The organism is Cupriavidus sp. GW823-FHT07A04 (genome assembly GCF_058794615.1).
Map to the genome: position 1 here is coordinate 1 of NZ_JBXAHA010000009.1, position 57,285 is coordinate 57,285.

The window sequence follows — 57,285 nt, forward strand, 5'->3', positions numbered from 1 at the left end:
GCCTGCGTTTGCGGGCGATCTGCGATGGCATGGCCCGCCTTGGCACACTCCATGCGTTTGTACCTCCCGAGCGCAGCACAGATGCTCAACCCAAATGAACCAAAGTCCCAATCGCTCCCAAGGAGAACTGCCATGACTACCACCCTCGCCATCAAGGACCTGTCGGTCACCGAAGAACTCGACGCCCGCGCCATGCGCGCCGTGCGCGGCGGCTTCGTGCCCTTCATGCCCGTCTTCAGCCTGACCAAGATCGACTCGAACTTCAATGCTTCGCAGCTGATCGGCCAGACCCAGAACGTCGTGAACATGAACGGCAACAACACGGCCTTTGCCGACGACATCAAGTCCCACGTGACGTCGACCCAGAACGCCAGCAACAACATTTATTGAATGGTCCCGGCACCGGCAAGAGGCGGCACCGCCGCCTGCGCTGCCAGCCAGTACCCGCCATTTCCAGCGATCAAGTTCCAGCAATCAAGTCAAGTGAAGTCTAGGAGAACCATCATGTCATCCATCATCGTGCGCGACCTCGCCCTGAACCAAGACCTCGACAGCAAGTCCCTGGCCGCGGTGCGCGGCGGCAATTCCTGGTTGCAAGGACTGGGCCCGGTGGCCAACGTCAATGTCAACGTCAACCAGAACATCGCCCAGTTGCAGAGCATCAACGTAAACACGCTCAACAACGTCGGCGTGATCGGCTCCGGCTTCGGCCCGCTGAGCATCGACGTCAACCCGTCGCAGTGGGCCGCCACACACGCCGCGGTCTGAGCGAGATGCGCCCCGCTCCGTGGAAACCCAAGGGTTTCCACGGCTGTTGCGCACGAGCTGGCACTGCCCCGGAGGTAAAACCCGTGGCCTATACTGATCTGGCTGGGCTTGCCGCATCGCGCGCACCCACCCGGCGAACCCCGGCCGAGCCGGCCTTCGCCACCCTGCAGGAGGAAGTCATGGCCGTCATCGTCATCAAGGATTTGCCGGACAGCGTGGATCTCGACAGAGAAGCCATGGTGGCAATCACAGGCGGCGCGAGAACGCGCGCCGGTCATGCATGGACGTCGCGCAAGCTCGGGGGAGCCTTGCGCGTCATCAGCTATCCGGAGGGCTTTCCAGGCCAACCGCTGGCAGGCACGCAGTCGCGGCCGGCCGGGGACATCAAGCGCAAGTAAGTCGAATCAGAAGCGCAAGGCAGCGATATTCTGCCCTCCGCGCCCGTTGCCCTGTCGGCAACGGGCGTCAGTGTTTTTGGGGGATGGGTTTTGGGAGCGTTGGCGATTACTTTGCTGGTTACTTTGCCGCTTAACGAGCCGCGTTGCGCTCGATCCAGGCGGCGTAGGTAGCCAGGTATTTGCCCAGGAAGCCGCGGGTGGACTCGCTGGCGATGCCGCCCTGCTCGTCGAAGAGCTTGTCGACGCCGCTGATGTAGGCTTCCGGTTGCTGGAGGACCGGGATATTGAGGAAGACGAGCGACTGGCGCAGGTGGTGGTTGGCACCGAAGCCGCCGACAGCGCCAGGCGAGGCGCTGATGACGCCGCCGGGCTTGCCGTCCCAGGCGCTCTGGCCGTAGGGGCGCGAGCCGACGTCGATGGCGTTCTTGAGCGCGGCCGGCACCGAGCGGTTGTGCTCGGGTGTCACGAAGAGCACGGCGTCGGCGCGCCGGATGCGGTCACGAAAGGCGACCCATGGCGCGGGCGGGCTGGCGTCGTCGTCCTGGTTGTACAGCGGCAACTGGCCGATCTCGACGATTTCGAGCTTGAGCCCGGCCGGCGCCATCGCGGCCAGCGCGAGTGCCAGCTTGCGGTTGAAGGAGTCCTTGCGCAGGCTGCCTACCAATACGGCTACATCACGTGGAGTACTCATCGCGATTCCTTTCTCGTTCACAGCACTATGGGTGGGCGGAGCCGGCGCTCGCGCACCGCATTGCTGCGCCGCGGGGCCGCTCCAAGCGTCACTCTAATCCATTTGCGCGAAAGGAACCGCCAGTCGCCAGCCTACAGCGCCGCCAGCGGATGCTCACCATGTGCCCAGGGGCTGTCGAAAAACGCGTGCACGCGCTCGCGGGTGACCTCATCAAGGCGCGCTGGCTGCCACTTCGGCGCGTGGTCCTTGTCGACTGCCAGCGCGCGAATGCCCTCGACGCCGTCGCCATGGCGGAACACGTAGTACATCATGTCCAGCTCCATGCGCAGCTCGTCGTTCAGCGCCATGGTGCGGGCGCGGCGGATCTGCTCCAGCGTGACGTTGAGCATCAGCGGCGAACGCGCGCGCAGCATGGCGGCCGTCTGCGCGGCCCAGTCGGAGCCGGCATCGCTCACCGCTGCCACGATCCCGGTCACCGAGGCGCCGGCAAACAGGCCGTCGATCTCGTCCTGCAGCTTGGCCAGCTGGCTTTCGCCCGGCAGGCAGGCGGCGCGGTGCGCCGCAGTGGCCTCGTCGATGCAGGCGAGCACGGCGTCGCCATCGGCAAACTGACGCGCGCGCAGCACCTCCACCAGTTCCGCCATGGCATTGCCCGGCAGGTAGGCATCCGCCAGGCCTGCGTACAGCGCGTCGGCAGCATGAATCATGGCGCCGGTCAGGCCCAGGTATTCACCCAGGCGGCCGGGCGTGCGCGACAGGAACCAGCCGCCGCCCACGTCCGGGAACAAGCCGATATTGGTCTCCGGCATTGCCATCTTGGTCCGCTCGGTCACCAGACGGCGGCGTGCGCCTTGCGAGATGCCCATGCCCCCGCCCATCACCACGCCGTCCATCAGCGCGATGTAAGGCTTGGCGTAGGTATGGATCAAGTGATTGAGCGCGTATTCCTCGACGAAGAACTGATCGAGCGCCGGATCGCCGGCGAGCGCGGCCTTGTGGAAAAAGCGGATGTCGCCTCCGGCGCAAAAAGCCTTGCCGCCCGCGCCGGCGATGACTACGGCCGCCACTTCGGGCGCCACCGCCCATGCGTTGAGCGCCTGGGTGATGGCGCGAATCATCTCGAGCGACAGTGCGTTGAGCGCCTGGGGCCGGTTCAGCGTCAGGTAGCCGATGCCACCCCGGATCTCGCTTGTGACCAAGTCAGTCATGTCTCTTTTCTCCGCGAATGCAACCCGCAACTTTACACCAGCCAAGCTGCGCGCCGCACCCCCCTGAGCGGCGTCCGAGACACTGCGCTCAGGCCACCCGAAATGCCGACATCAGCCCGGTGAGCCGCTGCGCCTGGTCCTCCAGCGAAGCCGCTGCCGCAGCGGCCTGCTCGACCAGCGCGGCGTTCTGCTGGGTCATGCCGTCCATCTGCGCCACCGCCTGGTTGACCTGCTCGATGCCGCGCGATTGCTCATCGGATGCCGAACTAATGCCGCCCATGATGCCGCTCACGCGGCGCACCGCACCCACCATTTCCTGCATCACCTGCCCCGCTTGCTCGACCATCTCGCCGCCGGCGCGCACGCGCGACACAGAGTCGCCGATCAGCGTGCGAATCTCCTTGGACGCGCCCGCGCAGCGCTGCGAGAGATCGCGCACATCGCCCGCGACCACCGCAAAGCCTCGTCCGTGCTCGCCGGCCCGCGCGGCTTCCACCGCCGCGTTGAGAGCGAGGATATTGGTCTGGAATGCGATCTTCTCGATCACATCGATGATGTCGACGATCTTGTTGGCGCTGGCGTCGATCGCCTGCATGGTGCTGGCTACGCGCGCCACCGCGTCGCTGCCACGCTCCGCCAGGCCGGTGGCGCTGCTGGCCAGGTCATTGGCCTCGCGCGCGCTATCCGCGTTCTGGCGCACCGTGCCCGTGAGCTCCTCCATGCTGGACGCCGTTTCCTCGAGCGACGCGGCCTGCTGCTCCGTGCGTTGCGACAAGTCGCTGTTGCCGCTGGCAATCTGCTTGCTGGCGGCGGCAATGGAATCGGCCCCGCCACGCACGTCGCTCACCATCGCGGCCAGGCTCTCTTGCATGCGCCCGAGCATGGCGAGCATGCGGCCAGTCTCGCTGCGCTCCGCCTCGGCGCCGGAGCCAGCGCCATCCGCCTTCGCGCCAAGATCGCCGGCGGCGATGCGCTCGAAGCGGGCGATGGCCGTATCGAGCGGACCCACGATGGAACGCCGCAGGCGCCAGGCCACCACCGTGCTGAAACACAAGCCAAACCCCAGCACGCCGATCGACAGCGAGCGCAGCGTGGTGTAGCGCTCCTGCGACCCGTGATAGACCTCCAGCGCGCCGGCGAGCTGCAGCTTGCCCAACTCGGTATTGACGGCCGTGAAAGCGATATCGAGCTTGGGAATGGTTTCCAGCACGGCGCGCATCACCGCCTCGCGGTCGCCTTGCTTAAGCGCGGCGATCATCGGCGACACACCTTGCGTGAACAGCGCCTCGCGCTTGGCGGCGACGTCCGCGGCCGCGCGGGCTTCTTGCGCCGAACGCGGCAGCGCCAGATAGGCCTTCCAGGCCGCATCGGACTGGCGCGCAAAACCCTCGGCGGTATCAGCGCGCGCGCGAGCGTCGGCGGGATCGGCGGCGAAGGTGGCCTGGTCGAGCAAGACTCGCACGAGCAACTGGTTGGAACGCGCCTCGGCCAGGTTGACCGCGGCGGAGAGCTGATGCTGGTAGATCTGCCGCGTGGCGTCATTGCTGCGCGACATGCCAAGCCAGCCTACGGCACCGACAATCATCAACAGCGCATTGGTGACGATAGTCAGAATCCACAATCTTGTACCGATCGTAGTGTTGCGAAACATGAGGGCTCCCCGTTGGATTTAGTGCTGATGCGGCTCCGTTTTTGGCCGCCCCGCTATAACGGCGCCCCTCACCGCTCCTTGACCCCGCGCATGCGGATATTCAGTCATGCAAAATAATCAGGAATGCGAATGTGCGCAGGGAGCATTTTTGGGTGCGCTAGCGTACGCATTTGGCAACGCCGCACGACCGTATAGAGGATCGCCTCCAGACAAAACCGACAGAATCGGGCAACACTTTGCGCATGACACCGTCAACAATCGATCCCGGCCTGATCCTGCTAGCATTCGCGCCAGTCTTCCTGCTGACCATCGGCGCGGAGGCCTGGTACTGGGCCCGCCGCGACCCCGCCATCTACAGCCTGCGCGATACCGCGTCCAACGCTGCGCTGGCGCTGATGCACCAGGCGTCGGACGCGTTCTTCCTGTGGCTGATGGTGCGCACGGTCTACACGTGGAGCTACCAGCATGGCCTGAGGGCGATGCCGCAGACGGTCTGGTCGTTCCTGCTATTGCTGCTGCTGCAGGATTTCCTCTACTACTGGTTTCATCGCGCTAGCCATCGGGTGCGCTGGATGTGGGCTTCGCACGTCACCCATCATTCCTCGGAGGGCATGAATTTCTCGACGGCGTTCCGCCAGAGCCTGACGTATCCGCTCTCGGGCATGTGGCTGTTCTGGATTCCGCTGGCGCTGATTGGCTTCACGCCCGACTGGGTGATCCTGGCGGTGGGGTTGAACCTGGCCTTCCAGTTTTTCGTGCACACCCGGCTGGGCGGCCGCTGGCACCGGCTTGAATGGCTGTTCAATACGCCGTCAGTACACCGGGTACACCATGCGCGCAACCCGCAGTACATCGACCGCAACTATGCGGGCGTGCTGACCGTGTGGGACCGCATGTTCGGCTCCTTCGTGCCCGAAGAGGCGCCGCCCGAATACGGCATTACGCGTAGCATCGTCAGCCATAACCCGATCACTCTCACCTTCCATGAATGGCGCGGCATGTTCGCCGACGCGTGGCGTCATCGCGACCTGCGGCACCTCTGGAAACCGCCCGAGTGGCGTCATCCGCGCGACTTGGCGGCCAGGGACGTGCCGATGGCCGGCACCGCATATGGGACGGACCACAGCCAGGACGCATGATGGCTGAATAGGCCGAATAGGCTGGATAGCCGAAGGCGCCACGAAAAGCAGACAACAAAAAACCGCGCACAAGGCGCGGTTTTTTTGCTGGCAAAGTAGCCTGGGACGAAAACGCTTACACGGATTCGCGCGAAGCACGCTTACGCTCGTGCTCCTTCAGGTGACGCTTGCGCAGGCGGATGCTCTTCGGCGTGATCTCCACCAGTTCGTCGTCGGAGATGAACTCCACAGCGTATTCCAGCGACATCTGGATCGGCGTGACCAGGCGCACGGCTTCGTCGGTACCCGAGGCGCGCACGTTGGTCAGCTGCTTGCCCTTGATCGGGTTCACAACCAGGTCGTTGTCGCGGCTGTGGATGCCGATAATCATGCCTTCGTACAGTGCATCGCCCGGCTTGACGAACATGCGGCCGCGATCCTGCAGCTTCCACAGCGCGTAGGCCACGGCGTCGCCGTCGTCCTGCGAGATCAGCACGCCGTTGTGGCGCTCACCCAGGCCGCCTTCGCGCAGGGGCGCGTAGTCGTCGAAGATGTGGCTGATCAGGCCGGTGCCGCGGGTCAGCGTCAGGAACTCGCCCTGGAAGCCGATCAGGCCACGGGCCGGAACGCGGTACTCGAGGCGGGTGCGGCCCTTGCCGTCGGACGCCATGTCGAGCAATTCGCCCTTGCGGCGGCCCAGCTCTTCCATCACGCTGCCCTGGTGGCCGTCTTCGACGTCCACGGTCAGCAGTTCATACGGCTCGTGCTTGACGCCGTCAATTTCCTTGAACACCACGCGCGGGCGCGACACGGCCAGCTCGTAGCCTTCGCGGCGCATGTTTTCCAGCAGGATGGTCAGGTGCAGCTCGCCGCGGCCCGACACTTCGAAGATGGTGTCGTCGCCGGTCTCGGCCACGCGCAGCGCCACGTTCGACTTCAGTTCGCGGTCCAGGCGTTCGCGCAGCTGGCGGCTGGTCACGAACTTGCCTTCACGGCCGGCCAGCGGCGACGTGTTGACACAGAAGTTCATGGTCAGCGTGGGCTCGTCCACCTTCAGCATCGGCAGCGCGTCTTGCGCATCCGGTGCGCACACGGTGCAACCAATGCCCAGTTCTTCGATGCCGTTGATCAGCACGATGTCACCGGCTTCGGCTTCCGCCACGATTTCGCGCTCCAGGCCCTGGAACTTCAGCACCTGGTTGATACGACCCTTGATGGGGTTGCCTTCCGGGCCGAACTTGACCACCACGTCTTGCAGCGAACGGGCGCGGCCACGCGAAATGCGGCCTACGCCGATCTTGCCGACATAGCTGTTGTAATCGAGCGAGATGATCTGCAGCTGCAGCGGACCGTCCGGGTTGTCGTCACGGACCGGCACCTTGGCCAGCACGGTCTCGAACAGCGGCTTCATGTCGCCTTCGCGCACGTCGTCGGTCAGGCCGGCGTAGCCGTTCAGGCCGGATGCGTAGATCACCGGGAAATCGAGCTGCTCATCGGTGGCGCCCAGCTTGTCGAACAGGTCGAACGTCTGGTTGATCACCCATTCCGGACGCGCGCCCGGACGGTCGACCTTGTTGATCACCACGATCGGCTTCAGGCCCAGCGCCAGCGCCTTGCGCGTGACGAAACGGGTCTGCGGCATCGGGCCTTCGACAGCGTCAACCAGCAGCAGCACGCCGTCAACCATCGACAGCACGCGCTCCACTTCACCGCCGAAGTCGGCGTGGCCAGGGGTATCGACGATATTGATGTGGGTGCCGTTGTATTCGACAGCACAGTTCTTCGCGAGGATGGTGATCCCGCGTTCCTTTTCAATGTCGTTCGAGTCCATCACGCGCTCGACCATTTGCTGGTTGTCGCGGAAGGTGCCTGCCTGGCGCAGGAGTTGGTCGACCAGAGTGGTCTTGCCATGATCGACGTGAGCGATGATGGCGATATTGCGGATGGCGCGGGTCATTGCAGCGTCTCGCTTTGGGGCTGAGCATCAAAAGATAACCCGAAATTATAGCATGCTGCGGCGCAAAACCCGAGGACGACATTGGGAAGCTTCCCAAGCCGTCACCCCGTCACATACCCAATTATTGCGATATCCGCAATAGCAAATTGACGTCCTTGCGGATCGGCGAACGTGAACATATAGTTGCCACGGCAAACATTGCACCGACAAGCACCGAGCCGAGATGTCCGAGCAGAGCCAGCCCATTTCCGACGAAGCCTTCCCGTTCGACCCGGCCGAGTACCGCATGGGCGAAAGCATCGGCTATCTGATGGCACGCGCCAAGAACGTGCTGTCGCACGGCGTGGAGCAGGAGGTCGATGGCCTGGACATCACGCACGCCCAGGCCACCTGCCTGATGATGCTGGCCGCCGGCCGTGGCAGCACGGTGACTGACCTTGGCCGGGAGCTCAATTGCGATATGGGTTCGGTCACGCGCCTGCTCAGCCGCCTGGAAAAGCGCGGCCTGATCGAGCGTCAGCGCAGCGATGCCGACCGGCGTGTGGTCGACCTGTCGATCACGCCCGCCGGCCAGATCCTCGTGAACCAGCTGCCTCAGATCTATTGCCGCGTGCTGAACCGGCATTTCCGCGGCTTCTCCGAAGCCGAATTACAGACCTTCCGCTCGATGCTGCACCGGATCATCGGCAACAACAGCGGGTAGCGGCCAGGCTTGGCGGCCAGTGACGCCAGCGGCGCCACGATCTCTCAAATACAAGAACAAACACTAACGCTCTATCGCAGGGCACCCAGATGAACCAAGCTCTCTCTTCTTTTTCCGCTTTGTCGCCGCGCGCGCGCGCCGCGGGCCGCCGGACCGGCACGCTGGTGCTGACCGCACTGGCGGCCGCGGTGCTGACGGGCTGCGCCGCGTTCGGCAACTCGCACAGCACGCAGACCGTTACCGCGCCGGCCTCGCTCGCCAGCGCCCAGGCGCTGCCCTCGCAGCATGGCCAGTGGCCTTCGCTTGACTGGGTCGACCAGTTCAAGGACCCGCAACTGCGCGCCCTGGTCGACGAGGCGGTAAAGGACAGCCCCAGCCTGCAAGCCGCTTTCGCGCGTGTGGAAGCTTCCCGCGCGATGGCGGACGCCACGCGCAGCGCGCTGTACCCGCACGTCGACTTTGACGGCAGCCTGGTGCGCCAGCGCTTCTCGCAAACGGACCTGTTCGAAGGCACGCCGCTGGCCGGCTCGTGGCAGAACCAGTCACGCCTGCAAGCCGGGCTCTCCTATGATTTCGACTTCTGGGGCAAGAACCGCAAGGCGCTCGAAGCCGCGCTGTCCGACGACCGCGCCGCCGAGGCCGAAAGCCAGGCTTCGCGCCTGATCCTGACTACGTCGGTCGCCCGCACCTATGCCCGGCTGGCCGCCTTGTACGCGCAACGCGACGTGGCTGAGCGCGCCATCGCCCAGCGCCGCGGCCTGAGCGATCTGTCACGCGACCGGCTCAACGCCGGCCTGGACACGCAGGTCGAAACCACGCAGGCACGCGGCACGGTGGCATCGGCTCAAACCGACCTGTTGCGCGTGGATGAAGACATCCTGCTGGCGCGCAACCAGCTCGCCGCGCTGCTGGGCAAGGGCCCGGACCGCGGCCTGGCGATCCAGCGCCCGACCATCCTGGCGCAAAGCACGCCGCTGCTGCCGGACAACCTCACCATCGACCTGCTGGGCCGCCGCCCGGACCTGGTTGCCGCACGCTGGCGCGTGGAGGCCACCAGCAAGGATATCGAGGTGGCGCGCACGGAATTCCTGCCGGCCGTCACCTTGTCCGCTTTTGCCGGCGTTGCGTCGCTGGACCCGTCCAACCTGCTGATGGGCATCAGCCGGACCTTTGGCATCGGCCCGGCGATCCGCCTGCCGATCTTCGAGGGCGGCAAGCTGCGCGCCAACCTGAAGGGCAAGTACGCGCAATACGACCTCGCCGTGGCCAACTACAACCAGGCGCTGGTCGATGCGCTGCGCGAAGCCGCCGACACGGTGGCCAGCATCCGCAGCGTGGACACGCAGATCACGGCCCAGCGCGAGGCGCTGGCTCTCGCCGAGCGCGCCTACTCACTGTCCACCATCCGCTACAAGGCCGGGCTGGGCACCCAGCTCACGGTGCTCAATGCCGAAAGCAACGTGCTGCAGCAACGCCGCCTTGCCACCGACCTGCAGGCGCGCCGCCTGGACCTGCAGATGGGCCTGATGAAGGCGCTCGGCGGGGGTTACCAGGAACAAGCCGAAAGCGCCGGGACGGATGCGCAGAAGCCAGCCGAGGCACGCGGCTAAACGGTTAGGTGGCTACGGCCAAGCGGCCGGAAAAACAACGAGCAGTACCGACAGCATTCTTAAAAGACGATCATGAGCGATAACAAGCAAGCGGCCCAGACTCCCGCCTCCCCGGCGGCTCCCGTCAACAACAACGGCAAGCGCAAGCGCCTGCTGCTCTCGCTGACCGCCGCGGTCGTGGTGGCCGGCGTGGCCTACGGCATCTACTGGGGCATGTACGCGCGCCACTTCGAGAGCACCGACGACGCGTATGTCGCGGGCAACGTGGTGCAGGTCACCCCACTGGTCGGCGGCACCGTGATTTCGATCGCGGCCGACGACACGCAACTGGTCACCGCGGGCCAGCCCCTGATCCAGCTCGACCGCGCCGACTCGCAGGTCGCCATGGAGCAGGCCGAGGCGCAACTGGCGCAAGCCGTGCGTGAAGTGCGTACGCTCTACGTCAACAACGGCTCGCTGGCGGCCAACGTGACCATGCGCGAAGCCGACGTGGCCAAGGCGCGTGAAGATCTGAAGCGCCGCGAGGCCATCGCCGGCTCCGGCGCGGTTTCGGGCGAAGAAATCTCCCACGCACAGACCGCCCTCACGGCCGCGCAATCGGCGCTGCTGGCCACGCGCGAGCAACTGGCATCCAACAAGGTGCTGACCGACCAGACCACGGTGGAGAAGCACCCCAACGTGCAGCGCGCCGCCGCCAACCTGCGCGCCGCCTATCTCGCGTTCGCACGCTCGACACTGCCCGCGCCGGTGACCGGCTACGTGGCCAAGCGCTCGGTGCAGGTCGGCCAGCGCGTGGCCCCGGGCGCACCACTGATGGCCGTGGTGCCGCTGGACCAGGTGTGGATCGACGCCAACTTCAAGGAAGTGCAGATCACGCATATGCGCGTAGGCCAGCCGGTCACGCTGGAGGCCGACCTGTACGGCTCCAAGGTGACCTACAACGGTAAGGTGGAAGGCTTCTCGGCCGGCACCGGCTCGGCCTTCTCGCTGCTGCCGGCGCAGAACGCCACCGGCAACTGGATCAAGGTGGTGCAGCGCCTGCCGGTGCGCATCGCGCTGGACCCGCAGCAGCTCAAGGACCACCCGCTGCGAGTTGGCCTGTCGATGAACGTGACGGTGGATGTGCGCAAGGAAGAAGGCGCGGCCATGACCAACGCCACGGTTGCGCGCCCGATGCAGACCGACGTCTATGAGAAGGTCGCGCAGGACGCCGACGCGCTGATCGCCCGCATCATCTCGCTGAACAACGGCGGCCGCCAGGCGACCGAGCCCATGGCAGCGCCAGTCTCGTCGGCGCCGGCCGCCGCCAAGCCCGCCAACACCTGAACATGGCTACCTCCCTCCCCGCGCGCGACGGCGCCTCGCCCGGCCCGACGGCGCCAGCGGCGCGCCCCGCCGCGCCAGTGCCGTTGTCGGGCGCAAAGCTGATCGTCGGCACGATCGCGCTGTCGCTGGCCACGTTCATGAACGTGCTCGACTCCTCGATCGCCAACGTATCGATCCCGGCCATCTCGGGCGACCTTGGCGTGGCACCCAACCAGGGCACTTGGGTCATCACCTCGTTCGCGGTGGCGAACGCCATCTCGGTGCCGCTGACCGGATGGATGACCACGCGCTTCGGGGCGGTGCGGCTGTTCATCACTTCGATCCTGCTGTTCGTGATCTCGTCGTGGCTGTGCGGTGTCGCGCCCAACCTCGAAGTGCTGCTGGCCGCGCGCGTGCTGCAGGGCGCAGTGGCAGGGCCAATGATTCCGCTGTCGCAATCGCTGCTGCTGTCGAGCTATCCGCCGCAGAAAAGCACCATGGCGCTCGCCCTATGGGGCATGACCACGCTGGTGGCGCCGATCATGGGGCCGCTGCTGGGCGGCTGGATCTCGGACAACATGACCTGGCCGTGGATCTTCTACATCAACATCCCGGTGGGCCTGGGCGCCGCCTATGCGACCTGGGCGATCTACCGCGACCGCGAGACGCCGATCAAGATCCTGCCGATCGACCGGATCGGGCTGGCGCTGCTGGTGATCTGGGTAGGCTCGATGCAGCTCATGCTCGACAAGGGCAAGGAGCTCGACTGGTTTCACTCGACCTCGATCGTCGTGTTGACGGTGGTGGCCATTGTGGGCTTCCTGTTCTTCCTGATCTGGGAGAGCTACGAGAAGCATCCAATCGTCGATATCACCTTGTTCAAGGGACGTAACTTCAGCGCGGGGGTGGTGGCCATCTCGGTGGCCTACGGCCTGTTCTTCGGCAACCTGGTGATCCTGCCGCTATGGCTGCAAACCATCGTCGGCTATACCGCGACGGATGCCGGCATCGTGATGGCGCCGGTCGGGATCTTCGCCATCCTGCTGTCGCCGCTGATCGGCAAGAACCTGCCCAAGATGGATGCGCGCTGGGTCGCGACCATGGCCTTCGTCACCTTTGGCGTGGTCAGCCTGATGCGCTCGGGATTCACCTTGCAGGTCGATACCCGCACGCTGATGATCCCCACGCTGATCCAGGGCGCGGCGATGGCGATGTTCTTCATTCCGCTGACCTCGATCATCCTGTCGGGCCAGCCGCCGGAGAAGATCCCGTCGGCCTCCGGGGTGTCCAACTTCGTGCGGATCACGTTCGGTGCGATCGGTGCGTCGATCTCGACCACCATCTGGGAAAACCGCACGGCGCTGCATCACGCGCAACTGGTTGAACAGGTCAACCCGTACAACCCGACCTATCTCGACCAGCTCAACCACCTGATGCAGATGGGCATGAGCCAGGCCCAGGCCAACGGCCAGATCGAGCGCAGCATTTCGCAGCAGGCGGCCATGCTGGGCGCCAACGATATCTTCTGGATCTCGGGCGTGCTGTTCTTCGTGCTGATTGTCTTTGTCTGGCTGACCAAGCCCAAGAAGGGAGGCGATCTGGACGCCTCCGCGGCCGGGGCCCACTAACTGCATTAGTTGCACTCAGTACACGCGCCGCACAGCGAGGCCGATGCCGTCACAGGCATCGGCCTCGTGCTTTCTGGCCCTGCCCCCTCACCCCAGGCTCAAGCCGTCAGGATTTCGTGCCCGATGCAGCCGCATTGGCCGCGTTAGAGCTTGACCAGCCGCTCGGGCCGCAAGGCGCCTTCACGCATGCGCGCCACGCCAAGCAAGCGGCGCGGCTCGCCGCCATAGACACTGGCGAGTTCGTCTTCCGCCAGCGCCACGCCCGCCGGCAGGTCGCGCTGCGCGATGCGCTGGCCCTGCAGGAAGCGCGCCATCGCGGCCTCGTCGAGCGTCACTGCTACGCAGCGTTGCAACAGCGCATCGACCGGCGCAAGCATTCCGGGGCGCTCCTCGTCGGAGCGCTGCTCAATCTGCTCCAGCGTGACCGCGCCTTCCAGGCTCAGGTCGCCTACCGCCGTACGGCGCAAGCCGGTCAGGTGGGCGCCACACCCAAGCGCCTCGCCGATGTCCTCGGCCAGGGTGCGGATATAAGTGCCCTTGCTGCAGGTCACGCGCATGCTGAAGGTGGGCACCTGCGGCAGCCCGCAATCGAGCAGCATGATTTCGTGGATGGTGACGCGGCGCGCGGCGCGCTCCACCGTCTGGCCGGCACGTGCGTATTCGTACAGTGGACGCCCGTCCTTCTTCAGTGCGGAATGCATCGGCGGCACCTGCTCGATTTCGCCGGCGAAGCGCAGCATTGCGGCGCGTAGCGCCGCGATATCGCAGGTTACCGGACGCTCGGCGATTACCTCGCCCTCGGCGTCGCCGGTCGCGGTCTTGAGGCCCAGCCGCACAGTGGCTTCGTACGTCTTGTCGGCCTCGAGCAGGTCCTGCGAGAACTTGGTCGCCTCGCCAAAGCACAGCGGCAGCAAGCCGGTGGCCAGCGGGTCGAGCGTGCCGGTGTGTCCGGCCTTTAGCGCGCGCAGCATGCGCTTGGCACGCACCAGCGCATCGTTGGACGAAAGGCCGAGCGGCTTGTCGAGCAGCAGCACGCCATGCACCTCGCGGCGCGGTTGCCGGGGCGGGCGATTGGTGTTGGGATGGGTCATGACGGGGAGCTATGTGACGCCGGCAAAGCTTCGGGGCCGGGCGCGACAGACAGGGACAAAGGAGACGCGAAGCAACCAGCGCGAACAAGAAAACGGCCCGTGGTTACGGGCCGTCTATCAGTCTTCTTTTGCGCGTGTGGAGTTGGCTTCTTTGATCAGCTTGGACATCTCGATCGCTTGTTCCACCGAGGTATCGTGGAAGAAGCGCAGCGTCGGCACGGTATGGATATGCAACCGCTTGTAGAGCAGCGAATGCAGGTAACCGGACTTTTCGTTGAGGATGCCCTCCACTTCCGTAGCATCAGCCGCCAGGACGGTGAAGTACACCTTGGCGTGCGCGTAGTCGGGGGTCAGCGTGACCGACTGCAGTGTGACGAGCCCCAGGCGGGGATCGCGCAGCTCACGCTGGATCATCTCGGCCAGGTCGCGCTGGATCTGGTCGGAAATCCGGAGATTACGAGAGGAGATATTGCCTTTCTTGGCCATTCAATACGCTTGCTGTCGAGAAGGGCAGCGGCGGGCCAGTTGGCCCGCCGCCCGCAACACGCCTTACAGCGTGCGCGCCACCTCGGTGATTTCATACACTTCGAGCTGGTCGCCTTCCTGAACGTCGTTGAAGTTCTTGATCGACAAACCGCACTCGAAGCCTTGCTTGACTTCCTTGACGTCATCCTTGAAGCGCTTGAGCGAATCAAGCTCGCCGGTATGGATGACCACGTTGTTGCGCAGCACCCGTACCAGGGCGGTACGCTTGACCAGCCCGTCGGTGACCATACAACCAGCCACCGCGCCAATCTTCGGCACGCGGAAGACCTGGCGCACTTCGACCGTACCCAGCGTGACTTCGCGCTTTTCCGGTGCCAGCATGCCCGACATTGCCGCCTTGATCTCGTCTACCGCATCGTAAATGATGTTGTAGTAGCGAATATCGATGCCGTTGTTCTCGGCCAGCTTGCGCGCGCCAGCATCGGCACGCACGTTGAAACCGATGATGACCGCCTTCGAGGCCGTAGCCAGGTTGACGTCCGACTCCGAGATGCCGCCCACGCCGCCGTGCACGATCTGTACGCGCACTTCTTCGGTGGAGAGCTTCTGCAGCGATTGCACCAGTGCTTCCTGCGAACCCTGAACGTCGGCCTTGACGATCAACGGCAGCGTCTGCACTTCGCCTTCGCTCATCTGTTCCAGCATCGTTTCCAGCTTGGCCGCCTGCTGCTTGGCCAGCTTGACGTCGCGGTACTTGCCTTGACGGAACAGCGCGATTTCGCGCGCCTTGCGCTCGTCCGGCAGCACCAGCACTTCTTCACCAGCTGCCGGCACTTCGGACAGGCCCTGGATCTCGACCGGAATCGAGGGACCGGCTTCCTTGGTCGGCTTGCCGGTTTCGTCCAGCATGGCGCGAACGCGGCCATAAGCGCTGCCAGCCAGCACCACATCGCCACGCTTGAGCGTGCCGCTGGTGACCAGGATGGTTGCGATCGGGCCCTTGCCCTTGTCCAGCTGGGCTTCCACCACCAGGCCCTTGGCCGGGGCGTCCACCGGTGCCTTCAGTTCCAGCACTTCGGCCTGCAGCAATACTTGCTCGAGCAGGTCGTCGATACCGGCTCCGGTCTTGGCGGATACCGGGACGAACGGCGAATCACCGCCGTACTCTTCCGGCAGCACCTGCTCGGCCACCAGTTCCTGCTTGACGCGGTCCGGGTTGGCTTCGGGCTTGTCGATCTTGTTGATCGCGACCACGATGGGCACGCCCGCCGCCTTGGCGTGGGCAATGGCTTCCTTCGTCTGCGGCATCACGCCGTCGTCGGCCGCGACCACCAGGATCACGATGTCGGTTGCCTTGGCACCGCGAGCACGCATGGCCGTGAAGGCCTCGTGACCCGGGGTGTCCAGGAAGGTGATCACGCCGCGCTCGGTTTCCACATGGTAGGCACCGATGTGCTGCGTAATACCGCCGGCTTCGCCCGCCGCAACCTTGGCACGACGGATGTAGTCCAGCAGCGAGGTCTTGCCGTGGTCGACGTGACCCATCACGGTCACCACCGGCGGACGCGGCAGCTGCTCGGCGTCGGTGTGGTCTTCACCACCCACGACCAGCAGCGCTTCCGGATCGTCAAGCTTGGCGGCAAACGCCTTGTGGCCCATTTCTTCCACCACGATCATGGCGGTTTCCTGGTCCAGCACCTGGTTGATGGTCACCATCTGGCCGAGCTTCATCATCTGCTTGATGACCTCGGAAGCCTTGACGGCCATCTTGTGCGCCAGGTCGGCCACCGAAATGGTCTCGGGGATGTGCACTTCGCGCACCACCGGTTCCGTCGGCGCCTGGAAATTCGTGCCGCGATCGTCTTGCTGGTGACGGTTGCCACGGCCGCGCGGACCGCCGCGCCAGCCGCCAACGCCACCGGACGAATCGCCGCGGGTCTTCAGGCCGCTGCCCTTCTTCTTCGAGCCTTCGTCCTGCCAGGTCGAGGAAGTCCCTGCCTTCACTACCTTGCCGGTCTTCTTGTCGACGGTGGTGGTAGCGGTGGCCGTGGTCGTTGCGGGCTTCTTCTCGTCTTTCTTGACTTCGGTGCCAGGCGGCTTGACCGGTTTGTGCAGCGTGCCGGTTTGCTCGGCCTTCTTTTCTTCAGCCTTGCGTTCCGACGGCGCCTTGAGCACGCGCGCCGGCGCATTCAGCATCTGCTGAATGGCACGGGCTTCGGCTTCGGCGGCCTCGCGGCGCTTGCGCGCTGCGTCCTGTTCGGCACGCGCCTTGTCGGCAGCCTGCTTGGCGTCGTCGGCGGCCTTCTGCGCGGCAGCGCGTTCGGCGGCCAGGCGAGCCTTTTCGTCTTCGGCCTTCTTGCGCGAATCGTCGTCTTCCGGCGCCTTGGCCGTAGCGGCGGCGCGCAGGGCGGCAGCTTCCTCTTCCGCCTTGCGGGCGGCGAGCTCAGCCTGGCGGCGCTCTTCAGCCTCCAGCGCTTCCTGCTTGGCGCGACGCTCGACCTCCTCGCGTTCGGCCGCTTCCTGGCGTGCCTTCGACTCGGCTTCCTGGCGTGCCAGCAACTCGGCTTGCTGACGATCTTCCTCATCCTGGCGTGCCTGCTCGGCCGCATCGACCGGAAGCTCGACCACTTCGTGGCCATCGGCGCCATCGGTGGTAGCCTCGTCGCGCTTGATCAGGACGCGCTTCTTGCGCACCTCGACCTGCACCGTGCGAGTCTTGCCGGTGGAATCAGCCTGGCGGATCTCGGAGGTCTCACGCTTGGTCAACGTGATCTTCTTGCGCGCGCTGTCATCGGCCGCCCCGTGGGAACGCTTGAGGTAATCCAGCAACTTGGTCTTGTCGGATTCGGTGATGATGTCGTCAGGCGTCACCTTGCCCACCCCAGCTGCCTGCAATTGTTCCAGCAGGGCAGCTGCGCTGCGGCTCAGTTCTGCGGCCAGTTGGGCAACTGTTGTGCTTGCCATTCAAACCCTTTCAATGCTCGGTTTATACGTCGGGACAATTGTGTGTGGAATGCGCGCTCAAGCAGCCTGGAAAAGCACTACGTGAGCGTGTCCCTCAGTTAAACCAATGTTCCCGTGCTTTCATGATCAGCGCGCGGGCATCATCCTCGCCAAGACCAACCATGTCGACGAGTTCGTCGACGGCCAATTCGGCCAGTTCGTCACGCGTGTGGATATTGCCTTCGGCCAGCTTGCCGATCAGTTCCGGGGTCAGGCCGTCGAGCGAGCGCAGATCCTGCGACACCTCTTCCACCTTTTCTTCCCGGGCCAGTTCCATCGTCAAGAGCGCATCGCGGGCGCGGTTGCGCAGCTCGTTGACGGTATCTTCATCGAAGGCGTCGATTTCCAACATCTCGCTGATGGGCACATAGGCCACTTCTTCCAGCGTGGAGAAACCTTCGTCGATCAAGATGTCAGCCACTTCTTCGTCCACGTCCAGCTTGGCCATGAACAACTTGCGCACCACGTCGCTTTCCTCGGCTTGCTTCTGTGCCGATTCTTCCTGCGTCATGATGTTGATCTGCCAGCCGGTCAGCTCGGACGCCAGGCGTACGTTCTGACCACTGCGGCCGATGGCGACGGCGAGGTTTTCCTCGTCGACCACCACGTCCATGCTGTGCTTTTCCTCGTCGACAACGATCGACTGTACCTGTGCCGGCGCCAGGGCGCCAATCACGAACTGCGCCGGGTCTTCCGACCACAGCACGATGTCGACCGCCTCGCCGCCAATCTCGTTACGCACCGCGGTCACCCGCGTGCCGCGCACGCCGACGCAGGTACCGATCGGATCGATACGCTTGTCATGCGCCACCACGGCGATCTTGGCGCGCACGCCGGGGTCGCGAGCGGCTGCCTTGATTTCCAGCAGGCCCTGCTCCATCTCCGGCACTTCGTTCTCGAACAGCTTGATCAGGAACTCGGGCGCGGTGCGCGAGAGCTCGATCTGCGGACCGCGTGCCGTGCGGTCCACATTCAGGATATATGCGCGGACACGGTCGCCGGTGCGCAGGTTTTCCTTGGGGATGATCTGGTCGCGGGCCAGCAGCGCTTCGACGCGACCGGACTCGACGATCAGGCCCTTCTTGTCGGCACGCTTGACCGTGCCGGTCATGACCTTCTCGCCACGATCAAGGTAATCGTTGAGGATCTGCTCGCGCTCGGCGTCACGGATCTTCTGCAGGATCACCTGCTTGGCGGCTTGCGCACCGATACGGCCGAACTCGACCGACTCGATCTGCTCTTCGACAAACTCATCCAGCTGGATGTCCGGATCCTGCTCGCGTGCCTCGAACATGAGGATTTGCTTGTCCGGCTCCTGCAGGCCCTGTTCATCGGGGACTACAAGCCAGCGGCGGAACGTCTCGTGCTCACCGGACTCACGATCGATGGCGACGCGAATATCCACATCTTCCTCGAAACGCTTCTTGGTTGCCGAAGCGAGTGCCGCTTCCAGCGCACCGAATACCACATCCTTGTCGACGTTCTTCTCACGCGCAAGCGCATCGACGAGCAACAGAACTTCGCGGCTCATTGCTTGTTCCCTTTTTTCTGATTTCCTTTGAAGTCGATCACCGGCACCAGGCGTGCGCGATCAACATCGGATATGGTGAATTCCAGCAGCGCCGTGCCGTTCTGGCCTTCGAACTCGAGGCCAATCTGCTCTGCCCCCGGCTCACCGGTAGGCGTCTGCAAGATGCCGACGAAGTTCTTCTGCCCGTTGACCGGAAGGCGCAAGGTAACCCTGGCTTCCTGGCCCGCGAAGCGGACGAAGTCAGCCAGTTTCTTGAGCGGCCGGTCCAGCCCCGGCGAGGACACTTCGAGGCGCTCGTAGTCGATGTTCTCGACGGTGAGCACGTGGGTAAGCTGACGGCTTACCTTCTCGCAATCCTCAATGACGATGCCGGTTTCAGGCTGATCGATATAGACGCGCATGAGTCCGCCTGGAGCGCGCTCGAGCTCAACCAGCTCGTACCCCATGCCGTTCAGGGTGGTTTCGATCAAATCTGCCAGATGCACTGTATTCCCGAATAATGGCCATCAATACCGTGGCAGACCCAGCCCATCGGCACGGCCGTCTTGGTTGACGGCTTCAGCCAGCTTGCCTGCCAGTCATCCCGACCGGCGCGCCGCGAAACACGGCAAGCACACGAAACGGGCGAAGCAAAAAAAAAATGGGCGCAATGCCCATCATTCGCCCACCCTTTTGCAGGATGACTTTTGAATAGACTTTGATTATACGCTGTCGCGGTGCAAAAGGCAAAGGCACCCAGCTTTGGCAAGACAGGGATGCGGCCTGCGCCGCTCTTTTCCCTGCCAGGCCCGCCCAAGGCACCCTGCCTCGCATCGCTCAACGATTGCCGTCGCGGCCACCACCACGAGGACGGCGATTGCCGTTGGGCTTGCCGGCCTGCGGCATCACATTCCCATTGGCTTCGCCACCACCGCGGCGCTGGGAACGATTCTGACCGCCGCCCATGCCGCCCATGCCGCCGCCCATGCCAGCGCCACGGCCGCCACTGCGGCCGCCGCGGCCCGGGCCGCCCGGGCCGCGGGGGGAACCCGCCGCGCCACCACCCAGCTTGGTGGTATGGGACGTCAGCAGGGTCGGGCCACCGATGTAGCCCATCGACGTTTGCATCGGATCCGGCTGGCCGCGGCCAGCACCGCTGCCGCGCGGGCCGTTGCCGCGGTTGACGCGCGGCAGGCCGTCCATGCCGGTCGGCATCGGCATGCCGGCAATGGCTGCCTCGGTGCGCTGCTGCCGGCCACCCACCTTGCTGCCGCCGCGGGGACCGCTATCCCCCTTGGACGGCGCCTTCAGGCCGATGGATGCCATCAGCGCGCGCACGTCGTCCGCCGCGAGTTCCTGCCAGCGGCCGCGCTTCAGGCCGCGCGGCAGCAGGAACTGGCCGTAACGGGTACGGATCAGGCGCGACACGGTCAGGCCGACGGCCTCGAACATGCGGCGGACTTCGCGGTTGCGGCCTTCGGTCAGCGCCACGTGGTACCAGTGGTTGATGCCTTCGCCACCACCGTCCGCGATGCGCAGAAAATTAGCCTCGCCATCGTCGAGCTTGATGCCATGCAGCAGGCGCTGGCGATCGGCCTCGGCCAGCTCACCCAGCGTGCGCACCGCATATTCGCGCTCCACGCCGTAGCGCGGATGCATGAACTTGTTGGCGATATCGCCCGAGGAGGTAAAGATCAGCAAGCCCTCGGTGTTGAAGTCGAGGCGGCCCACGGCCACCCACTTCCCTGCCTTGATGCGCGGCAGGCTGTCGAACACGGTCGGACGGCCTTCCGGATCCGACTGGCTGACGATTTCGCCGGACGGCTTGTGATACAGCAGCACGCGCGGAGGCTTGGACGACACACGGCGATGAATCAGCTTGCCGTTGACCCGGACCTGGTCTGCCGGCAGGATGCGCTGGCCGATGTGGGCAGGCAGGCCATTGACCGAAACCCGGCCCTGCAGGATCAGCTCTTCCATTTCCCGGCGCGAGCCCAGTCCACCCTCGGCGAGCACTTTGTGCAGCTTGGGCGCATCATCGTCTGCAGACAGCTCGCGCACCGGCTTGACCCGGGCCTGCGGACCGCTCGACTCTTCCTGGTCGTACTGACCGGAAATGACAAAGCGGAAGAGGTCCTCACCGCTCGCGGCGGCGGGCGCCTTCTCAGGCACACCCGCGGCTGGGCGCTGCGCGCCGCCTTTGCCCTTGTTACCCTTGCCTTGCTGGCGCGGGCCACCTTGCTGCCCTTCGGCGCCACCACGGCGAGCCGCGCCTTGCGGCTGCTGGCCTTGCTGCGGCTTGCGCTTGCGGGCGCCATTCCCGTTCGGGTTGGCGCGCGCGCCGTCACGCTGGCGCTCGCCCGTGGCTTCTCCGCCAGCTTCGCTTGCGCCTTCGGCATTGTCACCGCTGAAGTTCCGGCGGCCTCGCGGCGCCGGGCGTTCGCCCTGCTGCTCGCCGGCCTGCACAGCCTCGCCTTCCGCGAGCTTGCGTTTGCCACGCGTACGTCCCTTCCTTGCGCCGTCGCCACGCGCGTCTTGCGCGGCGCCCGCATCGGGGCCGCCCGCAGGGATTGCCGCCCCGCCGTCCGCGGCACGGTCGCCGTCGCGGTCCTGCGCGGCCTGGCGGCGCGTGGCCACCAGATTGCGCAAGCCACGGCGCAGGCCCTTGCGGCGCGGCGCGCCATCGGTGCCGGCGCCGCCTTCGGCGCCATTGCCGGCATCGCCGGCCGGCGTATCCGCCTGGCGGACGTCTTGATCAGAATCGGACAAGGTATTCACATTCGGATGTTGCATGGTGTTCAGTTGGACACGCGCTGGTCGTGCTCGTCGTGCTCGCTGGGGTGCGCCGGATTCGTCGTGGACGCCCCCGGGACTTCGGACGCCTGCTCGCCGGAGGCCACTTGTACGTGGTAACCGTTGGCGGGCGTGTCCGTTTGCTCATTTGTTTCACCGTCTTCGACGGCTTGCTCCGCGGCTATGTCGCCAGACAGCGCGCCGGCGGGCTCGGCGGACACCGGCTCGCTCCCTGGCTCACTGCCTGGCCCGGGCGTCGCCGGCACTTCCGCCTCGGCCTCGGGCGCGGGTGTGAACCCGGCTTCCGCTTGCGCCAAGGCCTCCTTCCTTTCAAACGCATCCACCAAATCGGCGATGCCATCCATGGCGCCGGCCGCAAGACCGTCGGGGGCAACCACGCCGGAAGAGGTCGGTTCACCCTCTCCGGCATCCGCCGCAACCAGCGCGGCAGCGCCGGCCTGATCAGCGCCAGGTTCCGCGAATGCCTCTTCGTCGCTATCCGCCGGCACCTTGCCCAGCGCCTCGAAGTCAATCGGCTCCTGATTCAGCAGCGCGACCTGCGCCTGGGCCTGGATGTCCTCCAGCGGCGGCAATTCATCGAGCGTGCGCAGGCCAAGGTCATCAAGGAAGTTCTTGGTGGTGGCATAAAGCGCAGGCCGCCCGGGCACGTCACGGTGGCCGATCACCTCGATCCAGCTGCGGTCCTCGAGCTTCTTCACGACTTCGGTGCTGACCGCGACACCACGGATTTCCTCGATATCGCCCCGCGTGACCGGTTGCCGGTAGGCAATGATCGCCAGCGTCTCCATCACGGCGCGGGAGTACTTGGGCGGCTTTTCAGGATTCAGCCGATCCAGGTATTCACGCATGACAGGGCGGCTCTGGAAACGCCAGCCACTGGCCAGTGCCACGAGTTCCACGCCGCGTTGCTCCCAGTCGCGGCGCAGCTCTTCGAGCAGCACACGAATGGTGTCGGCACCGACGTCGTCGGCAAACAGCCGGCGCAAGTCATTGACGCGCAAGGGTTCCTGCGCGCAGATCAGCGCGGTCTCGAGGACGATCTTCGCCTCTTGGGTATTCATGTTGATTGCGTGCAGCCTGTCTTTGCACCTGCGCCCCGGTTGATCCCGGGCGCACTGGAGATTGCGGGTTCAGCGGTAGGGATTGCCACCGCCATCTGGCCGCGCAGCCAACCGCATGCTTGATGCATGCCAGCCGTGCGCCTTCTTTTATTGCATCGGGTGCCGGACCTGACCGGCAGGAGATCGCCCGGCCACCGGCATTATCTGCCAGTCGACGGAGCCCTTGCGTCGCGCCTTCCCCCTGATGTGGCGGACCTGTCCGGCGCGGCGTTTATCATCGAACGCGCCGGGTGCAAGAAAATACGGATATCGGGCCTGCCGGCCTATTTCACCCCGCCCTGCCGTAGCTGGTCTTTTGAACCGAATCTTTTGAACCGGACGGCGGATGGGGAACGGTCCCTGGCGCTGATGCCTGCCTGGGTGTTCCTGGCATGCATCCCTGAGCAGCGGATGCTACCTGACGATGCCACGATGAAATACGTGCGCGATATCGCTGTTCTTGCGATTGTATGGCATTCCCTGGCAAACCTGCAACCGATTCGCACAGCTACCTCAGCGAAGAAGTGACAGATACACCACGAAGCAGCGCTTCAGAAGACCAGGCAGAATCCATGCGCGGCAAGCGTCTCAGGCAAAAGCAGCGCGCGCGCCACCCCGGCCAAGCCAAAGGCCACCACCGCAAGCCCAGCGCCAGCCCGCAACGCCGGGCGCCGCGAAAGCTGCCTGAGATAGCCGGACAGGCCCGAGATCACCAGCAGGTTCGGCAGGGTGCCCAGGCCAAACACGGCCATCACCAGCGCGCCCGACGGGGCATTGCCGGCCAGCAACGCCATGGCAAGAGCACCGTACACCATGCCGCACGGGACCAGCCCCCAGGCTAGCCCCATGCCGTAGCGGCGCAGCAACCGGCCCTGCCCATGCGCCCGGGCCACAGCCGGCAAGCGCGCCCCGACGGCACCAAGGCCGCGCAGCAAGCCACCCGCGCCCCGGGCGGCGAGCCGCTCCAGCCAACCCGTACCCATGGTGCGCCCGCGCAACATCCACAAGCCCGACAGCACCAGCATTACACTGCCGACCCCGAACAGCCAGCGCTGCAGCGGCAGGTACTGCGTCTTCCAGACGCCGGCGCCAAGGGCGCCCAGCAAGCCTCCCAGCACCGCATACATGCTCAGCCGCCCGGCATGCATGACAAGCAGTTCCAGCAACCAATGGCCGGGACGCCGGAGCACCGTGGCAGGCACGCGCGCAACGCCGCCCTGCTCCGCCGCCAGCGCGATCCCGCCGCACATGGCGGCGCAGTGCACGCCGCCCAGCAATGCCAAGGTAAATACGCTGATAAGCACGCCTATGGTCAACTTCTCCTCCCAATCACACAATCGCAACGTCTGGCGCGGTAAAATGCGGCGAACGCGCCCCCGCAGCTCCAAGAGGCGCTATCAACATGAGGCCTTGCGCCCGCGCACACCAGCGCGCTCGCACAACATGACGACGGGCACGGCAAGCCGCGCTGCACAGATAGCGCACTGCCGCAAGACCCGCGCGCCAGGCCGATGTGGATAGCGCTTCCAACCGACGACTCTCAACGTCAAGCTCTCAACTCAATGCGCCCGCCACATCGCGCTTGACTGACTGCGCTAAACCGACAGGCCCCAATTGCTCACCACCATTCCCATTACCGAGATGTCGCCCCGCTGCTCCACTTGCTCGCTCGGCCAGCTCTGCCTGCCCGTCGGCATGTCGCAGCAGGACCTCGAAAAGATGGATACGCTGGTCCAGGACCGGGTGCGCGTACGCAAGGGCGAAACCCTGTACCGCCTCGGCGATCCTCTCACCGCCGTCTACGCGATCCGCTTCGGCACGCTCAAGACCCACCTGACAATGGAAGACGGCCGCTCGCAGATCACGGGCTTCCACCTTCCCGGCGAAGTCGTCGGCCTCGACGGCCTTGGCGAGATGCAGCATGCGTCGGACGCCACCGCGCTGGAAGATACCGAAGTCTGCGTGGTGCGCTTTGGCGATCTCCAGACGCTGTCCAACGTCCTGCCGTCGCTGCAGCATCAGTTCATGCGCCTGATGAGCAAGGAGATCTCGCAGGACCAGGTCATGTTGATCACGCTCGGATCGATGCGCGCCGAGGAGCGGCTTGCCGCTTTCCTGATCAACCTGTCCGAGCGCTTGTCCGCGCGCGGCTATTCGGCCTCCGAGTTCGTGCTGCGCATGAGCCGCGAGGAAATCGGCAGCTACCTGGGGCTCAAGCTCGAAACCGTCAGCCGCCTGTTCTCGCGCTTTGCGGAAGCCGGCCTGATCCAGATCCGCCAGCGCCACGTCAAGCTGGTCGACATGGTGGGGATCAAGCAGATCGTCAACAAGTCCTGCTGACCTGCACGTCGCGCGCCGCCCTCGCCCGCGGCGGCTCGCCGCGATGCCGCGCCTGCTGGCCTGAACCGGCAAGGCGCGCATCGCAATCACTCCAGCTCGTCCGTGTCCGCCAGCCGCGTGGGCATGGTGTACAGCGTCAAGCCGCTCGACAGCGCGCACAGCACCCACGCGATCAGGAAACCCACGGTGTAGACCGCCTCCCGCGATGCCTCGACCGGCTGGCCGAAGAAGCGCAGGTCGCCGGGATCGACCATGGAGAATACCAGCGCGGTCGTCAGCCCGGCGACCAGGAAAGCGGGCCACAGCACCCACATCAGCCAGCGTAGCCTCATGATCACCTCGCTTGCGCCGCGACCGGCGCTGCCTGGCGTGCCGCGCTGCCCGCCTTCTCAACCACCAGGCCGTGGCGCGCCACCCCTTCCTCAATGGGCGGATCCGGATGGGTCATGGCCAGCCAGATCGTGACCCCGCAGGCCACCATGGCCACGAACGGCCCACTCATCAGCAGCCACGGCCATGGCTCCTTCCACCAGGGATTACTTTGCTGCGTCATCTGGCCTCCTCTAGATCTAGATCGCGTATGTTGCGTACGGATTGGTGCAACCAGCGTCCCTGCCGCCTCATAGATTGCGCGGCACGATAAAGCTGGTGCTCTGTCGAATCTCCGCGCCATGGCTCCCCGCGCCCTCGTCGGGCACCGCGGTCACTGTGACCTCGATCTTGTGCGTGCCCTGCGCCGCGGACTCGATCGGCACGCGCACCCGGATGGGAATCAGGCGATTGGACGTGGGCTCCAGGTTGCCGGCAGCGTGATCATATTCCACGGCCAGGCCCTTGAGCTCATCGCTGCCCGCGCTGACGGCGACGCGCATTGGCGCCTCGGTCGTGTTGATCAGCTGCAGCCGGTACACGTTCTCGATCCAGCGCCCTTCCACTTCCCGCCCCAGCGCGCCGCGGTCGCGGATGATATCGACCTTGAGCGGCGTGCGCATGGCCAGCGAGGCCATGAAGCCGGCGACCAGCGCCAGCCAGATCACCGAGTAGATCACCGTGCGCGGCCGCACCAGGCGCTTGCGCGCCACGGTCTCGGAGAGCGCGCTGCGCATGGCGTTCTCGGACGTATAGCGGATCAGCCCGCGCGGGTAAGCCATCTTGTCCATGACCTGGTTGCAGGCGTCGATACAGGCGCCGCAGCCAATGCAGTCGTATTGCAGGCCATCGCGGATATCGATGCCAGTAGGACAGACCTGCACGCAGATGCTGCAATTCACGCACGAGCCCAGCCCGGCGGCCTTGTGGTCCGCCTTGCGCGAGCGGCTGCCGCGCGGCTCGCCGCGGCCCACGTCATAGGTGACCACATAGGTGTCGCGATCCACCATCACGCTCTGGAAGCGCGCATACGGGCACATGTACTTGCAGACCTGCTCGCGCATGAAGCCGGCGTTGCCCCAGGTGGCAAACGAGTAAAACAGCATCCAGAACGTCTGCCACGGACCCAGCGAGAGGCTCAGCACCTGCGCGCCGAGCGTGCGAATGGGCGAGAAATAGCCGACGAAGGTAAAGCCCGTCCATAGCGCGATCACGATCCAGAGCGTGTGCTTGGTGGCCTTCAGGCGCAGCTTGCGCACGCTCCAAGGATCGCCGTCCAGGCGGATGCGGGCAAAGCGGTCGCCTTCCACATGCCGCTCGATCCACATGAAGATCTCGGTGTACACCGTCTGCGGACAAGCGTAGCCGCAAAACAGCCGCCCCGCGATCGCCGTGAAGAGAAACAGCGACACCGCGGAGATCACCAGCAGCACGGCAAGGTAGATCACGTCCTGGGGCCACAGCACCAGGCCAAAGATATAGAACTTGCGCGCGCCGAGATCGAACAACATGGCCTGGCGGCCATTCCACTGCAGCCAGGGCATGCCATAGAAGAACAGCTGGGTCAGGACCACCATCCAGACCCGCCAGCTCGAGAACGCACCCGACACCGAGCGCGGATAGATCTTGCGGCGGACTTCGTACAGGGTCTCGTCCGACGTTTCCGCGTCCGCCGAATCAGGCGTGGGCGCTCGCAGCGGCGCCCACGCGGCCCCGTTCCTTTCAAGCGGCTCCGGTCCGGGGGCGTTCATGGGCGAACACCCCCGCCGCGGTGCGGGCCCGGCTGACAAGCATAAGCGCAGTGGCTCATTGCTTCGCCCCCTCGCCTGCGCCGCCGGTGTTGGACAGGCCCCAGACATAGGCCGTCAACATGCGGATACGCTCCGGCGTGAGGATTTCCTCGTGCGCCGGCATATGGTTGTTGTGGCCCTTCAGGATGGCGTCGACGATGTTCGCCTCCGAGCTGCCGTACAGCCACACGCGGTCCGACAGGTTAGGCGCGCCAAGCGCCTGGTTGCCCTTGCCGGTGGAGCCATGGCAGGCCGCGCAGGTGGACTTGAACGTGCTCTCGCCGCGCGAGGCGCGGATCGGGTCGTAAGACAGGCCGGACAGCGAGCGCACGTATTGCGCCACGTCGCCAGCGAGCTTGCCGTCGATGGTCGAGGCGAACGACGGCATCACGCCGTTGCGGCCCTTGGTAATGGTCTGCGTGATGGTCTCGGGCTCCCCGCCGTACAGCCAGTCGTTGTCGGTCAGGTTGGGAAAGCCGCGGCTGCCGCGCGCATCGGAGCCGTGGCATTGCGCGCAGTAGTTGAGAAACAGGCGTTGCCCGATCTCGCGCGCCGCCGGGTCGGCCGCCACCTGCTTGACGTCCATCTGCATGTACTTGCCATAGACCTCGCGCTGCAGTTGTTCGGCCGCCTGGCGGTGCGCCTCCAGCTCAACCCGGCTGGAGGTCTTGAGCACGCCGGCGTAGGAACCCAGGCCGGGGTACAGCACCAGGTAACCCAGGCCAAAGATGCATGCCAGCAGGAACATCCACATCCACCAGCGTGGCAGCGGGTTGTTCAGCTCGCGCAGGTCGCCGTCCCACACGTGGCCGGTGTCCTCGGGCGCACCCACAATCTTGGTGACCTTGCGCTGGGAAAACAGCAGCCACACGCACCAGACGATGCCGACCAGCGCGATGGCGGCAATGTAGTAGCTCCAGAAATCCGTGAAGAAGTCGCTCATGACTCAGTGTTCCTGCTTGGTGTTGTTTGCGCCGCCGGCATGACGCGCGACGCGGTGGCCGGCATCGGGCCTGGCGTCTTGGCGTGCGGCCAGCGGCTCGTCGGGCAAGGCGAACGGCAGCATGGCCGACTCCTGGTTGGCGGCCTTGCGCCCTGACGACCAGGCCCACCAGCAGATGGCAATGAAGGCAGCCATCGAGACCACGGTGGAAAACGCGGTGATCATTGCCATGGCTTACTCCTTGGCCGGCGTGGCCGCGGGCTGCGCGGCAGCCGCGGTATCGACACGCACATTGCGCTTGGCGATGCCAAGCTCCTGCAGGTAGGCGACCATCGCGTCTTCCTCGGTCTTGCCGGCCAGCGTGGCAGGCGCCTGCTCAATCTCGGCGTCGGTGTACGGCACGCCGAGACGGCGCAGCGCACGCATGCGGTCGCGGACATCGTTGGTCTGCAACGGCGTTTTCTCCAGCCACGGGTAGGACGGCATCACCGATTCGGGCACCACGTCGCGCGGATTGCGCAAGTGGATGCGCTGCCAGTCATCGGAGTAGCGTCCGCCCACGCGCGCCAGGTCGGGACCGGTACGCTTGGAGCCCCACAGGAAGGGATGGTCGTAGACCGATTCGCCCGCCGTGGAGTAGTGGCCATAGCGCTCGACATCGCCTTGCAAGGTGCGCACCTGCTGCGAATGGCAGCCCACGCAGCCCTCGCGGATATAGATATCGCGGCCCATCAGGCGCAGCGCGGAGTACGGCTTGATACCCGCGTCGGGCTCGGTGGTGGAGTGCTGGAAGAACAGCGGCACGATCTGGACGAGCCCGGCGATGCTGACCACCAGGATGGTACAGATGATCAGCCACCCGATATTCTTCTCCAGGGTCTCGTGCGTAAAGAAGCTTCGTTTTTCGGACATCGTTTCTATCCTGGAATGATCAATGGGCGGAGGCGGAAACGCTGGTCGGGATCAGTGCATCCACGGCAGGCTTGCCGATGATGGTCCTGGCCACGTTGTATGCCATCAGCAGCATGCCTGAGAGGAAGCACAAGCCACCCAGCAAGCGGATCAGGTAGAACGGGTACTTGGCCTTGACCGCTTCCACGAAGGCGTAGGTCAGCGTGCCGTCGGGCTGGGTGGCGCGCCACATCAGGCCCTCCATCACACCGGCAATCCACATCGAGGCGATGTACAGCACCACGCCGATGGTAGCGATCCAGAAATGCAGCTCGATCAGGCGCACGCTGTACATCTCCTTCTCGCCAAAGAGCCGCGGGATCAGGTAGTAGAGCGAACCGATCGAGATCATCGCGACCCAGCCCAGCGCGCCGGAGTGCACGTGGCCAATGGTCCAGTCCGTGTAGTGCGACAGCGCGTTGACGGTCTTGATCGACATCATCGAGCCCTCGAAGGTCGCCATGCCGTAGAACGACAGCGCCACCACCAGGAACTTGAGGATGGGATCGGTGCGCAGCTTGTGCCAGGCACCCGACAAGGTCATGATGCCGTTGATCATGCCGCCCCACGAAGGCGCCAGCAGGATCAGCGAGAACACCATGCCGAGCGATTGCGCCCAGTCCGGCAGCGAGGTGAACTGCAGGTGGTGGGGACCAGCCCACATATAGGTGAAGTTGAGCGCCCAGAAGTGAACGATCGACAGGCGGTAGGAATAGATCGGGCGGCCGGCCTGCTTGGGGATGAAGTAATACATCATGCCCAGGAAGCTGGTGGTCAGGAAGAAGCCCACCGCGTTATGGCCGTACCACCACTGCACCATGGCGTCCTGCACGCCGGCATACGCCGAGTAGGACTTCCACATGCCCACCGGCATCTCGGCGTTGTTGACGAGATGCAGGATGGCGATGGTCAGGATGTACGCGCCGAAGAACCAGTTGGCCACGTAGATATGGCGGGTCTTGCGCTTCATGATGGTGCCGAAGAACACGATGGCATAAGCCACCCAGACCAGCGTGATCAGGATGTCGATCGGCCATTCGAGCTCGGCGTATTCCTTCGAGCTGGTGATGCCCAGCGGCAGCGTGATGACCGCGGCCACGATCACCAGTTGCCAGCCCCAGAACGTGAAGGCCGCCAGCGGGCCGCAGAACAGCCGCGCCTGGCAGGTGCGCTGCACGATGTAGTACGAAGTAGCGAACAGCGCGCTGCCGCCGAAGGCGAAGATGACCGCATTGGTGTGCAGCGGGCGCAAGCGTCCGAACGACAGCCATGGCGTGTTGAAATTAAGCTCCGGCCAGATCAACTGTGCCGCGAGCAGAACGCCTACGGCCATACCGACAATCCCCCAGACTACCGTCATGACGGCAAACTGCCGCACAACGCCGTAATTGAAGGTGTCGGCGCGAGAATACGCGGCGGTGACAGCCATTCAGACCCCCAGATTGGATAAACATGAATTGATGTTGTGACTGTAGGAAAAGCGCGCGCAAGCTGTCTTGATCTGTATCAAGCGCACCGGAAAGCATGGGAACTCAGGTGCAACGGCGTCTCACATCCGCACACACGGCAACGCGGCCGCGCACGGGCACGGCCGCATTGCCGTGATCACTCAGGGCTTATCGTTGTCGAGCAGAATGGCCTCGCCGGGCCGGTCGAGGTCGTCGTATTGCCCGGCGTGCAGCGCCCACCAGAGCGCGCCGGCGATCACCGCGACCAGCACCAGACTCATCGGCACCAGCAGGTAGAGCATGTCCATGGCGTCAATCTCCGGGCTTGCCGGCGCGCAGCAGGCGCCAGGCGTTGGCTACCACCAGCAGCGACGACACCGACATGCCGATGCCCGCCATCCAGGCGGTGACATAGCCGGTTGCCGCCAGCGGAATGGCGATCACGTTATAGGCAAAGGCCCAGGCGAGGTTCTGGCGCACCACACTGCGCGCACGGCGGGCCATCTTGAGCGCGTTCGCGATCTCCGCCACGCGGCCATGGGTCAGCACCGCGTCGGCGCCGGCCTGCGCCAGCGGCGCGCCGCTGCCGATGGCGATCGAGACTTGCGCCTGCGCCAGCACCGGCGCGTCGTTGATGCCGTCGCCCACCGCCAGCACCACGGCGCCGCCGCGCTGCAGGCGCGCCACGTACTCGCGCTTGCCTTCGGGCGTGACACCGCCCTCGCGGCGCGGGATCTGGAAATGATCGGCCCACCAGCCGACGGTGGCCGGCGTATCGCCCGAGACGAGATGGCAGGTCACGCCGAGCGCGCGCAACTCGCTGAGCAAGCGCGCGGATTGCTCACGCGCCACATCGGCCAACTCGAACACCGCCAGCGCACCGGCGGCGCTGCCCAGCCATACCAGCGTGGCGCCGCGGCGCTCGCTGCCGGCAAGTTCTGCGTGCCAGCTGGCGGCGCTGCCGTGCTCGCACAGCGCCTCCACGAACTCGCGCCGGCCAAGGCGGTAACGCTGCCCATCCAGATCGGCTTCAAGGCCCTGCCCCGGCACGTTGCGCATGCCGTCGATGGCGAGCGTCTCGTGTGCAAGGCCTTGGGCTTGCGCGGCGTCGACGATGCCGCGCGCGATCGGGTGCTCGCCGGAGCGTTCCATGGCCGCGGCCAGGCGCAGGCAGGTAGCGGCATCGGCATCGCCGCTGGACTGCGTGCGCACCAGTGCGAAACGCCCCTGCGTGAGCGTGCCGGTCTTGTCGAGCATCACGTCCGTGACGCTGGCCAGGGTCTCCAGCGCGTGGCCGCGCGTGAGCAGCAAGCCGCGGCGCGACAACGCGGCCCCGGCCGCGGCCAGCGCCGCCGGCGTGGCCAGCGAGAGCGCGCACGGGCAACTCACCACCAGCACCGCCACCGTCACAAGCAACGCGCGCGCGGGATCGATCCAGGCCCACCAGACGGCGCCGGTGACGGCCGCCAGCACCAGCAAGATGGCGACGAACCAGCCCGCCACGCGGTCGGCCACGGTGGCAAGGCGCGGCTTCTCGGCCAGCGCGCGGTCCAGCACGGCGACGATCTCCGCCAGCCGGGTGCCCGCCCCTACCTTGGCCACGCGCAACTCAAGCGGGCTCGCGGTGTTGAAGCAACCTGCCAGCACGGGATCCCCGATGCTGCGCGGCACCGGCCGGCTCTCGCCGGTCAGCATGGATTCATCGAGCTCGCTTGCGCCGGCGATCACCGTGGCATCGGCGGGTACCACCTCGCCCGCCTTGACGCGGATCAGGTCGCCAGCGCGCAGGCGTGCCACCGGCACCCGCTCGCCCGCGCCGCCCTCGGCACGCAGGCGCTCGCAGGTGGCGGGCAACTGCCGCGCCAGCATCTCGGCACCACTGCGCGATGCCTGGCGCACGCGCAGCTCCAGGTAGCGCGCCAGCAGCAAGAACGCGACAAACATGGTGACGGAATCGAAGTACACCTCGCCGGTGCCGCGTAGCGTCGCCACGGTGCTGGCGATAAAGCCCGCCCCCACGCCCAGCGCCACCGGCACATCCATGCCCAGGTGGCGCTGCCGCAGCCCACGCCACGCCCCAGCGAAGATCGGCGAGGCCGAGTACAGCACCACAGGCAAGGTCAGCACCAGGCTGGCCCAGCGCATCAGCTGCAACTGGCCCGGATCGATGGTGGCTTCATGGGTATAGATGGGCCATGCGTACATCATCACCTGCATCATGCCGAGCATGGCCACCGCCATGCGCATCAGCAGGCCACGGCGCGCATGACGGTCCTGCCGGTCCGAGCGCGAAACCTCGAACGGCCACGCCAGGTAGCCGATCCCCGCCAGCGCAGCGAGCAAGGCGGAGACCGGCTGCTCGGCCGCGCGCCAGCGCACCACCACGCGGCGCGTGGCCACGTTGGCGATCACCGATTCCACACCGGGCAGGCTGCCCAGGTGCTGCTCGATCAGCCAGGCGCAGGCGGCGCAGCGGATATTCTCCGGCGCCAGCGTGATCTCGGCCCGACGTTCGTCCAGCGGGCGCACGAACTGGGCCCGTAACTCCTCGGTGTCGTAGGCGGCCCAGACAGGCTCGGCCTCGCGCCGCGCCGCGTCGTCGATCGGCCGGGCAAAGCGGGCCTGGTCGCCATAGAGATGGCCGAACCCGGCTGCGTGCAGTGTCTGCGCCAGGGCCTGGCAGCCACCGCAGCAAAACGCCTGTTCTTCGCCGTCGATGCTGGCATGCAAGGGCGGCTCGCCGGCCACGAGCGGCTGTCCGCAGTGGAAGCAGCCCGCACGCCCGGCGGCCGCAGGCACGCCGCTTGCGCGTGCAGGCGGCGGATTGGGCAGGGACCGGGCGGAATAGGCTGGGGCTGGGGAAGTCGGCATCGGGACTCTTTTTTACCATCTGCATGGTAAGAGTCCCGGTGGCAAGCCGCCTTGATACAGATCAAGCGGGTGGCCAGACGGCGCACGGCGCGCCGCCTGCGCAGGGCATCAGGTCAGAGAGGTGTCGACCGTACGGCGCGGCGCTTCCAGGTATTCGCGCGACTGCATCTCGATGATGCGCGACACCGTGCGGCTGAACTCGTTGGCCATCTGGCCTTCGGTGTAGAGTTCATCCGCCGGCACTTCCGCCGAGATCAGCAGCTTGACCTTGTGGTCGTAGAACACGTCGATCAGCCAGGTGAAACGGCGTGCCTCCGACGACATGCGCGGCGTCATCCTGGGCACGTCGGAGAGGATCACCGTGTGGAACTCGGTGGCGAGCTCCAGGTAGTCGTTCTGCGAGCGCGGGCCACCGCACAGCGTATTGAAATCGAACCAGACCACCCCGCCCGCCTTGCGCAGCGCGCGCAGTTCGCGGTGCTCGATATGCAGGATGGGGGATTCGTCGGCCACGCCGGCAATACCGGTAAAGGCATGGCGCAGGGCCGAGCTGGCCTCGGGTCCCAGCGGCGTGTGATACGCCTCCACCTGTTCCAGCGCACGCTTGCGGTAGTCGATGCCGGCATCGACATTGAGCACGTCGAGCTTGTGCTGCAGCAGCGCGATGGCCGGCAGCACGCGATCCCGGTGCAAGCCGTCCGGGTACAACAGGTCCGGCCGGTAGTTCGACGTCATCACGAACTGCACGCCATTCTCGAACATCTGCTGCAGCAGGCGGTGCAGGATCATCGCATCGGCCACGTCGCTGACATGGAACTCATCAAAGCAAATCAGGCGGAACCGCCGCGCGATGCGCTTGGCCAGTTCGTCCAGCGGATCCGGGCGCCCGCGCAGCTCTTCGAGCTGGCGATGCACCTCGCGCATGAATTCGTGGAAATGCAGCCGAGTCTTGCGCACCACCGGTACGCAGGTATAGAAGCTGTCCATCAGGAAGGACTTGCCGCGGCCTACCCCGCCCCACAGGTACACGCCCTTGGGCACGTCCGGGTGCACCAGCAGCTTTTTCAGCGTGCTGTTGCGCCGGCTCTTGTAGGCCACCCACTCGTCATAGCATTGCTGCAGGCGCTCGACGGCGCGCAACTGCGCGGGGTCGGTGGTGTAGCCACGTTGCTTCAGTTCCTGCTCGTAGTACTCACGGACGTTCATGCTGACTGCTTGCGCTGGATGCCGGGAGGCGCCGGCTTGAATGAGGATCGGGGCGCGTGACAGGGCAATCTGCCCCTGCCGCCCCGAAAGCGAAAACGGCGCGCCGCTGGAGCGGCGCGCCGGTACACAACAATACGAAGGCTTATGCCTTACATATTGAGCTGGCGCTTGTCGACAGCGAGTGCGGCTTCGCGCATGACTTCCGACATCGACGGATGCGGGTGGCAGGTGCGGCCGATGTCTTCGCTGGCAGCCTTGAACTCCATCGCCACCACGGCTTCGGCGATCAGGTCCGACGCGTTCGCGGCAACCACATGCACGCCCAGGATCTCATCGGTCTTGGCATCGGCCAGCATCTTGACGAAGCCATCCGAATGACCCATGCCCAGTGCACGGCCGTTGGCCATGAACGGGAACTGGCCGGACTTGTACTCGCGGCCTTCGGCCTTGAGCTGCTGCTCGGTCTTGCCCACCCATGCGATTTCCGGGAAGGTGTAGATCACCCACGGAATGCAGTTGTAGTCGATGTGCGGCTTCTGGCCGGCGATGCGCTCGGCAACCGCCACACCTTCGTCCTCTGCCTTGTGGGCCAGCATCGGGCCACGCACCACGTCGCCGATGGCCCACAGGCCCGGCACCTTGGTCGCGCAGTGGTCATCCACCTCGATGAAGCCGCGCTGGTCGGCCGCCAGGCCGATGGCGTCGAGGCCGAGGTTGTCGGTGTTGGGCACGCGGCCAACCGACACGATCAGGCGATCGACTTCCAGGGTCTGGGCAGCGCCGTCCTTGTCGGTGTAGCTGACGGTGACGTTATCCTTGCCGGTCTTGACTTCATTGACCTTCACGCCCAGGCTGAACTTCAGGCCTTGCTTGGTCAGCAGCTTCTGCGCTTCCTTGGCCACGCCTTCGTCGGCGGCGCCCAGGAACGACGGCAGCGCTTCCAGCACGGTCACTTCGGCACCCAGGCGGCGCCACACGGAACCCAGCTCGAGGCCGATCACGCCAGCGCCGATCACGCCCAGCTTCTTCGGCACGCCGGCGAACTTGAGCGCGCCTTCGTTATCGCTGACCAGCACGTTGTCCACCGCGATACCCGGCAGGTGACGCGCCTTGGAACCCGTAGCGACGATGACCTGCTTGGCCGTCACGACTTCGGTACCTGCCTTGCCGGCGATCTCGACCTGGAAGCCCTCGGCGGTCTTGCCGACGAACTTGCCGTAGCCCTTGAGCAGCGTGACCTTGTTCTTGCGGAACAGGAACTCGATGCCCTTGGTCATCTTGCCGACGATATCGTCCTTGCGCTTGAGCATCTTGGCCACGTCGACCTTGACATCGCCAACCGTGATGCCGTGGTCGCCCAGGTGATGCTGTACGTTCTCGAACTCTTCCGAGGATGCCAGCAATGCCTTGGAGGGGATGCAACCCACGTTCAGGCAGGTGCCGCCCAGGCGCGGTTCGTCCTTGGGATCGTCGTAGGCATTGCCTTCGCAGCAGGCCACATTCAGGCCCAGCTGGCCGGCACGAATGGCGGCGATGTAGCCGCCGGGGCCGGCACCGATCACCAGCACGTCGAATTGTTTGCTCATGGAGATTCCTTTTGCAGCCACGGCGGGGCAACGTCGCCCGCCAGGCCGCTTTCAACTCTTCGGTCCGTCATGCCCGCCAGCGCCGCACCCGATGACAGGCGCGGCGGAGGAAATGCGGGCAAGACCTCAGGCTTTGCAGATGATTACAGGTCCAGCAGCAGGCGTGCCGGATCTTCCAGCGCGTCCTTCATGGCGACCAGGCCCAGGACGGCTTCGCGGCCGTCGATGATGCGGTGGTCGTAGGACATGGCGAGGTAGTTCATCGGACGGATCACGATCTGGCCGTCTTCCACCACCGGGCGGTCCTTGGTGGCGTGCACGCCCAGGATCGCGGATTGCGGCGGGTTGATGATCGGCGTCGACAGCATCGAGCCGAAGGTACCGCCGTTGGAGATCGAGAACGTACCACCGGTCAGCTCTTCCAGCGACAGCTTGCCGTCGCGGGCCTTGGCGCCGAATTCAGCGATCTTCTTTTCGATGTCGGCCAGGCTCATCTGGTCGGCGTTGCGCAGGATAGGCACCACCAGGCCACGCGGCGAGCCCACCGCGATACCGATGTCGAAGTAGCCGTGATAGACGATGTCGTTGCCGTCGATCGATGCGTTGATCAGCGGGAACTTCTTCAGCGCGTGAACCGCGGCCTTGACGAAGAAGGACATGAAGCCCAGCTTCACGCCGTGCTCCTTCTCGAAGCGGTCCTTGTACTTGTTACGCAGGTCCATCACCGGCTTCATGTTCACTTCATTGAAGGTGGTGAGGATGGCGTTGGTGCTTTGCGATTGCAGCAGGCGCTCGGCGATACGGGCGCGCAGGCGGCTCATCGGCACGCGTTCTTCCGGGCGGTCGCCCAGGGCGGCGAAGTCCATCGGGGCGGAAACCTGCTGCAGCGCCGGCTTGGCAGCGGCCGGAGCCGGTGCTGCCTTGGCGGCCGGTGCGGGAGCGGGTGCGGCGGTCGCGGCCAGCACGTCACCCTTGGTGATGCGGCCATCCTTTCCCGTGCCTGCAACCTGGCCAGCGGACAGGCCGCCTTCGGCCATCAGCTTGGCTGCCGAAGGCATGGCCACGGCGCCGGCTGCTGCCGGAGCGGCCGCGGCCGCGGCGGCCGGGGCAGCGGCAGCGGGTGCCGGTGCGGCAGCGGCGGGAGCGACGGCGCCAGCGGTGGCTTCAGTGTCGATCTTGGCGATCACTTCGTCGGCAACCACGGTGTCGCCGTCGTTGCGGATGATCTGCGACAGCACGCCAGCTGACGGGGCCGGCACTTCGAGCACGACTTTGTCAGTCTCGATTTCAATCAGGATTTCGTCTTGGGCAACAGCTTCGCCCGGCTTCTTCTTCCAGTTCAGCATGGTTGCTTCTGCAACCGATTCAGAGAGTTGCGGAACCTTGACGTCAACAATAGCCATGGTTGGAATTTCCTTGATGTATTCGTTTTTGCTTAAGGCAGGTGGCAAAAAACATGGCGGTGCGCGCTCTTCGCGCGCGCCGCCATGCTGGCCACGATCATTTGGTCAGGACAAAGCCCTTGAGCTTGGAGAACGCCGCATCCAGCAGCGCCTTTTGTTGCTCGTTGTGCTTGGCGTAGTAGCCCACCGCCGGCGATGCCGAGGCGGGACGACCCGCGTAACCGAGCTTCTGGCCCTCCGCCATGTTTTCCATGATGAAGTGCTGGACGAAGAACCAGGCACCCTGGTTCTGCGGCTCGTCCTGGCACCACACGATTTCGTTGGCGTTCGGGTACTTCTTCAGCTCGGCTGCCACTGCCTTGTGCGGGAACGGATACAGCTGTTCCATGCGGATGACGGCCGTGTCGGTAGCGCCGCGTTCCTTGCGGGTGTTGACCAGGTCGTAGTAGACCTTGCCCGAGCACATGATCACGCGCTTGACCTTGCTGGCGTTCAGTTCTTCGTGATCGGGGATGACCGTCTCGAAGTGACCCTTGGCCAGGTCGGACAGCGGCGAGACCGCTTCCTTGTTACGCAGCAGCGACTTCGGCGTCATGATCACCAGCGGCTTGCGGAACAGACGGATCATCTGGCGGCGCAGCAGGTGGAAGATCTGGGCCGGGGTGGTCGGCTGGCAGACTTGCATGTTGTGGTCCGCGCACAGCTGCAGGAAGCGCTCGATGCGCGCCGAGCTGTGTTCCGGGCCCTGGCCTTCGTAGCCGTGCGGCAGCATCAGGGTCAGGCCCGAGGCGCGGCCCCACTTCACTTCGCCGGAGGAGATGAACTGGTCGATCACCACCTGGGCGCCGTTGACGAAGTCGCCGAACTGGGCTTCCCAGATCACGAGTGCGTTCGGCTCAGCGGTGGAGAAGCCGTATTCAAAGCCGAGCACAGCCTCTTCCGACAGCACCGAGTCGATCACCGTGAACGGTGCCTGGTTTTCCGACACGTTCTGCAGGGGCACGTAGCTGCCGGCATCCCAGCGCTCGCGGTTCTGGTCGTGCAGCACCGAGTGGCGGTGGGTAAAGGTGCCACGGCCGGCGTCCTGGCCGGTGATGCGCACCGGGTAGCCCGAAGCCACCAGCGAGGCGAAGGCCAGATGCTCGCCCATGCCCCAGTCCAGCGGCTGGTCGCCGCGGCCCATGTTGGCGCGATCCTTCACCACCTTCTCGACCAGCGGATGCAGCTTGAGGTGTTCGGGAATGCTGGTAATGCGTTCGGCCAGGCGCTTGAGCTCGGTCACCGGCACGGCGGTGTCGGCGGCGTCGGTCCACTTGCGGTTCAGGAACGGCATCCAGTCCACGGCGAACTTGTTCTTGAAGTTCGACAGGACGGGGTCGACCGTGTGCTTGCCCGCGTCCATCGCGGCACGGTATTCCTTGACCAGCTGGTCGCCGAAGTCGGCAGCCACCAGGTTCTGCGCGGTCAGCTTGTCAGCGTACAGCTTGCGCGTGCCCGGGTGCTGGGCGATCTTCTTGTACATCAGCGGCTGGGTAACGGCCGGCGTGTCCTGCTCGTTGTGGCCCAGCTTGCGGAAGCAGATGATGTCGACCACGACATCCTTCTTGAACTCCATGCGGAAGTCCACGGCCAATTGCATGGCGAACACCACGGCTTCGGGATCGTCGCCGTTGACGTGCAGCACCGGTGCCTCGATCATCTTGACGACGTCGGTGCAATACAGCGTGGAACGCGAGTCGCGCGGGTCCGAGGTGGTGAAGCCGATCTGGTTGTTGATCACGATGTGCATCGTGCCGCCCGTGCCGTAGCCGCGGGTCTGCGCCAGGTTCAGCGTTTCCATCACCACGCCCTGGCCTGCGAATGCCGCGTCGCCGTGCACTTGCACCGGCAGCACTTCCGCATGGCCTGCGGGCTCGCCGCGGCGTTCCTGGCGGGCCTTGACCGAGCCCTCGACGACCGGGTTGACGATTTCCAGGTGGGACGGGTTGAAGGCGAGCGACAGGTGGACCGGGCCGCCTTCGGTGGAGACGTCGCTGGAGAAGCCCTTGTGGTACTTCACGTCGCCTGCCGGCAGGTCATCGACGTGCTTGCCTTCGAACTCGGCGAACAGGTCAGCCGGCATCTTGCCCAGCGTATTGACCAGCACATTCAGGCGGCCGCGGTGGGCCATGCCGATCACGATTTCCTGCACGCCCTTGCTGCCGCTGTGCTGGATCAGTTCGTCCATGGCAGCGATGAAGCTTTCGCCGCCTTCCAGCGAGAAGCGCTTCTGGCCAACGTACTTGGTGTGGAGGAAGCGCTCCAGGCCTTCAGCCGCGGTCAGGCGGTCGAGCACGTGCTTCTTCTTTTCGAGGGTGAACACCGGCTTGGAACGCGTGGTTTCCAGGCGCTCTTGCCACCAGCGCTTTTGCGCCTGGTCGCTGATGTACATGAACTCGGCGCCGATGCTGCTGCAGTACGTTTCGCGCAGGTTGTTGAGCAGCTCGCGCAGGCTCATCGATTCCTTGCCGAAATACGTATTGCTGGCGTTGAAGACGATGTCGAGATCGCTTTCGGAGAAGCCGTAGAACGCGGGGTCGAGGTCTGGCAGGGGCGGACGCTCCTGGCGCTTGAGCGGATCCAGGTCTGCCCAGTGCGAACCGATGTTGCGGTAGGCGGCGATCAGCTGCGTGGCAGCGACGCGCTTGCGCCCCATATCGGAGTCGGCCGAGGCAACAATAGTCTTGATCGGACCCGCCTTGGCACGCTCAGCGAACGAGGCGACGATGGGAGCGTGGGGGATATCGCGGGCGTTGGAGCCATCGACAGCCGGCACGTTCTGCATCGCGTCGAAGTACGCGCGCCAGTTATCGGGAACCGAGGAGGGATTTTCGAGGTAGGCCTCGTACAGCTCTTCTACATAGGGGGCATTGCCGCCGAAGAGGTACGAATTGCTCTGATACTGCTGCATCATGGGGCGCTCACTATTATCCGGGAATGCCGGAATAAAGCGGGTTCATCAACCTTCCGCGACACGGCTTGACCGGTTAGCGGATTGCAAACAACTCTTTCTGGGCAGCAACTGAAACACATTAAATGCATCATTATGCAAACGGCACCGCAGCGGGTGCCGATCTGTTCAGTCGCCCTGAAAGGGTCAGTTGTGCGTGGAAGGACCTAAGTCTTCACTCGCATAAGAATAGCACGTTTGCCGCGTGAGCCGAGGGAATTTTGCCGTAACGCGCGCGGGCCGATCCGCAGTGTTGCGAAGCGGCCAAGACCGCATCCCGAGGGAGATGACGAAACCCGTGCGTTCGATAGCATGGAGCCGTAAACCAAAGGAGCGATCCGTGCATCTCTTGCCACACCCGCCGCGGGCCAGCGCCCGGCCCCGCCAATGATGCCCACTCCCACTGCCGACGCCTCGGCGCCGGGCGCCGCTTCCGCCACATGGCGTGCGGACCTGGTGGCCGGCCTGGCCATCGCCGGACTGCTGCTGCCCGAGGCCGTGGCCTATTCCGGCATTGCCGGGCTTCCGCCGCAAGCCGGCGTGATCGCGCTGTTCGCAGGCCTGCTGGTCTACGGCCTGCTTGGCAGTAGCCGCTTTGCCATCGTTTCAGCCACGTCATCGTCTGCCGCGGTGCTGCTGGCAGCCACCACGGCTGCCGCCGAGGGCGACGCCGGACTGCGCATTGCGCTCGGCGCCGGCGTGATCCTGCTGGCTGGGGTGCTGTTCCTGCTGGCGTCGCTGGCGCACCTGGGGGCGATCTCCAACCTGATCGCCAAGCCGGTGCTGCGTGGCTTCGCGCTGGGACTGGCGCTGACCATCGTGCTCAAGCAATGCCCGAAGGTCCTGGACGTGCATCCGGCGCACGGCGACTTCCTGCGCCTGGCTTGGGAACTGCTCGCCAGCTGGCGCCACTGGAACCTGGCAGGCGCGGCGGTGGCGCTGGTTGCGCTGGCGCTACTGCACGTGTTCGCTCGCTGGCGCGCCATGCCGGGCGCGCTACTGGTCATCGCCACCGGCATCATGCTCGACCTCAGCGGCTGGACCCAGGCACATGGCGTGGCAGCCGTCGGCAACATCGCCCTGCAGTTCTCCGCGCCCCGGGTGCCGGACCTAAGCACGTCCGACTGGATGCGGGTGGGCGAACTGGCCGCCGCGCTGGCCCTGATCCTGTACGCTGAGAGCTACGGCTCGATCCGCACCTTTGCCATGCGCCACGGCGACATCGTCTCGCCCAACCGCGACCTGGCAGCGCTGGGGCTGGCCAACCTCGCTTCGGGGTTGTTCCAGGGCATGCCGGTGGGCGCGGGTTTTTCCGGCACATCGGCTAACGAAGCAGCCGGCGCGCAAAGCCGCCGTGCCGGCTTGATTGCGGGTGCCGTGGTCTTTGCCGCGGTATGCACCCTGCTCCCCTGGATCTCGCACACGCCAGAACCGGTACTCGCGGCCATCGTGATCCGCGCGGTCGGGCACAGCCTAAACCCGGGCAGCCTCAAGCCTTATTTCGACTGGCGGCGCGACCGCCTGGTCGCGGTGACCGCCTTTGCCGGCGTGCTGTTGCTGGGCGTGCTGCATGGGCTGCTGCTGGCAATCGGGGTCAGCCTGGCGATGCTGCTGCAGCGCTTGTCGCGCCCGCAGGTGAGCTGGCTGGGGCGTTGGGCCGATGGCCACGACTTCGTCGACACGGCGCGCCACCCCGAGGCCACCGCGCCCAAGGGACTGCTGATCGCGCGCCCGGAGGTACCGCTTTTCTTCGGCAACGTCGATAGCGTGCTGGGCACCGTGCGCCAGGCGCTGGCGCGCGAGCATCCCCAGTACGGCCTGATACTCAGCCTGGAAGAATCGTCGGACCTCGACGGCACTGCCCTTGAAGCCTTGGGCGAACTGGCGGTGTTCGCGAAGGCCCACGGCATGCCGCTACGGCTCGCGCGGGTCAAGGACGAGGTGCGCGACCTGCTGGCGCATGCGCGCAACCCCGCCCTGCCCGAGGAAATATGGCGCGGCTGGAGCGTGGACGATGCGGTGCGCGAAGCGTTGGCGCAGCCTGCATGAACAGGCCGCGCCGGCACCACCGGGCGGACTAGCCCTGACGCGGTGCGATCAGGTCGACCGCGTCGGTAATCAGTGTGTCCAGCCCCCAAGTCAGCAGTTCCGTCGCGCGCACCGGGTCATTGACGGTATAGCAGGCCACCCGGAAACCGGCCGCATGGGCCGCCTGGATGACCTCGGCGGTAAGCTCGCGATGGTTGGCATCGAGCGCCACGCAGTCCAGCCGGCGCAGCCGCTCCAGCCAGTCGGGCGGCAGCTTGTCCAGCAGCAGCGCGCGCGGCAGGCCAGGCGCGGCCTTGCGGGCCGCTTCCAGCGACTCTTCCGAGAATGACGACAGCAGCGGCAGCACATCGCTGCCGGCCCACAGTGCCTGCGCGTCGAGGGCTACCGCCGCGCCGGTGCGCCATTCCGCGCCGGGCACGGGCTTGATCTCGATATTGACGAAGAAGCCGTTGGCACGGGTATAGCGAGCAATCGCCGCCAGCGTGGGCACTGGTTCGCCGGCATAGGCAGGGCTGTGCCAGCTGCCCGCGTCCAGCATGGCGATCTCGCCCAGCGTCAGCGCATCGGCCCGCCCCTGGCCGTTGGTGGTGCGGTCCAGCGTGGCGTCGTGCAGCAGCACCGGGCGTCCGTCGCCCGACAGCTTCACGTCGAACTCGAACATGCGGTAGCCAAACGATGCCCCGTGGCGGAATGCCGCCAGGGTGTTCTCGGGTGCGAGCTTGCCCGCGCCACGATGGGCGACATGGCGCGGATAGGGCCAGGCGGCTAGGGTCATGTCAGGCCTCGATGCGCTTGCCGGAATCGGCGTCGAAGAAATGCAGGTGCTCGGCCGTGGCCGTGATCGGCAGGCGATCGCCGCTGCGCACAGGCATATTGCTGTCCAGCCGCACCACTACCGGCTGGCCGCCCAGTGTGCCATACGCATAGGAGTCGGCGCCAAGCGCCTCGACCAGGCGGACCTCGATCTCGGCGATCGCCTCATGCGCCGCACACGGCTCGATATGCTCCGGACGCAGGCCGAGCAGCGCGCGCTCGGGCAGGTGCAGGCCCATTGGCAGGTGGCCGAGGGTGGCGGGTGCGCCTTGGGCACCCGGCTTCCGCTCCACGCGCATCTGCGCTTCGCCCTGCCCGCCATTGGTCCGCGCCACCGGAACCAGATTCATCGGCGGCGAGCCGATAAAGCTGGCCACGAAGGTACTGGCCGGGCGTGCATAGACTTCCAGCGGCGTGCCGATCTGCTCCACGCGCCCGCCATTGAGCACCATCATGCGGTCCGCCAGCGTCATGGCTTCGACCTGATCGTGGGTCACATACATGCTGGTGGTGCGCAGGCGGCGGTGCAACTCCTTCAACTCCAGGCGCATCTGCACGCGCAGCTTGGCGTCGAGGTTGGACAGCGGCTCGTCGAACAGGAACACGGCAGGCTCACGCACGATCGCGCGGCCCATGGCCACACGCTGGCGCTGGCCGCCCGACAGCGCGCGCGGCTTGCGCTCGAGCAGCGGCGCCAGCTCCAGGATGCCGGCGGCGTGCTTGACGCGCTGCTCGATCTCGCTCTTGTCCATGCCGCGGATCTTCAGCCCGTAGGCCATGTTGTCGTACACGCTCATATGCGGGTAGAGCGCGTAGTTCTGGAACACCATGGCGATGTCCCGCTCGGCGGGCTCGAGGTGATTGACGACCTTGTCGCCAATATGCACCTCGCCACCGCTGATGGCCTCCAGCCCGGCCACCATGCGCAGCAGCGTGGATTTGCCGCAACCCGAGGGGCCGACGATGACGATGAACTCGCCGTCGTTGATTTCCATATCGATGCCGTGCACAACCTTGACGTTGCCGGCGTAAGTCTTCTGTACGTTGCGAAGCGACAGTTTTGCCATTGCTATTCTTTCTCGCTGGGCAAGCGTGGCGGGCGCGTCATCCTATGAGCGCCCCGCCCCGCCCGCTTATTTTTCGGTTTCGACCAGGCCCTTGACGAACCACTTCTGCATCAGCACCACCACGATCGCGGGCGGCACCATGGCCAGCATCACGGTGGCCATCACCAGGTTCCAGTCGGTCGCGGCATCCCCGGAGCGGGAGATCATCTGCGTGACCCCCACCACCACCGGCGTCATCGACTTCTGCGTGGTGATCAGGAGCGGCCACAGGTACTGGTTCCAGCCGTAGATGAACTGGATCACAAAGAGCGCCGCGATGCTGGTCTTGGACAGCGGCAGCACCACGTCCTTGAAGAAGCGCAGCGGCCCCGCGCCGTCGATGCGCGCGGCCTCGGCCAGCTCATCCGGAATGGTCAGGAAGAACTGGCGGAACAGGAAGGTCGCGGTTGCCGAGGCGATGATCGGGATGGTCAGGCCGAAGTAGCTGTCCAGCATGCCGAGATCGGACACCACCTTGTAGGTCGGCAGGATCCGCACTTCCACCGGCAGCATCAGCGTGATGAAGATCATCCAGAAGAAGGTCTTGCGCAGCGGGAACTTGAAGTACACCACCGCGAAAGCCGAGATGATCGAGATCGTGATCTTGCCCAGCGCGATGCCCAGCGCCATGATCAAGCTGTTCAACATCATGGTGGAGACAGGCGAGGCGGCATTGCCCACGCCGGCTACCAGCACGGTGCGATAGTTCTCCAGAAAATGGCTGCCCGGCAGCAGCGTCATCGGTGCCTGCAGCACCTCCTCGGCGGTCAGCGTCGAGGCAACAAACGTGACATAGACGGGGAAAGCCACTACCACTACGCCCAGCACCAGCATCAGGTGCGAGAGAAAATCTAGAAAGGGTCGTCGTTCTACCATTTTGCCAATCCTTCAGTACTGCACCTTGCGTTCCACGTAGCGGAACTGCACCACCGTGAGAACAATCACGATCCCCATCAGCACAACCGACTGCGCGGCCGAGCCGCCGATATCGAGTCCGCGGAAGCCATCCTGGTAGACCTTGTAGACCAGCGTATTGGTAGCGTTGACGGGGCCGCCATGGGTCACCGCGTCGATAATGGCAAAGGTGTCGAAGAAGGCGTACACCACGTTGATCACCATCAGGAAGAACGTGGTCGGCGACAGTAACGGGAATATGATCGACCAGAACCGGCGCCAAGGCCCCGCGCCATCGATGGCGGCTGCCTCGATCAGCGATTTAGGGATGCTCTGCAAGCCGGCCAGGAAGAACAGGAAGTTGTAGCTGATCTGCTTCCACGCTGCAATCAGCACCACGAGCAGCATGGCCTGGTTGCTATTGAGCAGGAAGTTCCAGTCCACACCGAACCGATGCAGCGCGTAGGACACCACGCCCAGCGTCGGGTTGAACATGAACATCCACAGCACGCCCGCCACCGCCGGCGCCACGGCATACGGCCAGATCAGCAGCATCTTGTAGCCACTGGCGCCCCGCACCACGCGATCGGCGAAGTAGGCAAGCATCAGCGAGACCGTCAGCCCGACCAGCGTCACCCCGACGGCGAACACCCCCGTGACGCGAAACGAGTTCAGGTACTGCGCATCACTGAACAGATCGCGGAAGTTCTCCAGGCCGACGAACTGGAGATCAATACCGAAGGCATCCTGCCGCAGCACAGACTGGTACAGCGCCTGCCCGGCCGGCCAAAAAAAGAAGATCAGCGTCACCGCCATCTGCGGAAGCACCAGCAGATAAGGCAACCATGAAGATCGGAATACGACCCGTTTTTCCATCACGCATCCAAGCCACCGCTATGCGCGGCGCGTCATCAGTCATAGCCAGTGCGGCGAGGCTGCCGCACAAACCAAAGACGGAGGCACAGCCTCCGCCTCCCAAACACTCAAGAAGCCGCAGCGCTTATTCGCGGACCGTCTTCTGGAAACGCTCCAGCAATTCATTGCCGCGCGCAACCGCCGAATCCAGTGCTTCCTTAGGTTGCTTCTTGCCGGTCCACACCGCTTCGAGCTCTTCGTCGATCACCGTACGGATCTGTGGGAAGTTGCCCAGGCGGATGCCTCGCGACTTGTCGGTGGTCTTGACAATCATCTGCTTGACCGCCACGTCCGCGCCGGGGTTCTTCTCATAGAAGCCCGATTTCTTGGTGAGTTCGTAGGCTGCCGTCGTCACCGGCAGGTAGCCGGTCGACTGGTGCCAGTCGGCCTGCACCTCGGGGCGTGACAGATAGGTGAAGAACTTGGCTACGCCCTTGTATTCCTCGGCCTTCTTGCCGCCCATCACCCACAACGAAGCCCCGCCGATGATGGTGTTTTGCGGAGCGCCCGGCACGCCTTGCTCGTACGGCAGCTGCGCCACGGTGAAATCGAACTTGGCGTTCTTGCGGATATTCGCCAGCGCCGCCGAGGAACCGGTCAGCATCGCGCACTGGCCGGCAATAAACTTCGCCTTCGGCTCGTCCTTGCGGCCGCCATAGACAAAGTAGCCCTTCTGCTGCATGTCGAGCAGGTTGGCAATATGCTTGACGTGCAGCGGCGAATTGAACACCAGGCGCGCGCCCGTGCCACCGAAGCCATTGTTCTCGGTGGCGAACAAGACGTTGTGCCAGGCCGAGAAGCTTTCCAGCTGCACCCACGACTGCCAGTCGGTGGTGTAACCGCAAGAGATGCCGGCAGCCTTGAGCTTGGCGGAATCGGTGGCCACCTCTTGCCAGGTCACGGGCGGCTTGTTCGGATCCAGCCCGGCCTTCTTGAAGGCGTCCTTGTTGTAGTACATCACCGTGGTGGAGCTATTGAACGGGAACGACAGCATCTCACCCTTGTTCGAGGTGTAGTAGCCAGCCACCGCCGGGATGTACATCTTGGCGTCGAACTTCTCGCCAGCGTCCTTCATGACCGTCGCCACCGGCTTGATGGCACCCTTGGCGCTCATCATGGTAGCCGTGCCCACCTCGAATACCTGCAGGATCGCCGGCGCGTTGCCCGAGCGGAAGGCAGCGATGCCCGCGGCCAGCGACTCGTCGTACTGGCCCTTGTAGATCGGTACGATCTTGTAGTCGGACTGGCTGGCATTGAACTGCGTGGCGATCGCGTTCACCTTCTCGTTGAGCGCACCTTCCATCGAATGCCACCACTGGATCTCGACGGCGGCATTGGCCGATCCTGCGCCGGCCAGCATGGCAAAAGCGGCCAGGGTCAACGCGGTACGTTTTACGGTCATGGAAATCTCTCCTGTTCTATCTTGCGGCATTGGACAAAAATCGTCCGACTGTATGCAGTTTTTGTGACAGGCGGATGTTACCCCGCCTTGTTGGATTGGAAAACCGGGCATTTCTACTAAATTACAATAATATGACAACGATTTATCGGCAGCTTGACAGGGTAGAATCTCGCGCTATGCAAGCCATACAAAGCCTTCCCGCCCCGGCGTTGCGCCGGATTCGCGGCGTACTGACCGATATCGACGGCACCATCACCACCGACGGCAGGCTGCCGGCGGCCACCTACCTGGCGCTCGACCGCCTCAAGGCAGCCGGGCTGCACGTGATCCCGGTCACGGGACGCTGCATCGCCTGGGCCGAGATCCTGACGCGGTTATGGCCGGTGGACGCCATCATCGGCGAAAACGGTGCGTTCTACTCCCACCTGCGCGCGGGCAAGCTGGTGACCCGTTACCTGGACGACGCCGCCACCCGAGCCGACAACCTGGCGCGCATCCACGCGCTTGGCAAACGCATCGTGCAAGAGGTGCCAGGCTGCGCGCTGGCCTCGGACCAGGCCTGGCACGCCGCCGACCTGGCCGTCGACCACGCCGAGGACGTCGCGCCCCTGCCGCCCGCCGCGGTCGAGCGCATTGCCGGGCTGATGCGCGAAGCGGGCATGACCGCCACGGTCTCGTCCATTCACGTCAATGGCTGGTTCGGTGATCACGACAAGCTCAGCATGAGCCGTTTGTGCGCCGCGGAATTACTGGGCGCCGACCTGGATGCCGAACGGGAGGAATGGCTGTTTATCGGCGACTCAGCGAACGACGCCAGCATGTTTGCTCATTTCCCGCTGTCGGTCGGGGTGGCCAACATCCGCGACATCCTGCCTCAGCTGCCAGCCAAGCCGGCCTATATCACCGAGGCGGCCTGCGGCGAGGGCTTTGCGGAAATGGCCGAACTTCTGCTGGCCGCGCGCGGCTGACCTGCCAAGAGCGCGCCGACAATAAAAAAACAGCCGGGCAAGCCCGGCTGTTTTTTTATGCGCTGCAACGACGGCCATGACCCGATTCAATCGAAGCCCAGCTCCTGCAGCTTGCGCGTGATGGTATTGCGGCCGATGCCCAGGCGCGTGGCCGCCTCGACGCGGCGCCCGCGGGTAACGCCCAGCGCAGCCTCCAGCACTGCCTTCTCGAAACGCCGCGTCAGCGCATCCATGACTTCCGGCTGGCCGGACTCCAGCATGGCGCGGGCCTCCCCCGCCAGCAGGTGCTCCCAGCCGGCCAGCGCGCTGGCCGCGGCCGAGCGGCCGGCGTAAGCCAGCGCGGCGTCTGGCTCCCCACCCAGGGTGGAAGGCGCAGCGCCGTAGTCGACGGCGTCATGGCCGTCGGCATCGTCCGCCCTGCCCTCTGCCCGGAACTCCGCCTGGCGCGCCGCGCCGGCACCGCCGCCCGGCGCCGTGCCGGTGCCGATCATCTCGGCTGGCATGTCCTTGACCTCGATGGTCTGCGCGGGCGCCATCACGGTCAGCCAGTTGCACAGGTTCTCCAGCTGACGCACGTTGCCAGGGAACGGCAGTGTGCTGACATAGGCCAGGGCCTCGTCCGACATGCGCTTGGGCTCCACGCCCAGTTCCTTGGCACTCTTTTGCAGGAAATGACGCGCCAGCAGCGTGATGTCTTCCGGCCGTTCGCGCAGCGGCGGCAAGCGCAGGCGGATCACGTTGAGGCGGTGGAACAAGTCCTCGCGGAACAGCCCTTCCTTGACGCGCGTTTCCAGGTTCTGGTGGGTGGCGGCAATCACGCGCACGTTAGCGCGCAGCGGATTGTGGCCACCCACGCGGTAGAAGTTGCCATCCGACAGCACACGCAGCAGGCGCGTTTGCAAGTCGAACGGCATGTCGCCGATTTCGTCGAGGAACAGCGTGCCGCCCTCGGCCTGCTCGAAGCGGCCGCGGCGCATGGTCTGCGCGCCGGTAAAGGCGCCGCGCTCATGGCCGAACAGCTCCGACTCCAGCAAGTCCTTCGGAATGGCCGCGGTATTGAGGGCGATAAAGGGCCCGTTGGCGCGCGGGCTGTGCTTGTGCAGCGCTTGCGCCACCAGTTCCTTGCCGGTACCGGACTCGCCGGTGATCAGCACTGTCACGTTCGATTGCGACAGGCGGCCGATGGCGCGGAACACGTCCTGCATGGCCGGCGCCTGGCCGAGGATTTCGGGCGCGTCGACCAGGCGGTCTTCGAGCTCCTCCTCGCGCAGGCTTTCCTGCAGCGCGCGGCGAATCAGCTCGACCGCCTTATCCACATCGAAGGGCTTGGCCAGGTACTCGAAGGCGCCGCCCTGGAAGGCCGCTACCGCGCTATCCAGGTCGGAGTATGCCGTCATCACGATGACGGGCAGCCCCGGATGGCGTGCCTTGAGCGCTTGCAGCAGGTCCAGGCCCGAGCCACCCGGCATGCGGATATCGGAGATCAGGACCTGTGGCTCGTCGTCTTCCAGTGCGGCCAGTACGTCGCGCACGTTGGTGAAGCTGCGTGAGAGCAGGCTTTCGCGGGCGAGGGCCTTCTCAAGAACCCAGCGGATTGATTGATCGTCGTCGACTATCCAGATCGGCTTCATGTGCGTCGCTTGTCTGCTCGGTGTCATTTGGTCTTCCGTGAACCTGGCCGCACACCGCCGGCAAGCCGGTCGGCAGCAATCATTGGGGCAGTTCCAATTGCTGTCGCCGATGCGATCAATGCAGGGGCAGCAGGATACGGAAGTCGGTACAGCCCGGCCGGCTCTCGCATTCGATCAAGCCCTCGTGCTGCTGCACGAAGGTTTGAGCGAGTGTGAGACCGAGGCCGCTACCGCCATCCCTGCCCGACACCAGCGGGTAGAAGATGCGTTCGCGGATATCCTCGGGGATGCCCGGACCGTTATCAATGACATGCAAGTCCAATGCCAGCTTGAACAATCGCTTCGCTATGGTTACCTGGCGGGCCACCCGGGTCCGCAGGATGATCTGCGCATCGCCCCGCGCCACGCGCTCCGCGAGTGCCTGGGCCGCGTTGTGGACGATGTTGAGCACGGCCTGGATCAACTGCTCCATGTCGCCGCGCAGGTCGGGCAGGCTCGCGTCGTAGTCGCGCACGATATCCAGCCCGGAGGGGAATTCGGCCAGCACCACCGAGCGCACGCGCTCCAGCACCTCGTGGATGTTGAGGTCGGACACGATGTGCGGATGGCGGTGCGGCTCCAGCAGGCGGTCCACCAGCGTCTGCAGGCGGTCCGACTCCTTGATGATGACCTGGGTGTACTCCCGCAGCGAACGGTCAGGCAACTCGAACTCGAGCAATTGCGCCGCGCCGCGGATGCCGCCCAGCGGGTTCTTGATCTCATGCGCCAGATTGCGGATGAGCTCCTTGTTGGCCGAGGTCAGGTCGAGGATGCGCTCCTCGCGGTCGCTGCGGACCTTTTGCTCGTTGGGCAGCACTTCCACCAGGACCGTGTCGGCCGTGGCATCCAGCGCGCCGATCACCACGTGCGCGTGCATCGGCTCCTGCAGGGGCGGATGCAGTACCACATCCTGCCTGCGCGCATCGAACTGCCGTGAAATCACGGTCTCGATCATGCTGCCAAGCTCTTCCGAAGCGCCGAACAGGTCTGCCAGCGACAACTCCACCATGGCTTTGCGCGACACCGCGAAGCTGGCCTCGGCGGCGGGATTGGCGTAGACGATGCGCAGGCCGGGCTGGCGCACCAGCAACACGGGGTTGGCGACCACGTCCAGCCCCTGGTGGTAGGACACATCGCCCAATGGCAGCACCATGGCTCCACCCTCGGCCGGCGTGCCAGCCCCGGCCGAAGCCACCTTGCGCGAGACGCTGCGAATCAGGCGACGCATAGTGCTAGTCCTTCAAATTGGAGAGTTCGCGCCGCAGCGAAGCGGCATTGGCCTCGCCACGCGCGATGTCGTCGCGCAGCGTGGCGGTGCGGTCGAGGTACTTCTGGTAGTTACGTTCATTGCCCTGGCGCTCGGGCTGGCCGTTGTTGAACTCGGCGCGCAGCGCGGCCAGCTTGGCCTCCTCGCTTTGCAGCTCCTGCTCAAGCACCGCGCGGCGCTCGCCATCGCGGCTTTTCTGGGTCGCGCTGTCCACGCGCGGAAACGCGGTGGGCGCCATCGCGGGCCCGGCGCCCTTGCCCGCCGAAGGGGCGCTCACGCGCCCGCCCGGCACCGTCGTGACTTCCGGCAGGCTGAGCCGCTTGCAGCCCTTGCCCCCGTTGCCGTTGCGGTATTCAGGCACGCCGTTGGGGCCAGCGCAGACATAGATATCCGACTGCGCCGGGGCCGGCCGGCTCCAGCACACCAGCACAAGCGCCAGCATGGCGCAGGCAGCCGCCGATACGTGCATGGAGGCACTGAACCGGTGCATCGGTCGAAGCGAGGAAAGCGGGAATTCGAGCGCGTCCATTGACATCAGCAGGGATGGTGGGAAAGGAGCCCCATTCTAGCGATCAAACCGGCGAACAAAACAAAAAGGGACAGCCGAGGCCGCCCCTTCCTGGTGCAACTGTTGCCCGGTCACAACCTGGCAACGCCTCGCCTTACAGCGAGTAGTACATATCGAACTCGATCGGGTGCGTCGTCATGCGGAAGCGGGTCACTTCTTCCATCTTCAGCTCGATGTAGGCATCGATCATGGAGTTGGAGAAGACGCCGCCGCGCGTCAGGAACTCGCGGTCGTTGTCGAGGTACTCCAGAGCCTGATCGAGGCTGTTACACACGGTCGGGATCTTTGCATCCTCTTCCGGCGGCAGGTCGTACAGGTTCTTGTCGGCAGCTTCGCCCGGGTGGATCTTGTTCTGCACGCCGTCCAGGCCAGCCATCAGCAGCGCCGAGAAGCCCAGGTACGGGTTCATCAGCGGATCCGGGAAGCGGGTCTCGATACGACGGCCCTTCGGGTTGGCAACGTACGGAATACGGATCGATGCCGAACGGTTGCGAGCCGAGTAAGCCAGCTTGACCGGTGCTTCGAAGCCCGGCACCAGACGCTTGTACGAGTTCGTGCCCGGGTTGGTCAGGGCATTCAGCGCGCGAGCGTGCTTGATGATGCCGCCGATGTAGTACAGCGCGAACTCCGACAGGCCGGCGTAGCCGTTGCCCGCGAACAGGTTCTGGCCATCCTTCCATACGGACTGGTGCACGTGCATGCCCGAACCGTTGTCGCCAACGACCGGCTTCGGCATGAAGGTGGCGGTCTTGCCGTAGGTGTGGGCGACGTTCTGGATCACGTACTTTTGCAGCTGGGTCCAGTCGGCGCGCTGCACCAGCGTGCTAAAGCGGGTGCCAATTTCGTTCTGGCCCTGGCCGGCGACTTCGTGGTGGTGCACTTCCACGGGGATGCCCAGCGATTCCAGAATCAGGCACATTTCCGAGCGGATGTCCTGGAACGTATCGATCGGGGCAACGGGGAAGTAGCCGCCCTTCTTGCCCGGACGGTGGCCGCTGTTGCCGTGCTCGAATTCCTTGCCCGACGACCACGGTGCTTCTTCCGAGTTGATCTTGACGGAGCAACCCTGCATGTCGATGTTCCAGGTCACGCCGTCGAAGATGAAGAACTCGGGTTCCGGGCCAAAGTAGGCGGTGTCGCCCAAGCCGGTGCTCTTCAGGTAAGCCTCGGCGCGCTTGGCGATGGAACGCGGGTCGCGGTCGTAGCCCTTGCCATCCGACGGCTCAACCACGTCGCAGGTCAGGATCAGGGTCGGTTCTTCGTAAAACGGATCGACGTTAGCGGTATTCGGATCCGGCATCAGCAGCATGTCCGAAGCCTCGATACCCTTCCAGCCGGCGATCGACGAACCGTCGAAAGCGTGGCCGCTTTCAAACTTGTCTTCATCGAAGTGCGACACGGGTACCGACACGTGCTGCTCTTTGCCTTTGGTATCGGTGAAACGGAAGTCGACGAACTTGACGTCGTTTTCCTTCACAAGCTTCATCACATCTGCAACGCTGTGGGCCATGCCTATCTCCTGGAAATTCGGCTGAATCTAGAAAAGCCATTCTTGCGTCGATCCCCGCTGTGCAACGCATCAAAGACGTTTGCATCAATACAAAGATCGGCCACGAAAGGGACGAGGAATGTTAGCAGAAAGCATGCCAAGGCAACCCCCTAGTTACCCCTGCGTTCCCGAAAAAAGTGCAGCCAGACGGCGCGATACGGGGGCCCAGGCGCGTTTCGGGTGCCGCATATGGCATACGCATAAATCCGTTTGGCTTCCGCCTCATTCCGGGAACGCCAGCGGCTCTCCCCGCCCTCCATGAAAATCACCAAAAACGTGCATACGCACGCCTCATTGCCCAATTTTGGTGCCTACGCACCAGATTAGAACATTTTGGTGCAAACCGAATGCCGTTGCCTGCTTGCGGTGCAAGATCCTGCTACCAAGGTACCCGCAGCGCGCGACCAAGCCGGCGCAACTCCGGCACAACCGATGCCGCTAGCTGCCCTTCACATCCAAAGGCCGCCGGCGAGCACGCCCGCCGCGCTAGAATATCCCGCAGCCTCTGCCAGATGCCATTTCACCCACCGATTTTGTCACCCAGATGACCACCCGAGACGATCTACTCCAAGCGGCGCGTGAGCGCCAGCAGCAAAACCAACTGCCGTACTTCGGCGCCCTCTCCCCGCAGGAAGCCTTTGCACTGCTGCAGGGCGACCCGACCGCCGTGATGGTGGACGTGCGCACGCAAGCTGAGCTCGACTGGATCGGCGGGCCGGACCTGCCGGAAGCCCAATCGGCGCATGTGGAATGGAGCAGCTATCCGGGCGGCGCGCAGAACGCCGCCTTTATCGCGCAGCTCAAGGCTCGCGTGCGCGCGGATGTGCCCGTGCTGTTCCTGTGCCGCAGTGCGGCACGCTCCAAGCACGCTGCCCGCGTCGCCACGGAAGCCGGCTATCAGTTCGCCATGGACGTGCTGGAAGGCTTCGAAGGCGCTCGCGATGAACAGCACCACCGCAAGACGGTGGAAGGCTGGTGCTTCCGCGGCCTGCCCTGGCACGGCGCCTGAAGCTCGGGAACGCGTAAATCGCGTAAATCACCTGCATCGTGCAAGAAAAAGCAAAACGGGACAGCATGGCTGTCCCGTTTTTTCATTGCACCGGCCACGCCCGCCCCGCGGCTCAGTCCCCTGCCGGATCTCCCGGGCGCCGCGCCGCAACCTCCACCAGCTCGAAGCCCATCGCCTGCACGCCTTCGCGCAGCATGGCATAGGCTGGCTCGACCAGGTCGGCCAATCCCTTTACACCCAGGTCGATGTGGCGGCGCGCATAGAGCTCGCCGCGCTTGGCGTCGCCCACCGACGGCAGGCTGAACACGCGGACGCCTTCGAAGGCGGCCTCGACCCGCTCCATCAGCGGCGTCAGCGTGGATTCCGGCGCCTCGAACACCAGGAACGACCGCTCCACTTGCACCGCCTGATGGAACAGGTGGGAATAGTAGGTATCCAGCACCCATTCCATCATCGGCCACGCCATGACCGGGAAGCCAGGCATGAAATGATGGTCGGCCACGGAAAAACCGGGGATGCGGTTGTAGCTGTTCGGGATGATGCGCGCCCCGGCGGGGAATTCGCCCATCTTGAAGCGATGCTGGTTCTCCGGCAGGTTCAGGTCGGCCTTGGCGGGATCGCCCGCCGCGGTCTCCGCGATCCGCAAGGCGATCTGCTCGCGGGCGTCCGGATGCAGTTCCAGCGGCACGCCGAGCGCGGCCGCGGCGCACTGCCGGGTGTGGTCATCGGGCGTGGCGCCGATGCCGCCGGTGCAGAACACCACATCATTGCCCGCGAACGTGCGGCGCAGTGTGGCGGTGATGCGCGCGCGCTCGTCGCCCACGTACTCCGCCCAGTCCAGCGCCAGCCCGCGCGCCGCCAGCAGTTCGATGGCACGGCGCATATGCTTGTCTTCGCGCCGCCCCGACAGAATCTCGTCACCAATGACGATCAGGCCGAAACCCATGATGCCCTCGCTTCAGGATTGTTCAATGCGCCGTACATCGGACGGCGCCAGGTCGATAACGTCCACCACCGGCGCCGCCGCGGCTGCCGCGGCAGCGCGCTCGGCGCGCAATTGCTCCAGCGCGCGCAGGCAGAAATGGCCAAACCACAGTGCCGAGAAAATAAAGATCAGCACATACAGCCACAGCGTGCCCGCGAGCACGAACGGGAACAGGAAAATCAGCGCCGCCGAAGCCACCCAGATCAGCGTCGGCGCCGAGCCCAGCAGGCCCACTGCCACGCCGATGGAGAGCAACGCCATGCGATGGCGCTTCATCAGCGTCTTGCGCTCCTCTGGCGTGGCATGCTGCGCGAGCGCGTCGTAGGTCATCACGCGATAGGTCAGCCAGCCCCACAGCAAGGGTGGGATCAAGGCAAAGAAAGGCGGGATCAGCCACAGCGGCAGCGTCACCAGCGCCAGCAACAGGAACACCATGGTGCTGCCCAGCGCCTGAAACACGCTGCCCACCATGCTGCCACCCTTGGCCTTCACCAGGTCCGGATAGCTGCGCTCCAGGTGCCGCACCGCGGCTGGCACCGAGAACAAGCTGATAAACACCAGCATGGAGGCAATCACCAGCGGGATCATCAGCGCTATCACGAACAGCGGCGCCACCACCGTGCGCAAGGACTGCAGGCCGAACCAGTCGAGCGCGCCGTAGATCCAGCTGGTCAGCACCGACGTCTCGAGCACGCCGCGCGCGGCCGTCATGATCGGCTCCCACCCCCACAGCAGCAGGCCACCCCACAGCCCGGTGGCGAGCAGGAAAGGAATGACGGTAAGCATCAGCATGCGCGGATGCAACTGGCTGATCAGGGCACGGCCTAGCGCGCGAAAAATATCGTTCATGCAGTAAATTGGGGTTCCACAAAGGCGGGGATAACTAGACTAGCACACGTCATAAGTGCCGCGGGGGACGCGTGCGCCGCTAGCGCAAGACGGCAGGGCGCGGGGCGCGCACCTTGCGAGGAAATACGCGCTCACGGGGCTGCCACGGCAGGCGCCCCGCCGCTTCAGCCGAGCCGCAACAGGCGCTTGATCCCGTACCACTGCTGGGACAGGAAGCCAGCGCCGTAGTCGCGCCCCTTGCCTGCCGGTGGCGGCATCTGGTCGCGCACACCGGTGGGGTAGTAGGCGTCGGTGAACACGGCGG

General features: G+C 65.0%; 49 protein-coding genes and 1 pseudogene (1 of these 50 only partly in view). 13 read left to right on the top strand and 37 right to left on the bottom strand.

Going from position 1 to position 57,285, the window contains the following annotated elements:
• The first annotated feature begins 132 nt into the window (after positions 1–132).
• From AC1Q7Q_RS16595 to AC1Q7Q_RS16605, 3 genes are all read left to right on the top strand, one after another.
• Positions 133–390: a hypothetical protein gene (locus AC1Q7Q_RS16595; protein WP_309404653.1), complete on the top strand. Its 258-nt coding sequence runs from the start codon at positions 133–135 to the stop codon at positions 388–390.
• A gap of 114 nt (positions 391–504) precedes the next feature.
• The gene (locus AC1Q7Q_RS16600; protein WP_253933418.1) at positions 505–768 is read left to right on the top strand and encodes a hypothetical protein; all 264 of its coding nucleotides are present in this window, start codon (positions 505–507) and stop codon (positions 766–768) included.
• A 179-nt stretch (positions 769–947) separates the two neighbouring features.
• Positions 948–1,166: a hypothetical protein gene (locus tag AC1Q7Q_RS16605; RefSeq protein WP_174428212.1), complete on the top strand. Its 219-nt coding sequence runs from the start codon at positions 948–950 to the stop codon at positions 1,164–1,166.
• A 130-nt stretch (positions 1,167–1,296) separates the two neighbouring features.
• On the opposite strand, the gene AC1Q7Q_RS16610 is transcribed toward AC1Q7Q_RS16605, so the two are convergent.
• The 3 genes from AC1Q7Q_RS16610 to AC1Q7Q_RS16620 all read right to left on the bottom strand — a co-directional run bounded on the left by AC1Q7Q_RS16610 (position 1,297) and on the right by AC1Q7Q_RS16620 (position 4,716).
• On the bottom strand, positions 1,297–1,857 hold the full coding sequence (locus AC1Q7Q_RS16610) for an NADPH-dependent FMN reductase (protein ID WP_492372393.1): 561 nt from the start codon (positions 1,855–1,857) through the stop codon (positions 1,297–1,299).
• A 131-nt stretch (positions 1,858–1,988) separates the two neighbouring features.
• Positions 1,989–3,065, bottom strand: coding sequence for an enoyl-CoA hydratase/isomerase family protein (locus AC1Q7Q_RS16615; protein WP_492372394.1), 1,077 nt, complete (start codon positions 3,063–3,065; stop codon positions 1,989–1,991).
• Between the two features lie 88 nt (positions 3,066–3,153).
• Entirely contained in the window at positions 3,154–4,716 is a 1,563-nt protein-coding gene (locus tag AC1Q7Q_RS16620) for a methyl-accepting chemotaxis protein (protein WP_492372395.1), read from the bottom strand.
• A 242-nt stretch (positions 4,717–4,958) separates the two neighbouring features.
• Between AC1Q7Q_RS16620 and AC1Q7Q_RS16625 the strand changes: the two genes are divergently transcribed.
• On the top strand, positions 4,959–5,855 hold the full coding sequence (locus tag AC1Q7Q_RS16625; protein ID WP_492372396.1) for a sterol desaturase family protein: 897 nt from the start codon (positions 4,959–4,961) through the stop codon (positions 5,853–5,855).
• Positions 5,856–5,970: 115 nt separating this feature from the next.
• Here the strand turns inward: AC1Q7Q_RS16625 and typA are convergent, their stop codons facing one another.
• Positions 5,971–7,791: a translational GTPase TypA gene (gene typA / locus AC1Q7Q_RS16630; RefSeq protein WP_174428207.1), complete on the bottom strand. Its 1,821-nt coding sequence runs from the start codon at positions 7,789–7,791 to the stop codon at positions 5,971–5,973.
• A gap of 223 nt (positions 7,792–8,014) precedes the next feature.
• On the opposite strand from typA, the gene AC1Q7Q_RS16635 reads away from it, so the two are divergent.
• From AC1Q7Q_RS16635 to AC1Q7Q_RS16650, 4 genes are all read left to right on the top strand, one after another.
• Entirely contained in the window at positions 8,015–8,494 is a 480-nt protein-coding gene (locus tag AC1Q7Q_RS16635; protein ID WP_052494620.1) for a MarR family winged helix-turn-helix transcriptional regulator, read from the top strand.
• A gap of 89 nt (positions 8,495–8,583) precedes the next feature.
• Entirely contained in the window at positions 8,584–10,104 is a 1,521-nt protein-coding gene (locus AC1Q7Q_RS16640; protein ID WP_492372397.1) for an AdeC/AdeK/OprM family multidrug efflux complex outer membrane factor, read from the top strand.
• A gap of 72 nt (positions 10,105–10,176) precedes the next feature.
• On the top strand, positions 10,177–11,430 hold the full coding sequence (locus tag AC1Q7Q_RS16645) for an HlyD family secretion protein (protein ID WP_477134416.1): 1,254 nt from the start codon (positions 10,177–10,179) through the stop codon (positions 11,428–11,430).
• Positions 11,431–11,432: 2 nt separating this feature from the next.
• Entirely contained in the window at positions 11,433–13,037 is a 1,605-nt protein-coding gene (locus AC1Q7Q_RS16650) for a DHA2 family efflux MFS transporter permease subunit (RefSeq protein WP_492372398.1), read from the top strand.
• 143 nt (positions 13,038–13,180) lie between these two features.
• On the opposite strand, the gene truB is transcribed toward AC1Q7Q_RS16650, so the two are convergent.
• The 7 genes from truB to scpB form a co-directional block, all read right to left on the bottom strand.
• Positions 13,181–14,128 (bottom strand): tRNA pseudouridine(55) synthase TruB, encoded by a 948-nt coding sequence (gene truB / locus AC1Q7Q_RS16655; protein WP_492372399.1) that lies wholly within the window; start codon positions 14,126–14,128, stop codon positions 13,181–13,183.
• Positions 14,129–14,245: 117 nt separating this feature from the next.
• Positions 14,246–14,614: a 30S ribosome-binding factor RbfA gene (rbfA, locus tag AC1Q7Q_RS16660; RefSeq protein ID WP_492372400.1), complete on the bottom strand. Its 369-nt coding sequence runs from the start codon at positions 14,612–14,614 to the stop codon at positions 14,246–14,248.
• Between the two features lie 63 nt (positions 14,615–14,677).
• On the bottom strand, positions 14,678–17,578 hold the full coding sequence (gene infB / locus AC1Q7Q_RS16665; protein WP_492372401.1) for a translation initiation factor IF-2: 2,901 nt from the start codon (positions 17,576–17,578) through the stop codon (positions 14,678–14,680).
• Between the two features lie 94 nt (positions 17,579–17,672).
• Positions 17,673–19,148, bottom strand: coding sequence for a transcription termination factor NusA (gene nusA / locus AC1Q7Q_RS16670; protein ID WP_043347317.1), 1,476 nt, complete (start codon positions 19,146–19,148; stop codon positions 17,673–17,675).
• Positions 19,145–19,633: a ribosome maturation factor RimP gene (gene rimP / locus AC1Q7Q_RS16675; protein WP_043347318.1), complete on the bottom strand. Its 489-nt coding sequence runs from the start codon at positions 19,631–19,633 to the stop codon at positions 19,145–19,147. The genes nusA and rimP overlap by 4 nt, the downstream gene beginning before the upstream one ends.
• A gap of 331 nt (positions 19,634–19,964) precedes the next feature.
• Positions 19,965–21,920 (bottom strand): 23S rRNA pseudouridine(2605) synthase RluB, encoded by a 1,956-nt coding sequence (gene rluB, locus AC1Q7Q_RS16680; RefSeq protein ID WP_492387187.1) that lies wholly within the window; start codon positions 21,918–21,920, stop codon positions 19,965–19,967.
• A 5-nt stretch (positions 21,921–21,925) separates the two neighbouring features.
• Positions 21,926–23,002 (bottom strand): SMC-Scp complex subunit ScpB, encoded by a 1,077-nt coding sequence (scpB, locus tag AC1Q7Q_RS16685; protein ID WP_492372402.1) that lies wholly within the window; start codon positions 23,000–23,002, stop codon positions 21,926–21,928.
• A 126-nt stretch (positions 23,003–23,128) separates the two neighbouring features.
• On the opposite strand from scpB, the gene AC1Q7Q_RS16690 reads away from it, so the two are divergent.
• Positions 23,129–23,569 (top strand): hypothetical protein, encoded by a 441-nt coding sequence (locus tag AC1Q7Q_RS16690; RefSeq protein ID WP_492372403.1) that lies wholly within the window; start codon positions 23,129–23,131, stop codon positions 23,567–23,569.
• 23 nt (positions 23,570–23,592) lie between these two features.
• Here AC1Q7Q_RS16690 and AC1Q7Q_RS16695 read toward each other — a convergent pair whose 3' ends face one another.
• Positions 23,593–24,357, bottom strand: coding sequence for a sulfite exporter TauE/SafE family protein (locus tag AC1Q7Q_RS16695; RefSeq protein ID WP_492372404.1), 765 nt, complete (start codon positions 24,355–24,357; stop codon positions 23,593–23,595).
• Between the two features lie 298 nt (positions 24,358–24,655).
• On the opposite strand from AC1Q7Q_RS16695, the gene fnr reads away from it, so the two are divergent.
• The gene (gene fnr / locus AC1Q7Q_RS16700) at positions 24,656–25,381 is read left to right on the top strand and encodes a fumarate/nitrate reduction transcriptional regulator Fnr (RefSeq protein ID WP_150990999.1); all 726 of its coding nucleotides are present in this window, start codon (positions 24,656–24,658) and stop codon (positions 25,379–25,381) included.
• A gap of 86 nt (positions 25,382–25,467) precedes the next feature.
• Here fnr and AC1Q7Q_RS16705 read toward each other — a convergent pair whose 3' ends face one another.
• The 13 genes and pseudogenes from AC1Q7Q_RS16705 to AC1Q7Q_RS16765 form a co-directional block, all read right to left on the bottom strand.
• On the bottom strand, positions 25,468–25,713 hold the full coding sequence (locus tag AC1Q7Q_RS16705; protein ID WP_253927466.1) for a hypothetical protein: 246 nt from the start codon (positions 25,711–25,713) through the stop codon (positions 25,468–25,470).
• 2 nt (positions 25,714–25,715) lie between these two features.
• Positions 25,716–25,934, bottom strand: coding sequence for a membrane protein (locus AC1Q7Q_RS16710; RefSeq protein ID WP_043347331.1), 219 nt, complete (start codon positions 25,932–25,934; stop codon positions 25,716–25,718).
• 67 nt (positions 25,935–26,001) lie between these two features.
• Positions 26,002–27,501, bottom strand: a complete 1,500-nt coding sequence (gene ccoG / locus AC1Q7Q_RS16715; RefSeq protein ID WP_492372405.1) for a cytochrome c oxidase accessory protein CcoG — start codon at positions 27,499–27,501, stop codon at positions 26,002–26,004.
• Positions 27,502–27,556: 55 nt separating this feature from the next.
• Complete coding sequence (ccoP, locus tag AC1Q7Q_RS16720) at positions 27,557–28,483, bottom strand: cytochrome-c oxidase, cbb3-type subunit III (RefSeq protein ID WP_492372406.1); 927 nt, start codon at positions 28,481–28,483, stop codon at positions 27,557–27,559.
• 96 nt (positions 28,484–28,579) lie between these two features.
• Positions 28,580–28,714: pseudogene (locus tag AC1Q7Q_RS16725) on the bottom strand (cbb3-type cytochrome oxidase subunit 3); the annotation flags it as partial.
• Between the two features lie 3 nt (positions 28,715–28,717).
• A complete protein-coding gene (ccoO, locus tag AC1Q7Q_RS16730) occupies positions 28,718–29,395 on the bottom strand; it encodes a cytochrome-c oxidase, cbb3-type subunit II (RefSeq protein WP_150990991.1) in 678 nt (225 codons plus the stop codon).
• Positions 29,396–29,414: 19 nt separating this feature from the next.
• Positions 29,415–30,863, bottom strand: a complete 1,449-nt coding sequence (gene ccoN / locus AC1Q7Q_RS16735) for a cytochrome-c oxidase, cbb3-type subunit I (RefSeq protein WP_043347346.1) — start codon at positions 30,861–30,863, stop codon at positions 29,415–29,417.
• A 180-nt stretch (positions 30,864–31,043) separates the two neighbouring features.
• Positions 31,044–31,190, bottom strand: a complete 147-nt coding sequence (gene ccoS, locus AC1Q7Q_RS16740) for a cbb3-type cytochrome oxidase assembly protein CcoS (RefSeq protein WP_006162067.1) — start codon at positions 31,188–31,190, stop codon at positions 31,044–31,046.
• Positions 31,191–31,194: 4 nt separating this feature from the next.
• Positions 31,195–33,753 (bottom strand): heavy metal translocating P-type ATPase, encoded by a 2,559-nt coding sequence (locus tag AC1Q7Q_RS16745; protein ID WP_492372407.1) that lies wholly within the window; start codon positions 33,751–33,753, stop codon positions 31,195–31,197.
• A gap of 108 nt (positions 33,754–33,861) precedes the next feature.
• Positions 33,862–34,959, bottom strand: coding sequence for a cell division protein ZapE (gene zapE / locus AC1Q7Q_RS16750; protein WP_043347352.1), 1,098 nt, complete (start codon positions 34,957–34,959; stop codon positions 33,862–33,864).
• Between the two features lie 149 nt (positions 34,960–35,108).
• Positions 35,109–36,545 carry a dihydrolipoyl dehydrogenase gene (lpdA, locus tag AC1Q7Q_RS16755; RefSeq protein WP_492372408.1) on the bottom strand — a complete coding sequence of 479 codons (1,437 nt, stop codon included), beginning with the start codon at positions 36,543–36,545 and terminating at the stop codon, positions 35,109–35,111.
• Between the two features lie 143 nt (positions 36,546–36,688).
• On the bottom strand, positions 36,689–37,948 hold the full coding sequence (odhB, locus tag AC1Q7Q_RS16760) for a 2-oxoglutarate dehydrogenase complex dihydrolipoyllysine-residue succinyltransferase (protein WP_492372409.1): 1,260 nt from the start codon (positions 37,946–37,948) through the stop codon (positions 36,689–36,691).
• 97 nt (positions 37,949–38,045) lie between these two features.
• Positions 38,046–40,901: a 2-oxoglutarate dehydrogenase E1 component gene (locus tag AC1Q7Q_RS16765; protein WP_174423274.1), complete on the bottom strand. Its 2,856-nt coding sequence runs from the start codon at positions 40,899–40,901 to the stop codon at positions 38,046–38,048.
• Positions 40,902–41,324: 423 nt separating this feature from the next.
• Here AC1Q7Q_RS16765 and AC1Q7Q_RS16770 point away from each other — a divergent pair, with 423 nt between their 5' ends.
• Positions 41,325–42,986, top strand: a complete 1,662-nt coding sequence (locus AC1Q7Q_RS16770) for a SulP family inorganic anion transporter (RefSeq protein WP_492372410.1) — start codon at positions 41,325–41,327, stop codon at positions 42,984–42,986.
• Between the two features lie 28 nt (positions 42,987–43,014).
• Here AC1Q7Q_RS16770 and ugpQ read toward each other — a convergent pair whose 3' ends face one another.
• From ugpQ to ugpB, 5 genes are all read right to left on the bottom strand, one after another.
• A complete protein-coding gene (gene ugpQ, locus AC1Q7Q_RS16775; RefSeq protein WP_492372411.1) occupies positions 43,015–43,761 on the bottom strand; it encodes a glycerophosphodiester phosphodiesterase in 747 nt (248 codons plus the stop codon).
• A gap of 1 nt (position 43,762) precedes the next feature.
• A complete protein-coding gene (locus AC1Q7Q_RS16780) occupies positions 43,763–44,866 on the bottom strand; it encodes a sn-glycerol-3-phosphate import ATP-binding protein UgpC (protein ID WP_492372412.1) in 1,104 nt (367 codons plus the stop codon).
• 66 nt (positions 44,867–44,932) lie between these two features.
• A complete protein-coding gene (gene ugpE / locus AC1Q7Q_RS16785; protein WP_492372413.1) occupies positions 44,933–45,781 on the bottom strand; it encodes a sn-glycerol-3-phosphate ABC transporter permease UgpE in 849 nt (282 codons plus the stop codon).
• A gap of 12 nt (positions 45,782–45,793) precedes the next feature.
• The gene (gene ugpA, locus AC1Q7Q_RS16790) at positions 45,794–46,675 is read right to left on the bottom strand and encodes a sn-glycerol-3-phosphate ABC transporter permease UgpA (RefSeq protein ID WP_174423278.1); all 882 of its coding nucleotides are present in this window, start codon (positions 46,673–46,675) and stop codon (positions 45,794–45,796) included.
• 124 nt (positions 46,676–46,799) lie between these two features.
• Positions 46,800–48,116, bottom strand: coding sequence for a sn-glycerol-3-phosphate ABC transporter substrate-binding protein UgpB (gene ugpB / locus AC1Q7Q_RS16795; RefSeq protein ID WP_174423279.1), 1,317 nt, complete (start codon positions 48,114–48,116; stop codon positions 46,800–46,802).
• Positions 48,117–48,292: 176 nt separating this feature from the next.
• Between ugpB and AC1Q7Q_RS16800 the strand changes: the two genes are divergently transcribed.
• On the top strand, positions 48,293–49,084 hold the full coding sequence (locus tag AC1Q7Q_RS16800) for an HAD-IIB family hydrolase (RefSeq protein ID WP_492372414.1): 792 nt from the start codon (positions 48,293–48,295) through the stop codon (positions 49,082–49,084).
• An 86-nt stretch (positions 49,085–49,170) separates the two neighbouring features.
• Here the strand turns inward: AC1Q7Q_RS16800 and ntrC are convergent, their stop codons facing one another.
• From ntrC to AC1Q7Q_RS16820, 4 genes are all read right to left on the bottom strand, one after another.
• Complete coding sequence (gene ntrC, locus AC1Q7Q_RS16805; protein ID WP_492372415.1) at positions 49,171–50,715, bottom strand: nitrogen regulation protein NR(I); 1,545 nt, start codon at positions 50,713–50,715, stop codon at positions 49,171–49,173.
• 115 nt (positions 50,716–50,830) lie between these two features.
• The gene (gene glnL / locus AC1Q7Q_RS16810; protein ID WP_253927479.1) at positions 50,831–51,982 is read right to left on the bottom strand and encodes a nitrogen regulation protein NR(II); all 1,152 of its coding nucleotides are present in this window, start codon (positions 51,980–51,982) and stop codon (positions 50,831–50,833) included.
• Positions 51,983–51,986: 4 nt separating this feature from the next.
• Positions 51,987–52,550: a DUF4124 domain-containing protein gene (locus tag AC1Q7Q_RS16815; RefSeq protein ID WP_416049048.1), complete on the bottom strand. Its 564-nt coding sequence runs from the start codon at positions 52,548–52,550 to the stop codon at positions 51,987–51,989.
• 133 nt (positions 52,551–52,683) lie between these two features.
• A complete protein-coding gene (locus tag AC1Q7Q_RS16820) occupies positions 52,684–54,099 on the bottom strand; it encodes a 3-hydroxylaminophenol mutase (RefSeq protein WP_459371289.1) in 1,416 nt (471 codons plus the stop codon).
• Between the two features lie 583 nt (positions 54,100–54,682).
• On the opposite strand from AC1Q7Q_RS16820, the gene AC1Q7Q_RS16825 reads away from it, so the two are divergent.
• Entirely contained in the window at positions 54,683–55,147 is a 465-nt protein-coding gene (locus tag AC1Q7Q_RS16825; RefSeq protein WP_441640956.1) for a rhodanese-like domain-containing protein, read from the top strand.
• A 112-nt stretch (positions 55,148–55,259) separates the two neighbouring features.
• Here AC1Q7Q_RS16825 and AC1Q7Q_RS16830 read toward each other — a convergent pair whose 3' ends face one another.
• The 3 genes from AC1Q7Q_RS16830 to AC1Q7Q_RS16840 form a co-directional block, all read right to left on the bottom strand.
• Positions 55,260–56,093 (bottom strand): competence/damage-inducible protein A, encoded by an 834-nt coding sequence (locus tag AC1Q7Q_RS16830; protein ID WP_492372416.1) that lies wholly within the window; start codon positions 56,091–56,093, stop codon positions 55,260–55,262.
• 12 nt (positions 56,094–56,105) lie between these two features.
• Positions 56,106–56,981: an EI24 domain-containing protein gene (locus tag AC1Q7Q_RS16835; protein ID WP_006157789.1), complete on the bottom strand. Its 876-nt coding sequence runs from the start codon at positions 56,979–56,981 to the stop codon at positions 56,106–56,108.
• 164 nt (positions 56,982–57,145) lie between these two features.
• Positions 57,146–57,285 carry the 3' end of a sterol desaturase family protein gene (locus AC1Q7Q_RS16840; RefSeq protein WP_492372417.1) on the bottom strand. 835 nt of this gene lie beyond the right edge of the window, so 140 of the gene's 975 nt are visible here — the last part of the coding sequence; the start codon falls outside the window, past its right edge; the stop codon is at positions 57,146–57,148.

Coding starts and splice junctions, on each gene's coding strand:
- AC1Q7Q_RS16595 (WP_309404653.1), top strand. CDS start 133: ATGACTACCACCCTCGCCATCAAGGACCTGTCGGTCACCGAAGAACTC.
- AC1Q7Q_RS16600 (WP_253933418.1), top strand. CDS start 505: ATGTCATCCATCATCGTGCGCGACCTCGCCCTGAACCAAGACCTCGAC.
- AC1Q7Q_RS16605 (WP_174428212.1), top strand. CDS start 948: ATGGCCGTCATCGTCATCAAGGATTTGCCGGACAGCGTGGATCTCGAC.
- AC1Q7Q_RS16610 (WP_492372393.1), bottom strand. CDS start 1,857: ATGAGTACTCCACGTGATGTAGCCGTATTGGTAGGCAGCCTGCGCAAG.
- AC1Q7Q_RS16615 (WP_492372394.1), bottom strand. CDS start 3,065: ATGACTGACTTGGTCACAAGCGAGATCCGGGGTGGCATCGGCTACCTG.
- AC1Q7Q_RS16620 (WP_492372395.1), bottom strand. CDS start 4,716: ATGTTTCGCAACACTACGATCGGTACAAGATTGTGGATTCTGACTATC.
- AC1Q7Q_RS16625 (WP_492372396.1), top strand. CDS start 4,959: ATGACACCGTCAACAATCGATCCCGGCCTGATCCTGCTAGCATTCGCG.
- typA (WP_174428207.1), bottom strand. CDS start 7,791: ATGACCCGCGCCATCCGCAATATCGCCATCATCGCTCACGTCGATCAT.
- AC1Q7Q_RS16635 (WP_052494620.1), top strand. CDS start 8,015: ATGTCCGAGCAGAGCCAGCCCATTTCCGACGAAGCCTTCCCGTTCGAC.
- AC1Q7Q_RS16640 (WP_492372397.1), top strand. CDS start 8,584: ATGAACCAAGCTCTCTCTTCTTTTTCCGCTTTGTCGCCGCGCGCGCGC.
- AC1Q7Q_RS16645 (WP_477134416.1), top strand. CDS start 10,177: ATGAGCGATAACAAGCAAGCGGCCCAGACTCCCGCCTCCCCGGCGGCT.
- AC1Q7Q_RS16650 (WP_492372398.1), top strand. CDS start 11,433: ATGGCTACCTCCCTCCCCGCGCGCGACGGCGCCTCGCCCGGCCCGACG.
- truB (WP_492372399.1), bottom strand. CDS start 14,128: ATGACCCATCCCAACACCAATCGCCCGCCCCGGCAACCGCGCCGCGAG.
- rbfA (WP_492372400.1), bottom strand. CDS start 14,614: ATGGCCAAGAAAGGCAATATCTCCTCTCGTAATCTCCGGATTTCCGAC.
- infB (WP_492372401.1), bottom strand. CDS start 17,578: ATGGCAAGCACAACAGTTGCCCAACTGGCCGCAGAACTGAGCCGCAGC.
- nusA (WP_043347317.1), bottom strand. CDS start 19,148: ATGAGCCGCGAAGTTCTGTTGCTCGTCGATGCGCTTGCGCGTGAGAAG.
- rluB (WP_492387187.1), bottom strand. CDS start 21,920: ATGCAACATCCGAATGTGAATACCTTGTCCGATTCTGATCAAGACGTC.
- scpB (WP_492372402.1), bottom strand. CDS start 23,002: ATGAATACCCAAGAGGCGAAGATCGTCCTCGAGACCGCGCTGATCTGC.
- AC1Q7Q_RS16690 (WP_492372403.1), top strand. CDS start 23,129: ATGCCAGCCGTGCGCCTTCTTTTATTGCATCGGGTGCCGGACCTGACC.
- AC1Q7Q_RS16705 (WP_253927466.1), bottom strand. CDS start 25,713: ATGAGGCTACGCTGGCTGATGTGGGTGCTGTGGCCCGCTTTCCTGGTC.
- AC1Q7Q_RS16710 (WP_043347331.1), bottom strand. CDS start 25,934: ATGACGCAGCAAAGTAATCCCTGGTGGAAGGAGCCATGGCCGTGGCTG.
- ccoG (WP_492372405.1), bottom strand. CDS start 27,501: ATGAACGCCCCCGGACCGGAGCCGCTTGAAAGGAACGGGGCCGCGTGG.
- ccoP (WP_492372406.1), bottom strand. CDS start 28,483: ATGAGCGACTTCTTCACGGATTTCTGGAGCTACTACATTGCCGCCATC.
- ccoO (WP_150990991.1), bottom strand. CDS start 29,395: ATGTCCGAAAAACGAAGCTTCTTTACGCACGAGACCCTGGAGAAGAAT.
- ccoN (WP_043347346.1), bottom strand. CDS start 30,863: ATGGCTGTCACCGCCGCGTATTCTCGCGCCGACACCTTCAATTACGGC.
- ccoS (WP_006162067.1), bottom strand. CDS start 31,190: ATGGACATGCTCTACCTGCTGGTGCCGATGAGTCTGGTGCTGGTCGCG.
- AC1Q7Q_RS16745 (WP_492372407.1), bottom strand. CDS start 33,753: ATGCCGACTTCCCCAGCCCCAGCCTATTCCGCCCGGTCCCTGCCCAAT.
- zapE (WP_043347352.1), bottom strand. CDS start 34,959: ATGAACGTCCGTGAGTACTACGAGCAGGAACTGAAGCAACGTGGCTAC.
- lpdA (WP_492372408.1), bottom strand. CDS start 36,545: ATGAGCAAACAATTCGACGTGCTGGTGATCGGTGCCGGCCCCGGCGGC.
- odhB (WP_492372409.1), bottom strand. CDS start 37,948: ATGGCTATTGTTGACGTCAAGGTTCCGCAACTCTCTGAATCGGTTGCA.
- AC1Q7Q_RS16765 (WP_174423274.1), bottom strand. CDS start 40,901: ATGATGCAGCAGTATCAGAGCAATTCGTACCTCTTCGGCGGCAATGCC.
- AC1Q7Q_RS16770 (WP_492372410.1), top strand. CDS start 41,325: ATGATGCCCACTCCCACTGCCGACGCCTCGGCGCCGGGCGCCGCTTCC.
- ugpQ (WP_492372411.1), bottom strand. CDS start 43,761: ATGACCCTAGCCGCCTGGCCCTATCCGCGCCATGTCGCCCATCGTGGC.
- AC1Q7Q_RS16780 (WP_492372412.1), bottom strand. CDS start 44,866: ATGGCAAAACTGTCGCTTCGCAACGTACAGAAGACTTACGCCGGCAAC.
- ugpE (WP_492372413.1), bottom strand. CDS start 45,781: ATGGTAGAACGACGACCCTTTCTAGATTTTCTCTCGCACCTGATGCTG.
- ugpA (WP_174423278.1), bottom strand. CDS start 46,675: ATGGAAAAACGGGTCGTATTCCGATCTTCATGGTTGCCTTATCTGCTG.
- ugpB (WP_174423279.1), bottom strand. CDS start 48,116: ATGACCGTAAAACGTACCGCGTTGACCCTGGCCGCTTTTGCCATGCTG.
- AC1Q7Q_RS16800 (WP_492372414.1), top strand. CDS start 48,293: ATGCAAGCCATACAAAGCCTTCCCGCCCCGGCGTTGCGCCGGATTCGC.
- ntrC (WP_492372415.1), bottom strand. CDS start 50,715: ATGAAGCCGATCTGGATAGTCGACGACGATCAATCAATCCGCTGGGTT.
- glnL (WP_253927479.1), bottom strand. CDS start 51,982: ATGCGTCGCCTGATTCGCAGCGTCTCGCGCAAGGTGGCTTCGGCCGGG.
- AC1Q7Q_RS16815 (WP_416049048.1), bottom strand. CDS start 52,550: ATGGACGCGCTCGAATTCCCGCTTTCCTCGCTTCGACCGATGCACCGG.
- AC1Q7Q_RS16820 (WP_459371289.1), bottom strand. CDS start 54,099: ATGGCCCACAGCGTTGCAGATGTGATGAAGCTTGTGAAGGAAAACGAC.
- AC1Q7Q_RS16825 (WP_441640956.1), top strand. CDS start 54,683: ATGACCACCCGAGACGATCTACTCCAAGCGGCGCGTGAGCGCCAGCAG.
- AC1Q7Q_RS16830 (WP_492372416.1), bottom strand. CDS start 56,093: ATGGGTTTCGGCCTGATCGTCATTGGTGACGAGATTCTGTCGGGGCGG.
- AC1Q7Q_RS16835 (WP_006157789.1), bottom strand. CDS start 56,981: ATGAACGATATTTTTCGCGCGCTAGGCCGTGCCCTGATCAGCCAGTTG.